This window comes from Microbulbifer sp. A4B17 (genome assembly GCF_003076275.1).
In the GTDB taxonomy this organism is placed as follows: domain Bacteria; phylum Pseudomonadota; class Gammaproteobacteria; order Pseudomonadales; family Cellvibrionaceae; genus Microbulbifer.
In genome coordinates, this window is the sequence record NZ_CP029064.1 from 4622744 (window position 1) to 4680414 (window position 57671).

At 49.3% G+C, this 57671-nt stretch carries 48 protein-coding genes, 1 other RNA gene and 1 pseudogene (1 of these 50 cut by a window edge); 31 read left to right on the top strand and 19 right to left on the bottom strand.

Going from position 1 to position 57671, the window contains the following annotated elements; translation table 11 throughout:
- Positions 1–696: 696 nt before the first annotated feature.
- The 5 genes from BTJ40_RS20195 (at position 697) to BTJ40_RS20215 (ending at position 4228) form a co-directional block, all read left to right on the top strand.
- Positions 697–957, top strand: a complete 261-nt coding sequence (locus tag BTJ40_RS20195; RefSeq protein ID WP_108734773.1) for a hypothetical protein — start codon at positions 697–699, stop codon at positions 955–957.
- Positions 958–1106: 149 nt separating this feature from the next.
- Positions 1107–2069, top strand: a complete 963-nt coding sequence (locus tag BTJ40_RS20200; protein WP_108734774.1) for an alpha/beta hydrolase — start codon at positions 1107–1109, stop codon at positions 2067–2069.
- A 56-nt stretch (positions 2070–2125) separates the two neighbouring features.
- Positions 2126–2575, top strand: coding sequence for an AAA family ATPase (locus BTJ40_RS20205; RefSeq protein WP_108734775.1), 450 nt, complete (start codon positions 2126–2128; stop codon positions 2573–2575).
- Entirely contained in the window at positions 2562–3326 is a 765-nt protein-coding gene (locus BTJ40_RS20210) for a tRNA(His) guanylyltransferase Thg1 family protein (RefSeq protein WP_108734776.1), read from the top strand. Before BTJ40_RS20205 ends, BTJ40_RS20210 begins: the two co-directional genes overlap by 14 nt.
- Before the next feature lie 242 nt (positions 3327–3568).
- Positions 3569–4228, top strand: coding sequence for a hypothetical protein (locus BTJ40_RS20215; RefSeq protein WP_202862834.1), 660 nt, complete (start codon positions 3569–3571; stop codon positions 4226–4228).
- Positions 4229–4320: 92 nt separating this feature from the next.
- Here BTJ40_RS20215 and gcvH read toward each other — a convergent pair whose 3' ends face one another.
- The 8 genes from gcvH to BTJ40_RS20255 all read right to left on the bottom strand — a co-directional run bounded on the left by gcvH (position 4321) and on the right by BTJ40_RS20255 (position 12827).
- Positions 4321–4707, bottom strand: coding sequence for a glycine cleavage system protein GcvH (gene gcvH / locus BTJ40_RS20220; RefSeq protein WP_108734778.1), 387 nt, complete (start codon positions 4705–4707; stop codon positions 4321–4323).
- Between the two features lie 66 nt (positions 4708–4773).
- Positions 4774–5862 (bottom strand): glycine cleavage system aminomethyltransferase GcvT, encoded by a 1089-nt coding sequence (gene gcvT, locus BTJ40_RS20225; RefSeq protein WP_108734779.1) that lies wholly within the window; start codon positions 5860–5862, stop codon positions 4774–4776.
- Positions 5863–6132: 270 nt separating this feature from the next.
- Complete coding sequence (locus BTJ40_RS20230; RefSeq protein WP_108734780.1) at positions 6133–7248, bottom strand: CNNM domain-containing protein; 1116 nt, start codon at positions 7246–7248, stop codon at positions 6133–6135.
- A 5-nt stretch (positions 7249–7253) separates the two neighbouring features.
- Complete coding sequence (locus BTJ40_RS20235; RefSeq protein WP_238152076.1) at positions 7254–8192, bottom strand: rhomboid family intramembrane serine protease; 939 nt, start codon at positions 8190–8192, stop codon at positions 7254–7256.
- Positions 8193–8329: 137 nt separating this feature from the next.
- Complete coding sequence (locus tag BTJ40_RS20240; protein ID WP_108735369.1) at positions 8330–9568, bottom strand: UbiH/UbiF/VisC/COQ6 family ubiquinone biosynthesis hydroxylase; 1239 nt, start codon at positions 9566–9568, stop codon at positions 8330–8332.
- A 49-nt stretch (positions 9569–9617) separates the two neighbouring features.
- Complete coding sequence (locus BTJ40_RS20245; RefSeq protein ID WP_108734781.1) at positions 9618–10856, bottom strand: FAD-dependent monooxygenase; 1239 nt, start codon at positions 10854–10856, stop codon at positions 9618–9620.
- 64 nt (positions 10857–10920) lie between these two features.
- Complete coding sequence (locus BTJ40_RS20250; RefSeq protein ID WP_108734782.1) at positions 10921–12273, bottom strand: aminopeptidase P N-terminal domain-containing protein; 1353 nt, start codon at positions 12271–12273, stop codon at positions 10921–10923.
- Entirely contained in the window at positions 12273–12827 is a 555-nt protein-coding gene (locus BTJ40_RS20255) for a UPF0149 family protein (protein WP_108734783.1), read from the bottom strand. The genes BTJ40_RS20250 and BTJ40_RS20255 overlap by 1 nt, the downstream gene beginning before the upstream one ends.
- Positions 12828–13035: 208 nt before the next feature.
- Here BTJ40_RS20255 and BTJ40_RS20260 point away from each other — a divergent pair, with 208 nt between their 5' ends.
- The 4 genes from BTJ40_RS20260 (at position 13036) to BTJ40_RS20275 (ending at position 14436) form a co-directional block, all read left to right on the top strand.
- The gene (locus BTJ40_RS20260) at positions 13036–13239 is read left to right on the top strand and encodes a TIGR02449 family protein (protein WP_108734784.1); all 204 of its coding nucleotides are present in this window, start codon (positions 13036–13038) and stop codon (positions 13237–13239) included.
- On the top strand, positions 13239–13568 hold the full coding sequence (locus BTJ40_RS20265; RefSeq protein ID WP_108734785.1) for a cell division protein ZapA: 330 nt from the start codon (positions 13239–13241) through the stop codon (positions 13566–13568). Before BTJ40_RS20260 ends, BTJ40_RS20265 begins: the two co-directional genes overlap by 1 nt.
- A gap of 85 nt (positions 13569–13653) precedes the next feature.
- A non-coding RNA gene (gene ssrS, locus BTJ40_RS20270) (6S RNA) lies at positions 13654–13834 on the top strand.
- Between the two features lie 23 nt (positions 13835–13857).
- Positions 13858–14436, top strand: coding sequence for a 5-formyltetrahydrofolate cyclo-ligase (locus BTJ40_RS20275; protein WP_108734786.1), 579 nt, complete (start codon positions 13858–13860; stop codon positions 14434–14436).
- Positions 14437–14529: 93 nt separating this feature from the next.
- Here the strand turns inward: BTJ40_RS20275 and BTJ40_RS22535 are convergent, their stop codons facing one another.
- Together BTJ40_RS22535 and ilvA are read right to left on the bottom strand one after the other, a co-directional pair.
- The gene (locus BTJ40_RS22535; protein ID WP_192879435.1) at positions 14530–14667 is read right to left on the bottom strand and encodes a hypothetical protein; all 138 of its coding nucleotides are present in this window, start codon (positions 14665–14667) and stop codon (positions 14530–14532) included.
- A gap of 244 nt (positions 14668–14911) precedes the next feature.
- A pseudogene (gene ilvA / locus BTJ40_RS20280) lies at positions 14912–16429 on the bottom strand (threonine ammonia-lyase, biosynthetic); the annotation flags it as partial.
- A 208-nt stretch (positions 16430–16637) separates the two neighbouring features.
- Here ilvA and rpiA point away from each other — a divergent pair.
- The 3 genes from rpiA to BTJ40_RS20295 all read left to right on the top strand — a co-directional run bounded on the left by rpiA (position 16638) and on the right by BTJ40_RS20295 (position 18642).
- Complete coding sequence (rpiA, locus tag BTJ40_RS20285; protein WP_108734788.1) at positions 16638–17309, top strand: ribose-5-phosphate isomerase RpiA; 672 nt, start codon at positions 16638–16640, stop codon at positions 17307–17309.
- A gap of 17 nt (positions 17310–17326) precedes the next feature.
- The gene (locus BTJ40_RS20290) at positions 17327–17953 is read left to right on the top strand and encodes a transglycosylase SLT domain-containing protein (protein ID WP_108734789.1); all 627 of its coding nucleotides are present in this window, start codon (positions 17327–17329) and stop codon (positions 17951–17953) included.
- 311 nt (positions 17954–18264) lie between these two features.
- Positions 18265–18642 carry a DUF4168 domain-containing protein gene (locus tag BTJ40_RS20295; RefSeq protein WP_108734790.1) on the top strand — a complete coding sequence of 126 codons (378 nt, stop codon included), beginning with the start codon at positions 18265–18267 and terminating at the stop codon, positions 18640–18642.
- Between the two features lie 25 nt (positions 18643–18667).
- Here the strand turns inward: BTJ40_RS20295 and BTJ40_RS20300 are convergent, their stop codons facing one another.
- A complete protein-coding gene (locus BTJ40_RS20300) occupies positions 18668–19000 on the bottom strand; it encodes a helix-turn-helix domain-containing protein (RefSeq protein WP_108734791.1) in 333 nt (110 codons plus the stop codon).
- A 535-nt stretch (positions 19001–19535) separates the two neighbouring features.
- Between BTJ40_RS20300 and BTJ40_RS20305 the strand changes: the two genes are divergently transcribed.
- Positions 19536–20570, top strand: coding sequence for an AraC family transcriptional regulator (locus tag BTJ40_RS20305; protein ID WP_238152077.1), 1035 nt, complete (start codon positions 19536–19538; stop codon positions 20568–20570).
- 187 nt (positions 20571–20757) lie between these two features.
- Here BTJ40_RS20305 and BTJ40_RS20310 read toward each other — a convergent pair whose 3' ends face one another.
- The gene (locus BTJ40_RS20310) at positions 20758–22002 is read right to left on the bottom strand and encodes an OmpA family protein (protein ID WP_108734793.1); all 1245 of its coding nucleotides are present in this window, start codon (positions 22000–22002) and stop codon (positions 20758–20760) included.
- A 386-nt stretch (positions 22003–22388) separates the two neighbouring features.
- On the opposite strand from BTJ40_RS20310, the gene BTJ40_RS20315 reads away from it, so the two are divergent.
- From BTJ40_RS20315 to BTJ40_RS20330, 4 genes are all read left to right on the top strand, one after another.
- Positions 22389–23597: an acetyl-CoA C-acetyltransferase gene (locus BTJ40_RS20315; protein WP_108734794.1), complete on the top strand. Its 1209-nt coding sequence runs from the start codon at positions 22389–22391 to the stop codon at positions 23595–23597.
- A 10-nt stretch (positions 23598–23607) separates the two neighbouring features.
- On the top strand, positions 23608–25764 hold the full coding sequence (locus tag BTJ40_RS20320; RefSeq protein WP_108734795.1) for a 3-hydroxyacyl-CoA dehydrogenase NAD-binding domain-containing protein: 2157 nt from the start codon (positions 23608–23610) through the stop codon (positions 25762–25764).
- Positions 25765–25870: 106 nt separating this feature from the next.
- Entirely contained in the window at positions 25871–27019 is a 1149-nt protein-coding gene (locus BTJ40_RS20325; protein WP_108734796.1) for an acyl-CoA dehydrogenase family protein, read from the top strand.
- A gap of 53 nt (positions 27020–27072) precedes the next feature.
- On the top strand, positions 27073–28269 hold the full coding sequence (locus tag BTJ40_RS20330; protein ID WP_108734797.1) for a CaiB/BaiF CoA-transferase family protein: 1197 nt from the start codon (positions 27073–27075) through the stop codon (positions 28267–28269).
- Between the two features lie 40 nt (positions 28270–28309).
- Here BTJ40_RS20330 and BTJ40_RS20335 read toward each other — a convergent pair whose 3' ends face one another.
- On the bottom strand, positions 28310–29029 hold the full coding sequence (locus tag BTJ40_RS20335) for a hypothetical protein (RefSeq protein WP_202862835.1): 720 nt from the start codon (positions 29027–29029) through the stop codon (positions 28310–28312).
- A 282-nt stretch (positions 29030–29311) separates the two neighbouring features.
- Here BTJ40_RS20335 and BTJ40_RS20340 point away from each other — a divergent pair, with 282 nt between their 5' ends.
- The 4 genes from BTJ40_RS20340 (at position 29312) to BTJ40_RS20355 (ending at position 34046) form a co-directional block, all read left to right on the top strand.
- Positions 29312–30871 carry an ATP-binding cassette domain-containing protein gene (locus tag BTJ40_RS20340; RefSeq protein WP_192879359.1) on the top strand — a complete coding sequence of 520 codons (1560 nt, stop codon included), beginning with the start codon at positions 29312–29314 and terminating at the stop codon, positions 30869–30871.
- A 53-nt stretch (positions 30872–30924) separates the two neighbouring features.
- Positions 30925–32451, top strand: a complete 1527-nt coding sequence (locus BTJ40_RS20345; RefSeq protein ID WP_108734800.1) for a cryptochrome/photolyase family protein — start codon at positions 30925–30927, stop codon at positions 32449–32451.
- Positions 32452–32538: 87 nt separating this feature from the next.
- Entirely contained in the window at positions 32539–33123 is a 585-nt protein-coding gene (locus BTJ40_RS20350; RefSeq protein ID WP_108734801.1) for a cysteine hydrolase family protein, read from the top strand.
- A 2-nt stretch (positions 33124–33125) separates the two neighbouring features.
- Positions 33126–34046, top strand: coding sequence for a DMT family transporter (locus BTJ40_RS20355; protein ID WP_108734802.1), 921 nt, complete (start codon positions 33126–33128; stop codon positions 34044–34046).
- A gap of 73 nt (positions 34047–34119) precedes the next feature.
- Here the strand turns inward: BTJ40_RS20355 and BTJ40_RS20360 are convergent, their stop codons facing one another.
- The gene (locus BTJ40_RS20360; RefSeq protein ID WP_108734803.1) at positions 34120–34536 is read right to left on the bottom strand and encodes a VOC family protein; all 417 of its coding nucleotides are present in this window, start codon (positions 34534–34536) and stop codon (positions 34120–34122) included.
- Between the two features lie 803 nt (positions 34537–35339).
- Between BTJ40_RS20360 and BTJ40_RS20365 the strand changes: the two genes are divergently transcribed.
- From BTJ40_RS20365 to BTJ40_RS20395, 7 genes are all read left to right on the top strand, one after another.
- Positions 35340–36125 (top strand): outer membrane protein OmpK, encoded by a 786-nt coding sequence (locus BTJ40_RS20365; RefSeq protein ID WP_108734804.1) that lies wholly within the window; start codon positions 35340–35342, stop codon positions 36123–36125.
- Between the two features lies 1 nt (position 36126).
- Positions 36127–37488: an NCS2 family permease gene (locus tag BTJ40_RS20370; RefSeq protein WP_192879360.1), complete on the top strand. Its 1362-nt coding sequence runs from the start codon at positions 36127–36129 to the stop codon at positions 37486–37488.
- An 11-nt stretch (positions 37489–37499) separates the two neighbouring features.
- Entirely contained in the window at positions 37500–38063 is a 564-nt protein-coding gene (locus tag BTJ40_RS20375; protein ID WP_108734805.1) for a phosphoribosyltransferase, read from the top strand.
- 246 nt (positions 38064–38309) lie between these two features.
- The gene (locus BTJ40_RS20380; RefSeq protein ID WP_108734806.1) at positions 38310–39650 is read left to right on the top strand and encodes an aspartate aminotransferase family protein; all 1341 of its coding nucleotides are present in this window, start codon (positions 38310–38312) and stop codon (positions 39648–39650) included.
- 138 nt (positions 39651–39788) lie between these two features.
- Positions 39789–42482 carry an aminopeptidase N gene (pepN, locus tag BTJ40_RS20385; RefSeq protein WP_108734807.1) on the top strand — a complete coding sequence of 898 codons (2694 nt, stop codon included), beginning with the start codon at positions 39789–39791 and terminating at the stop codon, positions 42480–42482.
- A gap of 277 nt (positions 42483–42759) precedes the next feature.
- Positions 42760–43221, top strand: coding sequence for a GNAT family N-acetyltransferase (locus tag BTJ40_RS20390; RefSeq protein ID WP_108734808.1), 462 nt, complete (start codon positions 42760–42762; stop codon positions 43219–43221).
- A gap of 44 nt (positions 43222–43265) precedes the next feature.
- On the top strand, positions 43266–44309 hold the full coding sequence (locus BTJ40_RS20395) for a kelch repeat-containing protein (protein ID WP_108734809.1): 1044 nt from the start codon (positions 43266–43268) through the stop codon (positions 44307–44309).
- A 77-nt stretch (positions 44310–44386) separates the two neighbouring features.
- Here the strand turns inward: BTJ40_RS20395 and BTJ40_RS20400 are convergent, their stop codons facing one another.
- Together BTJ40_RS20400 and BTJ40_RS20405 are read right to left on the bottom strand one after the other, a co-directional pair.
- Positions 44387–46594 carry a transporter substrate-binding domain-containing protein gene (locus tag BTJ40_RS20400; RefSeq protein WP_108734810.1) on the bottom strand — a complete coding sequence of 736 codons (2208 nt, stop codon included), beginning with the start codon at positions 46592–46594 and terminating at the stop codon, positions 44387–44389.
- Positions 46595–46821: 227 nt separating this feature from the next.
- Positions 46822–48324 (bottom strand): hypothetical protein, encoded by a 1503-nt coding sequence (locus BTJ40_RS20405; protein ID WP_108734811.1) that lies wholly within the window; start codon positions 48322–48324, stop codon positions 46822–46824.
- A 326-nt stretch (positions 48325–48650) separates the two neighbouring features.
- On the opposite strand from BTJ40_RS20405, the gene BTJ40_RS20410 reads away from it, so the two are divergent.
- Both BTJ40_RS20410 and BTJ40_RS20415 read left to right on the top strand, forming a co-directional pair.
- Entirely contained in the window at positions 48651–50201 is a 1551-nt protein-coding gene (locus BTJ40_RS20410; RefSeq protein WP_108735371.1) for a CocE/NonD family hydrolase, read from the top strand.
- Between the two features lie 129 nt (positions 50202–50330).
- On the top strand, positions 50331–53066 hold the full coding sequence (locus BTJ40_RS20415; RefSeq protein ID WP_108734812.1) for a M1 family metallopeptidase: 2736 nt from the start codon (positions 50331–50333) through the stop codon (positions 53064–53066).
- A 98-nt stretch (positions 53067–53164) separates the two neighbouring features.
- On the opposite strand, the gene BTJ40_RS20420 is transcribed toward BTJ40_RS20415, so the two are convergent.
- From BTJ40_RS20420 to BTJ40_RS20430, 3 genes are all read right to left on the bottom strand, one after another.
- Positions 53165–53839: an HdeD family acid-resistance protein gene (locus tag BTJ40_RS20420; protein ID WP_238152079.1), complete on the bottom strand. Its 675-nt coding sequence runs from the start codon at positions 53837–53839 to the stop codon at positions 53165–53167.
- 206 nt (positions 53840–54045) lie between these two features.
- Positions 54046–55359 carry an aspartate aminotransferase family protein gene (locus tag BTJ40_RS20425; protein ID WP_108734813.1) on the bottom strand — a complete coding sequence of 438 codons (1314 nt, stop codon included), beginning with the start codon at positions 55357–55359 and terminating at the stop codon, positions 54046–54048.
- A gap of 126 nt (positions 55360–55485) precedes the next feature.
- Entirely contained in the window at positions 55486–56931 is a 1446-nt protein-coding gene (locus tag BTJ40_RS20430) for an NAD-dependent succinate-semialdehyde dehydrogenase (RefSeq protein ID WP_108734814.1), read from the bottom strand.
- A gap of 161 nt (positions 56932–57092) precedes the next feature.
- Between BTJ40_RS20430 and BTJ40_RS20435 the strand changes: the two genes are divergently transcribed.
- Positions 57093–57671 carry the 5' portion of a LysR family transcriptional regulator gene (locus BTJ40_RS20435; protein ID WP_108735373.1) on the top strand. 348 nt of this gene lie beyond the right edge of the window, so 579 of the gene's 927 nt are visible here — the first part of the coding sequence; its start codon is at positions 57093–57095; its stop codon lies beyond the right edge, outside the window.

Consider the following 57671-nt stretch of genomic DNA (forward strand, 5'->3'; position numbering starts at 1 on the left):
ATATTCTGATATCACATATACTGCGACATGCACCCTAACCAATTGATTTATAATGATTTTTATCTTCACCTAAAGGTGAATATAGTGTACACATTATGCGGCCACTGGAATATTCTCCAATCAGTACTGATTAGTATAATAGTGGATACCTTTATCTGACTTGAGTCGTTTTCCATTCTCTGGGCATGCTGATAAATGATATGATTTCGTCCACTTTTGAATATGCGAATAGACCAGCCAAGGAGAGTAAATGGTCAGTCAGAGAATTAACTATTTGCAGGTAGCAGGGATACTCACAGTGTTGGCTGCTTTAGTTCATATCGGGTGTATAGTATTTGGCGGTGATTGGTATCGGTTTCTCGGTGCCGGTGAGCATATGGCTCAACTAGCTGAAAGTGGCCACCCCTACCCAACTATTGTAACTGGTGTAATTTCAGCCGTTCTACTGCTTTGGGCTAGCTACGCTTTTTCTGGTGCGGGTTTAATTGTTAGGTTACCGCTGGTTCGACTTGGACTGATCCTAATCTCAACGATATTTTTGGCTCGTGCGCTGGGTTTTTATTTTATAATGCCAGCCTTCCCAGATAATTCGCTAACTTTCTGGCTAACCAGCTCAGGCATATGTTTAATTCTCGGCTTAACCTATGCGCTTGGCTTAATACAGAGGTGGAACCTAATTAGCGGAAAGATCTATTAATGGATGTTTTACTAGAAAATTTTATTCGTGAAGAACTCTCTGAACGCTTGATTGGGCGTATTGAAGCCACTGTTGCAGAAGCTACGCTTAACCCATCGATAGCTTTTAGAGAGTTTAATGAAAATGTTTATGACCTTGTATTTAACTTTGAAAAATCTGAGGTAAATGTAAATAATGTTTTAGATACTAGCTCATCCGGCACTGAGAACTTGTCAATAGATGTATTTTTATTAGCAATAGGGGCCAAGCTCAATTGTTAAGTAACTTTATATGTCTCAAATTTCTAGTTATTGTGGTATGTACCGTTTAAAAAATTGGTTTTGATGAAAGCTCAACCACATAATCTATTGAGTTTTGGCTTCAAGTATTACAAGTAAAAGCACTGGCTTTCCTCAAAGAATTAGAGATCATGATAGAAAAATTGGTATTGGCATTTGTAAGCAGCATAGCTATGGGTTGCTCTACTGTAGTTACAGAATATATTGAGCGATCTAATAGCTTTGATTTTAAAGAGATTGTTTCTTTCGATACTATTGAAACTTATGGATTTAAAAACAACAGGCATTGCTCTACAGAGCATAAAGTATGCACAAATTACCTTCTAGGGGAGCCACTTGAAAACAAGAAACTTCACTATACGGTTTCCCTGGAATCATTTAGCGGTTCTGAAAGTACTGTTAGTTTGGACATTTTAAAAAGCTCACTACCTGAATTACAGTCAGGCACAGTTGTTCTTATACATGGTTTCAGGGCATCTAAAGAGTTTATGCTGAACTCGGCTCTGTACTTCAGAATGTTAGGTTTTAGAGTTATAGTCCCTGACTTATTAGGGCATGGTGAATCTGATGAGGCTAAAGAATATGGTGTTGGTGATAGTAAAATAGTCAACGAAATCATCAACAAATATAAAAATAACACCCTGTATATTGTTGGTAATTCTATGGGTGGTACAACTGCAATGCAAATTTCTACTTTAAGAAATGACATTAATGGAATAATTCTACAAGCTCCAATGCTTCGATTTGATGAGGCGGTTTTAAATTACACTAAAGCTAACTTTCCCAGCATGACAATGCTTTTTTCAGAGGAAAGGATCAAGCAAGGAGCGTTAGATACTTTAGTTAGAGCTGATATCACTCCTGAACAGACGGACATTAAACCAATTATTGTATCTTCTAGTGTACCTATAATTATTTTTGCATCATCTTCAGATACTGTTGCTCCACACAGCAGCTATAGCGATCTAGAATCGAATGGTGTTTCAATTGTAAAAGTTGACGGCCGAAACCACCCGAGTATGTCAATAATTGGTGACAATGAAAGTCGGGAGTTAGTCCACTGGTTCGGCAAGCTATCAAGTATATCTAGATAACGATTTCGGCATAACCGACTTAGTATTTAATCATCTATTAAATAGAGCGACGAACCATGAATGGTGTTATATTCATTGGCTTACAAGCCAGCGGAAAATCCTCTTTTTATCTTAGTAATTTTTATAAAAGCCATATCCGTCTGAATATGGATATGCTTAGAACACGGCATAGAGAGAATATTCTTTTCAATGCTTGCTTGAAATCTAAGCAGTCAGTTGTGATTGACAACACAAACCCAACGAAAGCAGAGCGGGAAAAGTATATTAATGGCCTTAAAGAGCACCGCTTTGAAGTCATTGGGTATTTTTTTTCATCAAACTTGACTGAGTGTATTCAAAGAAATGCCTCCAGAGAGGGCAAAGAGCGAATACCAGACGTTGGGCTAAAAGGGACATACAACAAGCTGGAACTACCTGAATATTCAGAAGGCTTTGACAAGTTATATTATGTAACAATGAAAAATGGGGATTTCACAGTAGAAGAGTGGAAAGATGAAGTTCAATGAGTTAGATAAGAAAATGCGTGTATATGAAACCGCGCATGATCACAGTGTTTTACCTGGTATATATATCATTGCTCGAATTGATGGTCGATGTTTTACAACACTAACTAAGGATAAGCACAGTTTTGAAGCACCTTATGACCCCAAATTTCGAGACATGATGGTCGAAACCGTTAAGCACTTGATGCAATGCGGATTTAAGGTTCTTTATGGATATACACAAAGCGATGAAATATCACTACTTCTTGATTTGAATGAAAATACTTTCGAGAGGAAAGAGCGAAAACTAAATTCAATTCTTGCAGGAGAGGCGAGTGCAAAATTTAGTTTACTTCTAGGCGACATTGGGGCATTTGATTGCCGTATTTGCCAGCTGCCCCATCGGCAGCTTGTCATCGATTATTTCCGTTGGAGGAATGAGGATGCTCACAGGAACGCTCTGAATGCCCACTGCTACTGGAGCCTACGCAAGGAGGGCTTATCTCCCGAAGAGTCTGCAGCTACATTTACAAAAATGTCAGTAGTTCATAAAAATGAATTCCTTTTCCAAAAGGGAATCAACTTCAATGACCTTCCGAACTGGCAAAAAAGAGGGGTGGGAATTTATTGGGAGTCTTACGAAAAAGACGCACTTAATCCCATTACAGGTGAGGCAGTTAAAGCAAGTCGCAACCGACTGAAAGTTGACCTCAAGCTTCCGATGAAGAACCAATACAGTCATTTTGTTGGTGGTCTTGTTCCTGAAATCATATAAGCAAGTGTGAATTTAGGCCGCAATGCGGCCTTTCTGGTTATAGCTAGCTTTAGAAGGTGAAAGCATCCAAGTTTCTTTTCTTAAAACCAATAACATTGGTTCTATTGTACCAAACTCTTTAAAAACAAGTTAAACGATTAATTATCCCCAGTGTTACACTATTAAGGCGCTCATTTATTTAAAACTCACTAGAAGTTTGTGCGCAATGATGAACCAACGCATATAAAACAAGGAATTAAATCGTGCTAAAAAAGATAGCGCTTCTCGTACTAGCTGCAATGGTCACGGCCTGTGTTTCACCTATTCCACTACAGGAGCAGTCCGCAAAAGCAGAGTACACAACCAAAGAACCTGTTTTGATTTCTGTTATTGATCAGCGCAAGCGTGTTCAAGAGGGAAAGGATAAAAACTTTGTTGGAAAAGCCCACGTTTCATTTGGTATTCCTGTCGACTGGCACGTTAAGCAAATTCTTGCAACAGAACCGGGGGATAAGGAGAAAAATCTCGCTCAATTTCTGCAAAGTCGGTTAACCCACGGCTTGAATGAATCGGGCTGGAATACCACTGCGGTAGATTTGGATGAAATGCCTAGTGAAGATGCCATCAAAACCTTGATGGAAGAAAATAATGCTGAAAAAATGATTAGCCTCGTGCTCAACGAGTGGTATTTCAGCGTTAACTTGAACTGGGTTTCAGCATTCAATTTCGATACGAATACTGACATCCTCGTATACAGCCTTGAGGAAGGGAAGTTACTTGCCAAGAATATTGCTGAAAGAGATGTCGTTGATGAGCAGGCTAGTGAATCTCCACAAAACAATATCTTGCGGGCCTATAAAGCTCAGCTGGATCAGATTGTGAATGATGAGGAAGTTCGTAACGCAGTATCATTTGATCAATAAGCAGAAATTGATTTAGACGCTTATAAAACAAAAAAGGCTGTGGGAATTATCCACAGCCTTTTTTTAATATGCTTTTCAGCACATTCTCTCTATCAGTCTTCAGACTCTGAGCGATATGTGTCTGCATCCAGCATATTTTCCAGCTCGCTCACGTCGGAGGGCTTGATGCGGAAAAACCAGCCATCGTCGTAAGGAGAGGAGTTTACAGTTTCCGGAGCTTCTTCCAGAGCTTCATTGACAGCCACTACTTCGCCGGAAACCGGGGAGTAGATGTCGCTGGCAGCTTTAACGGATTCAACTACACCCGCTTCGTCGCCAGCAGCCAGGTTGCTGCCCACTTCTGGAGTCTCAACGTAAACCACATCACCCAGAGCATCTTGAGCGTGATCGCTGATGCCGATGGTTACAGTGCCGTCCTCTTCCAGGCGTGCCCACTCGTGGCTGGAGAGGTATTTCAATTCATTGCGGATTTCGCTCATGCTGTTATCCCTTGATTAAGCATCTAAGTTTATTGTCTTAGTGACGCGTACACCTCTGGGCGACGCTTAAATAACTGACTTGCCGTTGCGTACGAAGCAGGGCTTAACCACCTTGACCGGCTGTAGTTTCTTGCGGATTTCCACCTGTGCGGTATCACCCACAGTCACTGGAACTCGCGCCAGGGCGATAGAGTAACCCAGTGTTGGGGAGAAGGTGCCGCTGGTAATGATACCCCGGTCGTCACTATCGTCTACCACTACCGGCTGACCAGCGCGTAATACGCCGCGCTCTTCCAGCACCAGGCCTACGAGTTTGTGCTTAATACCATCGGCCTTTTCCTGCTCAAGGATCTCACGGCCGATAAAGTTGCGGCTCTCCGGTGCCCAGGCAATCGTCCAGCCCATATTGGCAGCCAGAGGAGAGGTCTCGTCGTCCATCTCGTGCCCGTACAGGTTCATACCCGCTTCCAGGCGCAGGGTATCGCGTGCACCCAGTCCACAAGGGGCCACGCCCTCTTCGGCCAGGGCGCGCCAGAAGCCACTGGCATCCTCTCCCGGCAACATAATTTCCAGGCCGTCTTCACCGGTGTAACCAGTGCGCGCTACAAACCAGCCACCTCTAGCAACGCTTTGGAAAACTTTCAGTGCATCGATCGCAGAAGTCCAGTCAATGCCTAAAACCTCTTTGGTTTTCTCAATGGCATTGGGACCCTGGATGGCAATCATCGCTACATCCGGGCATTCGGTCAGGGTCACATCGAAGGACTCTGCCTGCTTGCGCATCCATGCCAGGTCTTTCTCGCGGGTAGCACAGTTAACAACCACTCGATAACCGGGGTCGCGCAGGTAGACGATCAGGTCGTCAATAACACCGCCTTTGTTATTGAGCATACCGGTGTACAGGGCCTTGCCCGGGTTGCCATCCAGCTTGGCCACATCATTGGCCAGCAGGTAGCGCAGGTAGTCGCGGGCCTGGGCGCCATCAATGTCAACAACGGTCATATGGGAGACATCGAACATCCCCGCATCGGTGCGCACCTTGTTGTGCTCATCCAGCTGCGAACCGTAGTGCAGCGGCATGTCCCATCCACCGAAATCCACCATTTTGCCGCCCATAGCGACATGCGTGTCATACAGAGGAGTTCTATTTCCCATCTTTAAAATCTCAGTCCGTCAGGTTCCGAAGCGGCGTATTCTAGCGGCTTGGGTACCGGCCTTGCCAGCGGGGCAGGCACGGCAATATATATGCTCTGCAAGCCTAGCAGGCATTGGTAGTAAAACCTGCCCAGATTCACAGAGACCGTCAAAGATTCCGCTGGCGCTGTATCCAGCATTCATAGAGGTTTGGGCATTGCCCTGCGCTCTTTGTCCCCAGCGTTTAGCAGGCTCGAATATGGATAATTTTTAACCAGCCGAAACTATTAGTCAGTCACTGCCCCGATCGCGCCCTTGACTCGCTTCTTCTGCGTCCTCTTCTGCCTGTGCGGACTCATCCACTTTAAGACCGTACTTCTTAGATCTCCAACGCCATAAGCGCTTTGCCAACTCCTGGCGGTCTGGGGTTTTATCCGCCTCGTCGACAATTTCTTCGCCGAGCAGGGTCTCAAGCAGGTCCTCCAGAGTCACCAAACCCTCGAGGCTGCCATATTCATCCATTACCGCACTGATCTGCACGCGGCGGGACAGCATTTTCTGGAACGCCTGATAGATAGTGGCGGTTTCCGGCAGGATTAGCATTTCACGACGAAATTCCGCCAGTGTTTTCTGATGCTCACCCTTGGCATAGGCCAGCAGCAATTCCTGTCGCAATACAAAGCCCACGACACAATCTGGGTCCCTATTTTCGTAGACCGGGATACGGGAAAAGCGCCCTTTCTCTGCATCCTCGTAGGCCTCTTCCACGGTAATATCCTGTGGCAGGGAAAAAACCACGGTGCGGGGCGTCATCACCTCGCGCACGGAGTGATCCCGCAGGGTAAAGAACAGGTTGCGCAGGATACTGGACTCCCGCTGTTCCAACTGCCCTTCCGCTTCGCCAATTTCCGCCATAATGGCAAATTCATCGCGACTGAAGCCAGTCAGGGTTGGGCCGTGGGACAGGCCTTTGGTCATCCATTCGGACATTTTTACGAATGGGTGTAGTAACCACACCAGGCCCCGCAGCATATAAGCGGTCGGGGGGGCCAACTGACGCCAGTACACGGCTCCGAGGGTTTTGGGGATAATTTCAGAAAAGACCAGGATCAACAGGGTCAGGATCGCGGAAGCTAAACCCAGGTACTCATTGCCAAAAACCGCTGCCGCCTGGGCACCCGCACCCGCGGCCCCCGCGGTGTGAGCAATGGTATTCAGGGTGAGAATTGCGGCCAGGGGGGCATTAATATCCGACTTCAATTTGCGCAGCAGAGGGCCCGCTTTATGCCCTTCCCGCTCCATCAGGCGCACGTAAGGCGTTGTTACGCTGAGAATAACCGACTCGGCTATCGAGCACAGAAAGGAAAAGCCGAGAGCAATACAAATATAGGTAATCAGTAAAATCATATAATTCAGGTTGAAGCGGGATAAGAGTTAAATTTTCGCGCACCACCAGCAATGCAGTAAACCAGTGCAATCAATAGACCGGCAAAAAAGCCCCCAAAATGCGCAGCATTGGCAATGCGTATACCAGTCAAATAAGTAATCACTCCAATTGCACACAATATCATCCACACAACCGACAAGGTAATAATACCCGGGGGAATATCTCTCCACGCCGGTTGCCAGCGCTGCACCACCAAAGCAAACCCTATCAGCGTGTATACAACGCCCGACATTCCAGCGAATATCACTTCGGGCTTCCAGGCATATTGGGACAAATTAGCGACAACTCCACCGAGCAAGACCAAAACGCTGAAAATAATTGGGCCTCCACGGGCCTCCACAGGACGCCCGAATATCCAGATAGCCAGGGCATTAAACAGGGCATGCTGAAATGACAAGTTAATGATCGCAGGGGTCCACAATCGCCAAATCTCCCCTTTTTCCAAATGCCACATTAGTGATGATTGAGAAAAAGGATGGCCGCTATTGTTGTCTGGATATATTAAAAACGGGGCAGAGAGGTTATTCGAATGTAAAAACCAGCCGAAAAAACACAGGGCAATAAGTAACAGGCTAATCGGCGTTTTATCTAGTGGGAACGACGGTAAAAATGAGGGCCTAACAGGCTTTTTCTCTCCTGGCGATTGCTCCGCTTCAACTTGTTGGCTGTGAGTTTCTGGTTCTGCCGGTGTCAGCTGGACCCTATCCAGATCAACCAGTCCCCGCTCCCAATCCTGCAAAAGAGGTTTAAGCAACTCGGCTATGCCGGAATCTGTCGTCAGCAGTGCTTGTTGATTTCCCTCCTCTGTAATTCTCAACGGCAGTTGGTAACGTTGTATGAAACGAAAAAGTGCGCTGAGATCCTTTGATATAGGAAAAGAGTAAACAGTAATCCAGTGGCTCAATTGAAATTAACCTTTTAAATCCGCGGCAAAGCTTTATATCCCTTTTGCCCCTGGGAAAATACCACTAAATAAACAGGTGTGCGTCAGCGATTACTCCAGCCTGCTTGCTCCCAGTCCAGTCGGCAGAGAAAGCAGTTTTAAACTGCCATAGCCCGCATAATAATCCGCTTCTTCAGCATAGGGCTGGCATCTACCATGCTCAATCCGGTGTTGCGCAGCCAGCGCCAGTGCACATCGCCGGCACCGAACAGGGACTTGAAGGCGCTCATTGCTTTCATAGTGGCGGCGTTGTCGCCACGGCGACGACGTTCGTAGCGGGCCAAAACCGAGGGGTGAGAGGGCTCTAAACCTCGTGCCATAGCCCGATCAATTTCATCCGCCAGCACTCGCACATCCTGCAATCCCAGATTTACGCCCTGCCCCGCCAGGGGGTGGATACTGTGGGCGGCATCTCCCACCAATACAGCGCCGGGACCGCGGTAGCGCTCCGCATGGCGAGCGCGCAGGGGGAAAGAAAAACGCTCACTCACGGATTCCACTTTTCCCAGGCGGCTCTCAAAGGCTTTCTCCAGATTCAAGGCAAAGGCCTGGTCATCCAGCATCAGCAGTTCCCGCGCCAGTTCCTCATCCGCAGACCAGACCACAGCGCAGTGATTGTCATCTCCCAGTCCGGCGAGAGGTAAAAATGCCAGCGGACCCGTTTGTAAAAAGCGCTGCCAGGCCGTGTGGCGATGAGACTTCTCACTGCGGGCGACGCACACCAGCGCGGTTTGGTGGTAATCGGTATCCTGGGAGCGGATATGTAATAAGTCCCGCACTTTGGAACGGGCGCCGTCGGCACCGATTAACAAGCGGGTGCGCACTATCTCAGGTTGCTCGCGCAAGCCATCCTCTTCACTTAAGCGATCTTCACCGCGAGGCTGCAAATGCCAGAGACCACAGTCGCGCCACCAGCTCTCCAGGCAAAAACCATTCACCAGCTCTACGTTGGGCAGTGTTTCCAGGCGTGCTCTTAAGGCGGCGACAATGACATTATTTTCAACAATATGACCTAGGTTGGGCAGCTGCACATCCCGGCTGTTAAAGCTTACAGACCCGGTTCCATCCGCATCCCAAACACGCATTTCCACATAGGGACAGGCGCGGCGGCTGGCAATATCATCCCAGACACCCACTTCCTCGAGCAGTTCGCGGGAGGCCTGGGTCAGAGCCACTACCCTCGGTTCATATTGCTGCGATATTTGCGGGGCGGTCTCGTGGGATGCCTCCAGCAGGGCCAGACGCATGCCCGGGTGTCGAACTGCCAGCAATGCAGCCTGGGCCATGCCCACCATGCCCGCACCCACAATGGCAAAATCCAAACGATGTCTGTTCATAAAAGCCAATTCCGCTGAAGTGGCATCAGCCGTTGCCGACCGTGCACCTTTAAAGCCCAAATCCCGCCGCCTGACCGACAAATTCCCGGCGCAGCGGCGGGACCATTGTAAGGCCGAGCATTCCCAACTGACGAATTCCCTGTTGCAGCCAACCGGAAGAGGAAAACAGCATGGGGATACGATCACTGAATCCAATCGTCAATTGCTGGTCCAGGCGGCGCATTTCACCGTATTCCCGTAAAAAATCGAGCCGCCCCGGCAACGCGTCTGGCGACACTGTCGACAGCGCCTGTGCCAACCCGTAACAATCCCGCAGTGTCAGGTTAAACCCCTGCCCTGCAACTGGGTGCAAAAAGTGGGCACAGTTGCCCATTAACACCACATTGCGGCGCCACTGCTCCTGGGCGATTGATAAACTCAGTGGATACCCCTGAACGGCTCCAACCTTAATAAAACGTCCAGCGCGCCAGCCAAATATCTGCTGGAGTTTTTCCAAGCGCTCCGGCTCAGACATTGCACTGACACGCTCAGCCTCTGCCTCTTCACAAGCCCAAACCAGCGCTGCGCGGTGATGCCCCTCTCTATCCGGCAGCGGCAAAAGTGCCATAGGCCCCAATCGGGTGAAGCGTTCGTAAGCAACGCCGTTGTGAGGCTTCTGCAGACCGACAGTGGTAACCAGGGCCCTCTGCTGGTATTTAACCGAGCTGATTTCTATCCCCAGCTGGCGACACAGAGGCGAATTCACCCCATCGGCAGCGACCACTAATCCACAGGACAGCGATTGGTCAAGGGAATTCTCACCGGCTCGCCACAACAGGTTTGCACCTGCAGAAGTCATGTTAATGTCAGTAACCTGCGCTGGCGCCAATAATTGGGTAGAAGTTCTAGCTAAGGCGCTGTGGAGAATTGGACCGAGGGCTGCATTTTCAATTACTGCGCCCAAAATTCCCTCAAAATTGACCCCCTGTCCCTCACGGCTAGAGAGGGAGGCGCCAAATGCGTGCCCGCGATCACTCACATGAATACGCTCGATTGAGGCACTGTAGGCCTGCAAGGCGGGCCAGAGACCCAGCTCCTGAAACAACTGCAAACTGCCTGCGGCAATTGCCGTGGCCCGCGTATCAAAGCTCGGTAATTGAATACTCGCTGCCGCATCCGGCAGCGCTCTCTGCTCCAGAAGTGCCACTCTGAGCTGAGGACAAAAATGCGACAACATCAGTGCCAGGCTGGCCCCCGCCATACCACCACCGACAATGGCCACATCCACTTTACGCGCCGACTCACCCATCCCAATTCCCCCTATGATTATTCGGCATTGCAATATTAATCACCGAATAATCCAACAATCACTTCTAACGAGTCAGTAAATCCCGACCGTGAAGCATGGTGTATTCAATATCTTCAATGGCCTTCGGAGCCGCTGCTGAAAGGACCTGTGGCCCTTTACTGGTGAGAGCGACATCATCCTCGATACGAATCCCGATCCCGCGAAACTGTGCGGGAATATTCTCGTCGTTTTCCGGAATATAAATACCGGGCTCAATTGTCATCACCATGCCGGCTTCCAACTGGCGCCAGGATCCATGGACGCGATAATCACCCACATCGTGCACATCCATGCCCAGCCAGTGGCCAACCCGGTGCATATAGAACCGTCGGTAAGCGCCGGATTCGATCAACCCTTGGGTATCGCCTCGCAGCAGGCCCAGGTCGACCAGCCCTTGGGTGATTGTCTCAACACTGGCAAGGTGAGGATGGTCCCAGTGATTTCCCACTGAAACCTGTTCGATCGCTGCTTGCTGGGCGGCCAGGACTATTTCATAAACTGCGCGCTGCGGCCCGCTAAATGAGCCATTAACCGGATAGGTGCGGGTAATATCCGCCGCATAGCCACGGTACTCACACCCCGCATCCACCAGCACCAGGTCCCCATCGTGCAACTGCGCACTGTTACTGCAATAGTGCATTACCAACGCATTGCTACCACCCCCAACAATCGTGGGATAGGCGGATTCACGGGCTCCAGAATCGACAAAGGTATGCAGGAGGGCGGCTTCCAACTGGTATTCGTAGAGGCCCGGTTGGCATCGGGTCATGGCCCGGCAGTGTGCCTCGGCGCTGATTTTAGCTGCCTGTTCCATTAGGCGTATTTCCTGGGCCGACTTAATCAGCCGCAATTCCCGCAACTGATAATCGATGTCGACCATTTCCGGCGCGCCCCCGGTATTCGGCGCCGCAGTAATCCGCTCTAAATAATTGCGGATACGCCGGTCCAAATGAGCGTAGCGCCCCATGGGGAAATAAACCCGCTCACGCCCCTCCAACAATCCCGGCAAAATATCATCGAGATCACCGATGGGAAACGCATCGCTCAATCCACACTGCTGCACTGCGCGCTCCGGCCCCAGGCGCGGACCGTCCCACTTTTCTTTTTCCGCATCGCGCTCCCGACAGAACAACAAGGTTTCTCCCTGTGTTCGTCCCGGCACCAAAACCAGCAGTGCCTCAGGCTCATCAAAGCCGCAGAGATATAAAAAATCACTGTCCTGGCGAAACGAGAAAAAAGTATCTCTGGAGCGCAGTTGCTCCCCAGCAGATGACACTATCGCCAAACTGCCAGCGGGCAATTCTGCCATCAGGCGGTTGCGACGGCGGGCGTACTCAGACCGGCTGATTCCCGCTGTGGTTTTCGGAGTCTTAGGCATCAGTGAATGGTGGGCTCGCTATCGGATTCCTTCCCTTTTACTTCAGTAAATATATTGAGTACGGCAACGCGAACGTATTCCTGTAGCTCGACTAGTTGCAGTTCAGTCTCCTCACCCTCTTCAACGTGTTCAGCGTCCAATTGGGCGATGGCACTGATATCTTTTAATGCTTCGTCACTGGTAGGCATCAATTTTTCCCGTGCCCCACCAACACCAAAACCATGCAGGAATCCATCGCACCAATGGCTCAGCGCTAAAGCGCGAGAGACGACATCTTCATCATCACACAGCACCAGTTCAAAATTGAAGTTGGAACCGTCCAGCTGCTTGTGACTCTCATCAGCCAGTTGGAAAAAATCCCGATTAAGATCTGCCGGCACCGCCTCCACATCGAGCAACCCAGCCAGCTCATTCTGCCAGCGTTGTTTGTCCGGCCGCTCACCCGCCGCAAGAATGCCACAGATAAAGCCGTGCAATTCGCTGGGATCAGCCTGTCCTCCAGCTGAGAGAATGGCATTGGCGAGGAGTTCAAATTGGCTAGCTTCAGAAGTCATAGTTACCGTACAGCTTTTTGTGAATTAGGCTTTTCAATCCGGCTTCCAAACAGGTACCAAACCGGGAAAATGAGGCATTAAGAGACAATTTTGTGATTGTCCGCGCAGGCGCAGCGATTGACCCACCAATACGCCGGCAATATAGTAGCGGAATCCCTCGCAGTCTGTCGTGTTGCGAACTCAGACGTCGACCTCAAATGCAGGAAATATGGATAAGCTGCAAGCGCTAGAAAGCACCGTGGATTCACTCATTGCCCGCTGTCAACAATTGGCAGATGACAATCGTGAATTGCGCCGGCAGGAAGCCGACTGGCTGCGTGAACGCCAGCGCCTGATAAAAAATAACGAGGCCGCCCGCTCGCGGGTAGAAGCTATGATTAACCGTCTTAAAGGGCTAACGCAAGATACCTGATGTCTGAAACCGCATCACCCTCCGAAACTGTAACTGTCTCTATTCTCGATAAAGAGTACCGTGTCGCCTGCGCGGAAAGCGAGCGCGCCGGTCTACAGGCTTCGGCACACCTGCTACACGAACGCATGTCCCGCATCCGCGCAACGGGAACTGTTATCGGTTTAGAGCGTATCGCCGTAATGGCAGCGCTTAATATTGCCCACGAGCTTATCCAGGCGAAAGCTGAACTCAGTTCCATCCCTCTGCAAGAAGAGATGTTGGAGCGACTCACCGACAAGGTGCAAAGTGCCCTCGGTGAAATAGAATCGGAAGAAAAACCTCAAGATTGAGGTGACAAGAAGCCACTTTCTGCTACCAGTCACCTCAGTTAAATTTCTGGTTAACAGGCCCCCGTTCTACAAGTTATAATTGATTCATACCCTGGGGTGTTGGCCAGCAGACTATGTCCTTGAGCCGATAATCTTACCCCGGTGGTTTCCAGCGGGTGCTGGTGCGCAAGTCCGCCTTGTAGCGGAAAGCCTTATGTACTCCGGATCCCACCACCTTGAACCTTACGGTTCAAGGCTCCGTCTACAGCCGCACACTCGGGGTACCCTATTTCTCCACGCTTTTCCCACAATGACTGAAACAAAAACGCAACTGCGCCGCCGTATGCGCGCGGGGCGACGGGATCTCAGCGCCTATCAACAGCGTTTGCATGGCCGCGCAACCATCACTCTCCTGAGCCGTATCCCACAAATGAATCGAGCAGTGCACGTCGGTATCTATTGGCCAACAGACGGTGAGCTGGATGTCCGCTACCTGCTGCAACGGTTTCCACAAAAACATTTTTATTTACCGCAGCTCCCGGCAGAACCACATCCCCACCTCCGGTTCAGACGCTGGCAGGGTGAACCCCTGGCTTTCCGCAACCGCTATCGTATCCCAGAGCCTGTACGCACCACCTACCGTGCTCCAAAGCTCCTGGACCTGGTTTTGGTGCCTCTGGTCGCCTTCGATCCCAGCGGTGCGCGCCTGGGTATGGGGGCGGGCTTCTACGATCGAACTTTTGAGCACAAACAGTTATTACCGGGCACAGGGCCGCAACTTATTGGCGCAGCGCACCAGCTGCAGTGTGTGGATAACTTGCCCACAGACAACTGGGATATTCCGCTGGATATGGTGGTCACTGAACAGCGTATTTATCGCTGTCGCTAAAAAGTGGTTGCTGGAATACAAAAAAAGCCGGACACCTGGGTGTCCGGCTTTTTTTGTGTTTGCTCGTGGGCAGAGCGCCCCCCCGGCATCAGCCTAACGGGTAACCACTCCCTGTTGCAGAGCAGCCGGCGGTTCAGCTTCGGAAGAAAATACCTCAGATAAACCACTGGTACTCAACAGAACGCCCGCGACAAAGACAACCACAGCGATTGTCAGCGCATCGGCTTTCATTGGGACCATCCTGTACGATAATTTTGTTTTTATATGCGTTTCGCCCCGCTTATGACCAAAGCCACAGCAAAAGTTCCACGCGAATAGACAATACTCAAGAAGCGGCGTAATAGTAACCGTTTATTGGATATTTTATGAGTTTTTTGTCTCAAAATTAGACAAGCAAGTTCGACAAAACAGGATTTGCAGTCTATACACCTACGGATAAATGAGACGCCTTTCTCAGGTAACGGTAAGCGAGGGGTTAACCACCCAAAAATAATCGGTAAGCCGGGTTTTGCGTTTCATCCCAAAAACGGAATTGAAGCTGGTGTAAAAGTGTCTGCAGCTCCCCCCGCGCAGCGGGTTCCACCTGCAATCCAACCAGGACACGTCCATAAGCCGCTCCGTGATTGCGATAGTGAAACAGCGTTATATTCCAGCGGCCAGCGAGATGCTCAAGGAACTTGCGCAAAGCGCCCGGGCGCTCAGGAAATTCAAAGCGGTAAATAACTTCATCAGATAAACCGGATACCCTGCCTCCCACCAAATGGCGAATATGCAATTTTGCCATTTCATTGTCGGTCAGATCTGTGACCTGATAATCTTTGGACTCGAGCTGACTGACCAATTGATGCCTGTCTTGCTCAGATACCACTTGCAGCCCCACGAAGATATGCGCTTCGCTATCACTGGCAAAACGATAGTTAAACTCAGTGATTGAACGATCACCTAAATCCCGGCAAAACTGTAAGTAACTTCCCGGCTGCTCAGCAATTTTTACCGCGAGGACCGCCTCGCGCTTTTCACCGATCTCAGTGCGCTCGCTAATGTAGCGCAGGCGATCAAAATTAATATTGGCTCCACTACACACTGTGGCGAAGGTGCCATTGCGATTGTCGTTTTGCTCCAGATATTTCTTCAGCCCCGCTAAACCAACGGCCCCGGCCGGCTCAGCGATAGAGCGTGTATCCTCGAATATATCCTTAATGGCTGCACAGATTTCGTCGGTACTGACAGTGATAACCCCATCCACGGTTTCACGCAGAACCCGGAAGGTCTCCTCACCAATTTGTGCAACGGCAACACCATCGGCAAACAACCCCACCTCCGGTAGCCGAGCGCGCTCGCCGGCTTTCAGCGCGGCCTCCAGACAGGCAGCATCCTGCGGCTCTACACCGTACACTTTGGTTTCCGGGCGTACATATTTGATATAGGCGGCCATGCCCGCAGCTAAACCACCCCCTCCGACCGGAATAAACACCGCATCCAGGTTGCCCGAGTGCTGGCGCAGCATCTCCATAGCCACGGTGCCCTGGCCGGCGATCACATCGGGGTCATCGTAGGGGTGGATAAATACCAGCCCCCGCTCCTTAACCAGCTCGCGGGCCCGCGCCGCGGCTTCATCAAAGGTATCACCGTACAGCACCACCTCAGCACCGCGCATACGCACAGCGCTCACCTTAATTTGCGGGGTGGTTTTGGGCATAACAATAGTAGCGCGTACTCCCATCTGGGCCGCACTCAGGGCAAGTCCCTGGGCATGGTTGCCCGCCGATGCCGCTATCACACCCCGGGCCCGCTCCTCGGCAGGCAACTGCAGGAGTTTGTTATATGCCCCGCGTACCTTGAAGGAAAACACGGGTTGCAGGTCTTCACGCTTCAACAGGATTCGGTTGCTAAAGCGATGGGAGAGTTGGCGCATTTGCTCCAACGGCGTCTCGGTAGCGACATCGTAAATGCGTGCGTCTAAAATGCGCTTGATATAGGACTTGGGCATGACGTGTTTGACGGCCGTAGCGGTTAATTACTGTGCGCGACTCAGCGTAGACTAGTAGCAGGAACAACAAAGGCCCTGTGTGAAGCGCAGCACCGGCATGACAGTCTAAGCCTTGAAAAGCATATTTGCCACAAAAAACAACCTATTGCGCTTTTTTTTATCGTCAGATACAAATTAATGCGAAATAATTGCAAAGGAAACTATCCAGAGTATGACCCAGGATGAATTGAAACAGGCGACAGCTCGCGCCGCTATCGACTATATCGCCCCGCGCCTGGAGGACAGCTCCATTGTCGGCGTAGGTACCGGTTCCACCGCTAACTTCTTTATTGATTACCTTGCAGAGATCAAGGGTACCTTTGATGGTACTGTGGCGAGTTCCGAGGCCTCCGCAGAGCGGCTCAAATCCCACGGGATTCCTGTTTATGAACTTAATGCCGTCGATGGCATCCAGTTCTATGTGGACGGTGCTGATGAAGCGAACCCCGCCCTCGAGCTGATTAAGGGTGGTGGTGCCGCATTGACGCGGGAAAAAATTGTTGCTGCCTGCTCTGAGGAATTTATCTGCATTGCCGATGAGAGCAAGTGGGTCAAAGTCCTGGGCGAGTTTCCCCTGCCGGTTGAAGTTATCCCTATGGCCCGCTCACTGGTTGCCCGGGAACTGGTTAAGCTGGGCGGCGATCCGGTTTATCGTCAGGGTGTGATCACGGATAATGGCAACGCCATCCTCGACGTATACAATCTGCGCATCGAAAGCCCCACTGCCCTTGAAGAGGCTATCAATAACATCACAGGGGTAGTTACTAACGGTATCTTCGCCAAGCGCTCCGCCGATATTTTACTGCTTGGCACCAGTACCGGAGTGAAAACCATTACCGTATAAATATGCCGTAAATTGTTATGCACAAAAAAAATAAAAAATATGGACTGCTCGTTTTGCTCAGTGCTGTTGCGCTGAGCAGCGGCTGTGCGACCACACCTCCAAACGATCTCGACAATATCTGCTCTATTTTCCAGGAAAAAAAGAAGTGGTATGGCGAGGCAAAAGATGCTCAGGACAAATGGGGTTCTCCAATTGCGGTAATGATGGCAATCATGCATCAGGAATCCCGCTTTGTGCACGATGCCAAACCCCCGCGAACCAAGATCCTGGGCTTTATCCCCGGACCGAGACCATCCGATGCCTACGGCTACCCCCAGGCATTGGGGAGCACCTGGCGTCACTACCAAAGATCCTCATTTAACTACGGTGCCGATAGAGATGATTTTGGCGACGCTATCGATTTTATTGGCTGGTATAACAACACCAGTGCACGTCAGTGCCAGATACGTGCTAACGACACCTACAGCCTTTACCTGGCCTATCACGAGGGGCACGGTGGATTTAACCGGCGCACTTTCAAAAATAAGGCCTGGCTCAAAAAGGTATCTCACAAAGTATCCGCCAGGGCACAAAAGTATCAGCAGCAGCTCAATAGCTGTGAACAGTCACTGAAAAAGCGCAAGAAGTTCCTCTGGTTTTTCTAACAGACTATAGAGGCCGATAACCACCGAGTTCTCATCGACCAAAACCCACGTAATTTTCTGCCCCGGGGAGGGTAAATAGCGGTCATTGTAAATATGACCCTGCAACCACTCCGGGAAATTTCTCTGTGCTGGCGGAAAATCGCGCTACAAGGCGCCAGAAACTGACTACGCTGAGACTAATAGCAACGCACTTTAGGCTTGGGACAGGTCACTGTACCAGCACCGCCACAAGCATAATTTTGCAGCCCCAACGTGACGCTGGGTGCTTCCCCAGAGAAGCAAAAGCGTCCTTACACTTTTTGGAGTGCCCGATGAAGCTCTTTTTGAAATACCTGGCTGTATTGGCAATATTACTTTACGTGCCATTAATTTTTGCACAGCCTGCCACTCCCCAGGCAAATGCCCCCAAAGCTTCTTTTAGTGAACCACAACTTAAACAGTTTGCCGATGCCTACCGCTCTATCGTGATGCTGAGCCGCGAGTACGCTCCCAAATTGAAAGCGGCTGCCGATATCAAAGAAGCGGAAGCGATCAACAAAGAAGCTCAGGGAAAAATGATTGCGGCAATTGAAAAAGCCGGCCTCTCTAAAACGAAATACCAGGAAATCGCCAACAGTATAAAATCGAACCCGGCCCTACTGGAGAAGGTCAATAAAATCCTCCAGCAAAGCCACGCTCCACAGCAGTAACCTAATCTATTAAGTGGCGCACTGATCAACTCACTGCGCCACTCAAATCCAACTTTACATCCAACACCTTGCAGATAGTCGGCAGATTAACCTTCACCCAATCCCTGTCGAATGATCCCCAATCGCGCAACAGATAGTAACCGTCATTGTGACGCACGCCCTCCTGTATGAACTCGACAATCGTACCGTGCCCCGGCAGTCCCTTCGCAATAATGTCCTGTACCGTTCTTCGGGGCCAGCCAGTAGCCTCTTCCAAAGCAGGGTTATTAGGGCGAGAAATATGCTCGATCAAGTAAGCAATCAACATTCGCCGGCAAATTGTCGGGTTTAGCTGACTTGCAACAGGCGTAGATGACATTTGACCAATCCTTCACTAACGGAATTTTTCCTATTGTTGACGAATATGACTTACAGGTCGAGAAAATACTGATTAACTATTCACATTTAGTCCCAATATAAGTCGGCACTTGTCGAAAATTCAGCACGATAAATTGTTGAGAGCAAAACTGGAATTTTCAGCCTATAACGCAAAAAATACACGTCAAAAGACAGAACTAGACAACTTTTATTCTATAGTCGTGCCACAATCAAAATTTTCAACGCCGATAGAACCACAGGTTGCTGCATATAAAACAGACATAAGCCTGACTTTCTCTCTCTCTTTGCGCATAATCCACACCGGAGCCTCTGAATAATTCCGCAATATCTCTGCGGGCCTCTGGGACTTTCATAGCGATCCACATGCTGCGTTGCGACTTCCTGAAAGGTTTAGGCATTCCTGCGAAGCCACGCTTTGATTGTGAACCGCTCAGAAAGCCAGTGGCATCACAGAATTATTCAGAGGCTCATTAAAACAACAGCAGCAGACAGAAAATAATTGTGAGGCTGAGAGAGTGGACAATGAAAACCCCAAATTCCGTGAAGCGGGGCTAGGCATCCTCGGCGCTGCGGTTAGGGCCCATCTTACTGGTGCACAGGCAGCCGGGCTGGACTGCCAACAGCTACTCATCGATAGTGGTATCGCCCCCGCTCAGCTAGATGATCCGGAAAGCCGCATTGGCCGTGAGCAGGTAGCTAACTTGCTGCGCCTTGAGTGGGATTTTTTGAATGATGAGTCAGGTGGCTTCCTGGCGCGCCCCTGGTTACCAGGCACTTTTGCCATGATGGGGCACGCTTGTATCACCTGTCCAAACCTGCGCCGAGCCCTGCTCCGCTCCAGCCGCTTTATCAGCATGGTGAGTGACGACCTTCACATTAAGCTGGTCGAGGATGGTGAAGAAGCTCGACTGATCATTCACCACACCAATGAAAAAAAACTGCCCAATCAAATTTTCGTCGAATCTATCGCAGTAATCTGGTTGCGTTTTTTCAGTTGGCTGATCGACCGTACCATTTTGTTAGAGCGCGTTCTTCTGGCATTCCCGCCGCCTGACTACAACGAAGACTACAGCGATATGTTCCCTTGCAGGCATTACTTTAACCAAAGTGAAACCTGCCTGGTGTTTAACACCCGTTACTTGCAAATGCCCCTGGTACGCGATGAGCAGCAACTGGCCGATTTTCTCTCCCGCGCTCCCGAGTGCCTGTTGACCCAATACAAATCCGATCATAGCTTCACCGGTCGTATCCGCCGAATGCTGCAACAGCAAAACAGTATCGAAAATCTGTCACTGGATGATGTTGCTGCGCGCCTGTATACATCACCGCAGACACTGCGCCGCCGTCTCAAAGAGGAGGGCAATAGCTGGCAGGATATTAAAGACTCTGTACGACGAGATATGGCGGTTTACCAATTAAAACAGCAGGAAACTGCCGTGGCGGAAATTGCCGAGCGCCTGGGCTTTTCTGAGCCCAGCGCCTTTAATCGCGCATTTAAAAAGTGGACAGGGCTTGCACCTGGAGCCTACAGGGACAAATTCCGAAGTTAGAATAACACAAGGAGCCTTTGAACAATTCCGTAATATTTCTGCGGGTCTTGATCATGAATCGCTCTGAAAGCCAGAGGCATCACGGAATTATTCAGAGGCTTCCTAAAAATCCCGGTCAAGTGACCGGGATTTTTATAAATGAAATCTACCTTACAAAATATCCTTCACAGGAAATCCAATATCTCGGCTACTCCTGAGAGTTTGTCACTATCCGCACACTAATACGCTCGGCATTGATGGCCTTTTGCTCCTTCTTCTCTGCCATGTCTTCCGGCACTGGTTTGGCTGAACCCATTCCTGTTGCAGTGATACGGTTTGCCGCTATCCCCTTCTGAAGTAGAAGTTCTTTCACTACATCCGCACGCTCTTGGGAAATTTCCTGCTCTGCAATTTCATTGCCCTCGCCTTTTACGTGGCCCTCAATAGCAATGGATAGGTTGGGATTGTCCTGCATTATTTTTGCCAGAGCATCGATATCGGCTGCAGACGGGTTGGTAATTTTTGCCGTTCCCTTTTCAAAGTTCACCCGCATGGGGAATTCCCGGTTGGGACTTTGAGAAAAACTACTGAGATAATCGCGCAAATTATTGGAAAAATCATCGGGGCCCAGTTGCGCTTCGAGCTTCTCTTTTTCAAGGGGAGAATCCCCTACCGGTTGTGAAGCGGACTCCATAAAGCTCGCTTCCTGGGAGGTCATAGAAGGATTACTTTCAGACTTCTCCTCTTTTCCCTTGAGCATACACATATTAAGTGCATAAAGAACCACAAGTACCAGTAGTAAAGGAAAGAACCAACTGCTGAAACTAACCGGTTTCCGTTTTTCCTCTGTCCCCTGAATTGCCGTTGCACGAGGTTCCTGGGGTTTGGCATGGCCATGGGTAACCAGGGCTTCCCCCAGCTTTCCTAAATCGGGAACATCCATTGCTTCCAACAGGTTATCGGGTATATACCCCTTTAAATGGTCTCGCTGACCAATAAGGAAGGATGCCAGGTCGGATACATCCATCTTTTGCGCTTTGGCCTGGCTTTGCATCAGCGAAGTGACTATCGGAGCGGATACACTCAATAAATCTCCACCCTCTTTCCCAAGATTATTAGTGGCGACTTCCAGCACTTCTTTTTTTCGGCTGCTGAAAATTTTATCCAGCATCTTCTCGCCGATACTTTTAACCGATGTCACCTTTTCTGGTGAAGAAACTGCAGAGGCGAAATCAGCTAAATCCAGTGCATCACTCTCGGAAATCAAATTAAATAAATAACCCATTCCCGTTTTGCTACTGGCTCTGTTCAACATACCAGCCAGGATGTAGGAAACTCCAGAAAAGAGTGCGGCCTCCCCTTGTCCAGCCGGCAAATTTAAAGCCTTTGCCAGAGCATCAATACCCCCGGAGCCCAATTGGCTGCTAGCCATATCCAATACATTATCCGCCATAGCCAAACCTCACTCACCACCTCGGGGACCGGCAAAATACATTTATTTGCCTGGGGCCACCTATAAATTATCTATTCAAACTTTTCTCTACTGCCCTGATTCACCAATTATCCTGCCAGAAACAGATGGAACTCCTCTGGCAAAGATAATTTAAGTGCCAGCTTTTATTGCCAAAAATTCAATAGATTTAGGCGCCTTACTTGAGTGTACGGCAGTACCCCCACACGGTTAGGTTATTTTGGAATAAGCAAAAAGATAATTGACAGGGAATGTTTCAATCGTACCTGGAAACTGCGTCATCTCCCGTGGCATCTTTTATCATTGAACCCGCGCTACACCGCACTATGGTTATAACCACAACCATAAAATAAAAAGAGGCTAAAACCGTGCTGACCGAAGCCTACATCTACGATGCTATCCGCACACCGCGGGGCAGAGGGAAATCCAGCGGTGCCCTTCACGAAGTCAAACCTATCACCCTGCTTTCAGATCTTCTGAAAGAATTACAGGCCCGCAATAGATTCGACACTGCCAAGGTGGACGATATCGTGATGGGCTGTGTCACTCCGATCGGAGATCAGGGTGCCGATATCGCAAAAGTTGCTGCATTAGCTGCCAACTGGGACTGGGATGTCGGCGGAGTAACCCTTAATCGCTTCTGCGCCTCCGGTGCCGAAGCAGTCAACCTGGCGGCCACCAAGGTGCGCTCCGGGTGGGAGCATCTGGTGGTGGCCGGAGGCATAGAGTCAATGTCGCGGGTGCCCATGGGCAGTGACGGCGGCGCCTGGGCAATGGACCCCCGAACGGCAATCGACACGGGCTTTGCTCCCCAGGGTATTGGCGCCGACTTAATCGCCACGCTCGGCGGTTTTTCCCGCGAGGATGTGGATAAGTTCGCGCTGAACTCGCAGCACAAGGCCGCGGCAGCCTGGAAACGCGGTGCTTTCGAAAAGTCAGTAATTCCCGTGCGCGACCAGAATGGACTGACCATCCTGGATCACGATCAGTTGGTGCGCCCGGATGCCTCCATGGAGGCCCTGTCACAACTCAAGCCTTCATTTGCCGGAATGGGCGACTTGTGCTTCGACAGCATTGCCATATCCCGCTACCCCCAGATCGAATCTATCGACCATGTTCACACTGCGGGAAATTCCTCAGGTATCGTCGATGGTGCCGCCGCCCTACTAATCGGCAGTGAAAAAGCCGGGCGAGATCTGGGTCTCACCCCCCGTGCCCGTATCGTCTCCGCCGCTGTGGTGGGTACAGAACCCACCATTATGCTCACAGGACCCGCACCCGCCACCTACAAAGCCCTTAAGGCCGCGGGCCTGACAGCTCAGGATATTGACCTCTTTGAGGTGAATGAAGCCTTCGCGGCAGTGGTGTTGCGCTTCCAGCATGAACTGGATGTAGACCCACAGAAACTCAATGTAAACGGCGGCTCAATTGCAATGGGGCATCCCCTCGGCGCAACTGGCGCAATGCTGATCGGCACAGCCCTGGATGAGCTGGAACAACGGCAGCTTCGCTACGGCCTGGTCACGCTATGCGTGGGCGGCGGTATGGGTGTAGCAACCATTATCGAAAGAGTTTAGGGGGCAGACCATGAAATCCATTCGCCTGGAAAAAGACGATCACAATATTGTCCACCTGATTATGGACAACCCCAACGCCTCAGCCAACGTGATGGACCGGGATTTTACCGAGTCACTGAGCGCAGCGGTTGAACAACTCAAGCAGCAAGAGTTTTGTGGAATTATCATTCGCTCCACAAAAAATACCTTCTTTGCCGGTGGCGACCTCAAATCTCTATATGCCGTCAAAATTGAAGAGGCAAAACCTTTTTTTGAGTCCTGCGAATTATTAAAAGCCAACCTGCGCTGGTTGGAGACCCAGGGTAAACCGGTAGTCGCTGCAATTAATGGCACAGCGCTGGGTGGTGGCTGGGAAATTGCACTCAGCTGCCATCAACGTATAGTGATCGATAGCACGGCAATAAAATTGGGATTGCCCGAAGTCACATTAGGCTTACTACCTGGTGGTGGCGGCTGTGTACGCATGCCCCGCCTTTTAGGCATCCAGGAGTCTCTACCCTACTTACTGGAAGGAAAACAGGTGAGGCCGCAACAGGCCCTCAAAGCCGGTCTGGTACATCAGCTCGTTACCAGTGAAAGTGAACTACTAGAGAAGGCTGTCTCTTATATTCGAGAGAATAGTGAGCAACCTGTTGCTCAGCCTTGGGATCAACCGGATTATCGGATGCCGGGAGGGGACGCAAAGAACCCTAAAAATGCGCAGTTACTGATGGTCGCCCCAGCAATGCTGGAGAAAAAAACCAAGGGATGTCTGCCGGCGCCAGAGTCGATAATGGCAACTGTCGTCGAAGGGTCCCGGGTCGACTTCGAAACTGCTACGCGAATTGAATCCCGACACTTTGTAGGCCTCGCTTGCGGGCAGGTTGCCAAAAACATGATTGGTACTTTCTGGTTTGCACTCAATGAGGTCAAAGCCGGAGCATCACTGCCCGCCGCCGCCCGCGATCATAAAACGTCGCCAGTGCAAAGAATTGGCATACTCGGCGCTGGCATGATGGGTTCAGCAATTGCCTACGCCTGCGCCAGCAAAGGGGTTGATGTCGTATTGAAAGATATCTCCATGGAAGCAGCCTCGGCAGGCAAACAATATGCGGAAAAATCTCTGCAAAAACGCTTGCAGCGAGGCCGCATTGCCGAGGACAAAGTACAGAAGATTCTCGCTCGTATTACGCCAACAGACAGCAATACCGACCTGGCTGATTGTGAGTTGGTGATAGAAGCAGTTTTCGAAGACCGGGAACTCAAGCGTAAAGTTACCCAGGAAGCAGAAGCACAGCTGCCGAAAAATGCAGTATTTGCTTCCAACACTTCGACACTGCCGATCACTGGGCTCGCTCAAGCTTCCGACCGTCCCCAGCAATTTATCGGCCTACATTTCTTCTCCCCTGCCGACAAGATGCCACTGGTGGAAATTATCTGTGGGGAGCAAACCAGTGATGAGACTCTCGCCCAAGCCTTCGCCTTTGTATTGCAAATTGGTAAGACTCCTATCGTTGTCAACGACAGCCGCGGCTTCTTCACCTCAAGGGTATTCGGCTGCTTTACCAACGAAGGTATCGGCATGCTCAGCGAAGGGGTTAACCCCGCCACAATTGAAAATGCCGCAGCCCTGGCCGGCTTCCCTGTCGGCCCTCTGGCTGTCAGTGACGAGGTCTCATTAAGCCTGATGAGCCGGATACGCCAACAGACTATCAACGACCTGCAAAAAGAAGGTAAGCCCGCCCCTACCCACCCTGCCGACGGGGTGATCGACCGAATGCTTGAAGTGGGTCGCGCAGGTAAGGCCGCAGGTGGCGGCTTCTATACTTATCCAGAGGGCGGGAAAAAGCACCTATGGAACAGCCTTGAAAAGGAATTTCCCGCCAAAGAAGCCCTGCCGATAAAGGATGTAAAGGAGCGGCTGTTGTTTATTATGGCCCTGGAGACACTGCGCTGTTATCAGGAGGATGTTCTGCGCAGTGTGCGCGATGCCAATATTGGCTCCATCTTCGGTATCGGTTTCCCACCGTGGACCGGGGGTGCTCTGCAATATATCAGCCAGTATGGCCTGAAAGCGTTTACCCAGCGCGCTCAGCAACTGGCTGAGGCCTATGGTGATCGATTTGCCCCGCCAGCGATTTTGCTGGATCTGGCGGAGTCTGGAAAGGCCCTGACAGACAACCCCTAGCTCTGGGAATTGAGCGATGTAAACAGGCATTTCAAACCGTCACTGTTTACATCGCCACCCAAAACACTGGTTCAATTTTTCAGTAGTAAAATGCGGTGGTGAAAGGATGGTACCAAGAACAGTTTACAACGAAGATCATGAGCAGTTTCGCGAAACTTTGCGCAAGTTTTTAGAGAATGAAGCTGTTCCCTACCACCATCAATGGGAAAAAGAAGGCCAGGTAGATCGGAAGTTATGGAACAAGGCTGGAGAAATGGGCTTTCTCTGTCCGCAAATTGACGAAAAGTATGGTGGCCTGGGACTGGACTACGGCTACAACTCCATTATCGACGAGGAAATAGCCCGGGCAGGCCTTTCCGGTATTGGTTGGGGTCTGCACTCCAATATCGCTGTGCCTTACATTATTAATTACGGTACAGAAGAGCAAAAGAAAAAGTACCTCCCCAAATGTATCAGCGGAGAAATAATAACCGCTATAGCCATGTCAGAACCCGGAGCCGGATCAGATCTTCAAGGGGTTAGAACCACTGCCGTGCGCAAAGGGGATCATTATCTATTAAATGGATCGAAGACTTTTATCACCAATGGCCAGCAGGCAGACCTGGTTATTGTGGTGGCTAAAACAGATCCTCACGAGGGGGCCTCAGGGGTCAGTTTACTGCTCGTAGAAGCAGACAGTCCTGGATTTAAGCGAGGTACCAATCTGGAAAAAATAGGTATGAAGGCCCAGGATACTTCAGAGCTATTTTTTGATGATGTCAGGGTTCCAGTGGACAACCTTCTCGGTGGAGAGGGGCAGGGATTTATTTATTTAATGCAGGAGCTGCCGCAAGAACGTTTAAGTGTGGCGATTTATGCAATAGCTAATGCTGAGGCTGCTCTGCAATGGACGATCGATTATGTGCGGGAACGCAAGGCATTTGGTAAACCTGTCTCTGCCTTTCAAAATACACAGTTCAAATTAGCCGAGCTGGACAGTGAGTTAACTGCTCTGCGAGTATTTATCGATCGCTGCTTGGAGCTTCACTATACGAGAGAACTCGACGTTGCAACAGCGGCCAAAGCAAAATTACTGAGTACGGATTTCCAATGCAAGCTATTGGATGAATGTGTGCAATTACATGGCGGCTACGGTTATATGTGGGAATATCCTATCGCCAGATCCTGGGCCGATGCCCGAGTGGCACGAATCTATGCGGGAACCAATGAAATAATGAAGTTGATTATTTCCCGTGAGCTTCTCCGTGATGACTAGATTAAATCTAGTAAATTAAAGCTTCTGTCTTCAATTAAAATAATGATATAAAAGTGAATTCGCACACAAATAATCACTGTGCCCCACTGGAGGGGCTCAAGATACTCGATTTTTCCACCCTCCTCCCCGGTCCCTATGCGACTATGTTGTTAGCTGACATGGGAGCTGAAGTATTGAGAATCGAGTCCCCCTCTCGACCTGATTTACTGAGGGGCTTTCCTCCTATGGTCGATAGTTCTCCCCCTCTTTCGGCCGCTCACGCAACCATCAATCGCAACAAACGCTCTCTAGCAATCGACCTGAAAAGCCCGAAGGCACAAGAGGTGATTCGGCGGTTACTTCAGAAATACGATGTCGTTATTGAGCAATTCCGTCCAGGAGTAATGGATAGGCTAGGCCTGGGCTATCAACACTTAAGCCAACAGCGCGCAGATCTAATTTACTGCTCGATAACAGGATATGGCCAGACCGGACCATTGAAACAGCGTGCTGGACACGATATCAACTACCTCGCCTTATCCGGCTTAGCGAGTTACTCCGGTAGCCGCAGTCACGGCCCTTGCCTGAGTGGCACTCAAATAGCAGATATCGCCGGTGGCTCCCATCACGCGGTAATGTCGATACTCGCAGCCGCATATCATCGGCAGCGAACCGGAGATGGCAGCTATATTGATATCAGTATGACGGATTGCAGTTTTGCTTTAAACGCAATCAGTGGGGCCAATGCCCTGGCTTTGAATACCTCTCCAGAGATTGAATCCGAGCTGTTAAATGGTGGCAGTTATTACGATTACTATCGTACATCGGACAATCGTTATCTTTCAGTAGGCAGTTTAGAACCGCAATTTGCAGAGCAATTTTTTATTAAAATAGGCCATGGGGAGTGGTTAGGTCGCATTATCCAAGATGACCAACAAGAAAAGCTGAAAGAGGATATTGCCACAGTTATTGCTACCAAGACCCAAAAGGAGTGGATAGCTGTATTCCAGGATATCGATGCGTGTATTGAGCCCGTACTCAGCTTTACAGAGGCTGCTGACAGCGAGCTTATTCAGTCCAGGGATATGATTTGCTCGGTTAATGGAGATATCAAGCAGATCAACACTCCCTTTAGATTTAACAGCCGAAAGCCCCAATCATTCAACCGAGGAGCCGCCCTAGGGGAGCATAACCATGCCGTGCTAAGTGAGCTTGGTTTTAGCTCTGGAGAGATTGATGAAATATCTGAAGCCCAAGGCGCCACTAATTAGCCACCTGGATTGGGATAGATATGGCAGCTAGCTGCTGCCTCTAATCACCACCTCCACCACAGCTGCTACCAGTATCCGAAGAGGAGTCACTACTCCAAAATCCACCAGAGCCACCATTAGAGGGGCCTCCCGCACAACTCGCGGAGCAACCAATATGGCTGGCACAGTAGTCTGCAGAGGGATTATTCCTGGAACGGCAATTCAATGAGTAATGAAAGCCATCTTTAATTCTCAACTTTTTATCAATCAAAAAAATAAGCGGCAATGACTTCGGCTTTGAAGGATCAATATCACTATGTACACAGGCAATTCGCCACGCCCGCCTGATGCCCTCACAGGCAGCATTTTTCTTTGGCCTAACTTCATTAGGCGTATGATGCAGGAAGCGGCCAAAGGATTTTTTGCAGAAATTGCGATATAACTGTGTGCTTAATATGAATTCATGCCAAGCTACATCGACAACTTGAGATGGCATAGCCACCATTTTCCTACCTGCTGTTTGACAGATAGCGAAATAGTCTCTCAAGCCATCGAACACCAAATCCAGTTGTTTTTTACTGAGATGAGGATATTTTTCCATCACTCTACACTTAAGTGATGGATGAAATTGATATTCTTTCAAAAATCTATGTCGTGCGGATTTCTGGTAAAAGAAAAAAGCTGTAGTACTTACGATCAACAGGCCAACCAATATGAATCCTTCAAATACCATAATGATTCCTTTTAACAAACGAACTTCGATAAGAAGGTAATTTTGCAATGTAATCTTAAAAAGGCCCTCACGCCAATTTATTTTTTATAAAGCCAGTACCAATTACAAATTCGGACTTGAACTCTTTAGCTACATTCACTAAGCTACTGCACATTAATTTTTCTATTTGGATACATCTACGCCGATGAATTAAATCTTGCACACACTGGGTCTATACCGGCTTCACAAGAGGCCTTCAATTCCTGTGCAAGTGGCGTACCGAATTCTCTTCTGTAAAATTTTCCTGAGAACATGGTATTGCGCCACCCAATCCGACTACCGGAGGGTGATATGCAGAATATTTGTTCTATTAAAAATCTCTATTTTAACATTCCGGATAAACCTCTATTTTCAGGTATCAATATTGAGCTACCAAGGGGATATACCGGCCTGGTGGGAAATAATGGCTGTGGAAAATCGACTTTTTTAGAAACTCTCTCTGGCAGTCTAAAACCCGACCAAGGGAGCATAACCTGGTATTCCGACTACTTAAAAGTCGATCAGGCAAGAGACATTCCTCAGCATAGAGTTGTGGATATATTCGATCCTAAAGGTCTCTATGATTGCTTCTCACGTATCGAATCTGGCAGTTATTGCGAGGAAGATCTGATAAGAGTTGCTGACTCATGGGAACTACCTACCTTATGGCAACAAAATTTATATAGTGCGGGAATAAATCTTACGCTAGACACACCTGTCGAAAACCTTAGTGGAGGTGAAAGAGTACTTCTAGATTTAATCCATGCTTTCTCTCATAAAAATCACTATCTGCTACTGGATGAACCTGGTAATCACTTGGATTCAACGGGTAAGGAATGGTTACTGCAGAAAATCCACAATCACCGCGCTGGGATCTTGATGGTCAGTCATGATCGAGAGTTGCTTCAACAGGCCAATACAATACTGGAATTAAACAGTGAAAAATTACGAACTTACGGCGGTAACTACTCAAATTACCAAGAAGTAAAAAAAATACAGGGTCAATCTATAGAAAGGAAGATTGAAAACACCAAAAAGAAAGTAAACAGCCTGAATAAATTGAAACAGAGCTCTAGCAATAAGACTGCAACTAGAAGAAATCAGGGTAAAAAACTACAGGGCTCCCAATGTAAATCCCTATTGGATGCAAAGAAAGATCGTGCGGGGCGGAGCTTAGGCAAACTCTCTCGCAATCTGGATCGCCAATACCAAAACCTTAAACAAGAGTTAGAAAGTGCTCAAAAGGGTCACACAATTGATCAACCAGTGAGTATGCACCTCAATAGAGTGGGACTGACTGGCGGCATCCGACTGCACCTCGATGGCCTGAAATTGCCTTATGGCAGTTATAGTGAATCCCTGTCATTTACTATGCATAGTGGCGATCGCTGGCATATCCGCGGTGCTAATGGGAGCGGAAAATCAACTCTACTAAAGGTCATTGCCGGACAACTAAAACCTGCCGGAGGCTTATGTAGAACATTTGGCAGCTGCTTTTATTTGGACCAACACCTTAGCCAATTAAATGGGAAGATATCTGCCCTGGAAAACCTAACCCTGCTACATCCAGATACAAAAACCAATTATTGGCGTACGGCACTGGCGACATTAAATATTCGAGGAGACTCCGCCTTTCGCCCCACTAACACTTTAAGTGGAGGAGAGCGCCTAAAGGTTGTTTTACTTGCCGCTACACGTGGCGCTGAGGCACCAGACCTGCTACTACTGGACGAACCGGACAACCACTTGGATCTGGAGTCTCGAATAGCGCTGGAAACCGCACTGATTGAATACCCAGGAACGTTCCTATTGATATCCCACGACTCCAGCTTTGTAGAAAAGGTGGGAGTGAATAATGAGATCTGCCTGTAGGAATATTAAAGCCCAATATAACTATAGGAGCCTATAAATACAGGAAGTGATATGTGAAAACGCTACGCTTGCTATTAGGAGACCAATTAAATCAAAAGCACTCCTGGTTTCGAGGGAGCCAGGAGAATACTATCTACTTTATGGCTGAGATGCGCCAGGAGACCGACTATACCGTTCATCATATACAAAAAATTATTGCCTTTTTTGAGGCCATGGAAAAATTTTCCGAATGGATTAGAAACAAGGGGATTAAAGTCATTTATTACCGGCTCAACGATAAAAAGAACAAACAGAATCTCATAAAAAATATCGAAGACATTGTCAGTCGACATAAAATTGAAAAATTTGAATATCAACTTCCCGATGAATATCGATTAGATCAACAACTGCAACAATTAAAGGGAAAATTATCTATAGAATCCCAAGCTTATGATACTGAGCACTTCCTAACCGATCGAGAAGAGCTTTGTGACTTCTTCCATGGTAAAAATTCCCTGCTTATGGAGAGTTTCTATCGACATATGCGAAAAAAACATAAAGTACTGATGAATAACGAAAAGCCTGAAGGAGGCAAGTGGAATTTTGACCAAAGTAATAGGAAGAAGTGGAATGATAAACTAGGCAAACCCAAGCAATATCAACTAAAAAGTAACGTCACCTCAACCTTAGCTCGCATAAAAAAATCGGGAGTGAAAAGTATTGGGAAAGTTGATCCCGAGAACTTTATATGGCCAACCAGTAGAGAAGATTCCATTAAACTACTTCGTCACTTCTGCCAGTATCTACTGCCGCATTTTGGCGATTTTCAGGATGCAATGGACCCGAATGAAGTCTTTCTTTACCACAGCCGAATAAGCTTCTCACTTAACAGTAAACTAATAAGCCCAAAAGAAGCTATTGATACGGCAATTAAATCTTGGAAAGAAGGTAAAGCCTCTATAGGCCTCAATCAGATTGAAGGTTTTGTGCGGCAAATTCTAGGTTGGCGGGAGTATATGCGTGGTGTCTACTGGATGTCCATGCCCGATTATGAGAACCAGAATAAACTTAAGAATAGCAATGACCTCCCAGATTTCTTTTGGAATGCTGAAACCTCCATGAACTGCCTTCATAAGGCCATCCAGAATAGTTTAGATAATGCTTATGCTCATCATATTCAGAGGTTAATGATTACCGGCAACTTTGCTCTACTAACACAAACTCACCCAGATCAAGTGGAAAGCTGGTATCTCGGTATTTACATAGATGCGATTCAATGGGTGGAAATGCCAAACACTCGGGGAATGAGTCAATTCGCTGACGGCGGGTTAGTAGCAACCAAGCCCTATATCAGTAGTGGTTCCTATATCAATAAAATGAGTAACTATTGCCGCGACTGTATTTATGACGTTAAGCAGAGAACTGGGGAAAATGCTTGCCCTTTTAATAGCTTATATTGGAACTTTCTAATAGAAAAAAGAAAACTGCTTAAAGATAATCATCGAATGTCAATGATGTTCAATCTTCTAGATAAAATAGAAAGAAAAGAACTGGTAGAAATACAGAGGCGTGCGAAGAAATTTATGACAAAGAAGCAATAAATCCTCCAGGTTTATTAAAATTATTTACTGAAGTCCTCCTTAACTATTACTAAACTCTGTAAATACTTTTATTAAAATTTTCAGGATATGAAAACTGCGATTATCACGCTCGATTTTATCAACGACATTTGTCACCAAAATGGTCAAATAGCAGCAGCGGCTTCAAGGATTAAAAAGAACAAAATCATTAAGAATACTAATAAACTGATTATATGGGGCAGGACACACAGTCACTTAATTTGTCATATCAGGGTCGCATTCTCTGACGACTACCGGGAATCCTCTCCTCACTCTCCTCTCTTTAACCACATTAAAGATATAGATGCTCTTAAACAGGGGAGCTGGGGCACTGATTTTATCGATGACTTGAATATTAGCGACAGCGATGTATCTATATATAAAAGACGTGTGAGCGGTTTCCGTGGAACCGAATTGCCGGTACTTATGGCCAGTCACCGCATCGAGAAAATAATACTCTGTGGAGTATCAACACAAAATACAGTCGAATTAACAGCAAGAGAGGCCCATGACAGGGACTTTCTAGTTTATATCGCTTCAGATGCTTGTGAGTCAGATACAGAAAAAAACAAGAGGAACAGCCTGCATTTTTTAACGCAAATAGGAATTGTAAAGACTGTCGATGAAATTATTGCTAGTAGCGGTAGTGATTAGCAATGAACTCTCGAATTTCTAATCGAGAATTTATCATCAGCGTGATTACTGCAATTTTGGCAGCTTTTTGCATGTCTCTGACGGGGCTATTTGGCAAGGAATTAACCACCTTTAGCTCCCTATCACTGATAGTCTTTATCCGTTTCTTTGCTCCATTTTTGCTTCTCACCTGGATTTGCCTGGTTGTTTTCGATCAAAATCCTGTGACACATCGTATAGATAAGATTGATGGTGCAAGAGCACTATTCACTTGTCTCGCACAGTATTGCTTGTTTTATTATTTGTCTAAGGGTTCATTACTTGTTGCCGCCCTACTTTTTTCAACTTCCGGATTGTTTCTTCCCTTCATCACCTGGATTGTCAAAAAAGATCCGATAAAAAAGAAGACTCTTGTAGCCAGTATAATCAGTTTTATTGGCGTTGCTTTTATATTGAAACCAACTGCTGGTTTTGACAGCTATATGATAGTGGGCCTGCTGTCCGGCTTCTTCGGAGCCTGTTCACAGTTTGTCATGCACCACTCTTCAAAAAAACAAAATACGATATCTTCAACTACCAAGATGTTTGGCTTGTCCAGCCTGTATATGCTTGTTATTTTATTAATTGGGAGGGACCTTGGGGAGCTGACAAAAGTCGCAGTATCGATATCCAGCTCTGTCAGTTTTGTGATTGTGATTATTGGTTTTAGCCTTTCGACAATCAGCAATCAGTCCTTACGCACAAAAGCCTACCGGCGAGTGAACAGGCCTGCCAGCCTGTCTCCCTATTTATATACAAGCTTGATCTTTTCCGGCATATTGGATTGGTTGGTCTATAACACACTCCCAGCCTGGAATACTTATGCCGGCAGCCTACTGATTGTTATCGGAGGTATTATTCAGGCAATCAGAACCCAGCCCCAGATTAAGGCATCGCATTCTTAGCAAGGATAGGTGGACAGGGAATAGCAGGAGAAACTCAGCCCCACAAATTCAATTATCTGCAGGGCCCAGGCTTTTACTTGAACATCAGTTCAGGATTAACCATCGTTTTCATTTCCAGAACGTTACCGTTTGGATCTTCGATAAAGAGGGTCTCCTGTTCATATTCATTACCGACAAAGCGACGGTAGGGTTTATCCAGATATTCCAGCCCAGCAGCTTCAATACGGCCCTTCAGTGCCTGGAACTCATCTTCTGGCAGGTGAATGCCAAAGTGGGGAACGGCCACTTCACCCATATCCACCTTATGACGAACACTGGGAAGCTTCTCTTCACTCTGGTGTAGGGTGAGCTCATTGCCCCAGAAGTCGATATCGACCCAACGCCCTTCCTCACTGTTGCCGGTTTTACAACCCAGGACATCGCAATAAAATTTCTTGGCGGTTTCCAGGTCCCCTGCCGGAATCGCAAGGTGCAAACAATTCGATTTCATACTGTCTCCCATATCTACTGATTGCCCTTTCATCGACCCATAAGTCAGGGTAAATGCAGGCCAGCTGTTACTGGCTCTAATTCTTATCGGTTTATGAACGGGGAGTCCCCCGGCGGTACAATCCAACTATCTATTGAATTTTGGGCCCTACTGGCAACAGGACTGCGGGATAACACTGCCCTATAACCATACCCACCCTCTTCAGCCACAGGCCACTCCTTACTTATATAAAGGAAGGAGTAAAAAAGAGTAGCGACGGGCCCCTAACCTGAAATGCTCCCAAATGCCGCACTTCAATCAGCTTATTATACTGATCTTTGAAATATCATCCTATTTAAAAGACTTGATATGTACTGATATAACAGGACCTATTTAAACCCTAAACCGGAATAGCGGTCATTGCAGTTAAGGTTAAACACTACCGGCAACCCACCTCGAGAGCACCAAAAGCATTCGCACCCCACCTGAAGGCACCATCAAAGGGCAAAAGCTGACTTTATGGACAGTTAATTTACTTTGCACCTGTAAATTAGCGATCTCCTGCGCTCAAACCACTCAGGCAGTACTTTTTTGCTACACCCATCCACAAGCAACCAGCTAATGAGCACCCCGTTTTTTCTCTGCGGTATTTTTTGGTGCAGAGTTACTTGAAAAGCTCTGAAAAAAGCGTAAATCCTGAGAAAAAACACTGGAAAACAAGGGACAAGTTCTGGTACATTCCGCGACTATTTTTTAACCAACTGCCGATTTTCTCATCGGCCGCCAGTGCGTTATTCGCCTGTCGCTGTAACAGAGGTAATAGAATGAAACCAACCAAGCCCCTGCTACTGCTGGCCTCTAGCCTGTTGTCCGTAGCTGCCCAAGCTGAGATGACCTGGAGTGACAACAGCCTAAGCCTACTTTCCGGCCGCGATTACAAAGTCAACTACAGCAGGACCACGGATGACTCTGAGAGATCCGTAGTAACTTTTGAGCACGCCAGTGGCCACAGCTGGGGTGACCTCTTTATTTTTGCCGACTACCTGGACTCGGAAGATGACTCCGATGAGCTGTATAGTGAGATTTCTCCCCGCCTGAGCCTGGGAAAGCTCAGCGGAAATGAACTGGCTTTTGGGCCGGTTACCGATTTACTGATTGCCACAGCAGTTGAGCTAGGCAATATGGATGACCCGGACCACCTGGCAGCAACCGGCCCCCACTTTACTAATTACCTGGCCGGTGTGGGCTTTGACCTCGCAGTCCCCGGTTTCTCCTTTGTACAGGCAAATGTTTATCGCCGCGATAACGATGACAAAGCCAGCAACGAGCAGCTGACCCTGGTTTGGGCCATGCCTTTTACCCTGGGTGATGCCAGCTTTGTCTACGACGGATTTATCGATTGGACCAGTGCTTCTGAAGATTCACATCCGAGCACTAACTTTACCTCCCAGCTGAAATGGGATGCCGGCGCCACCTGGGGTGAACCCAAGACCCTGTACGCAGGTATTGAGTACGTACACTGGAACGACAAGTTCGGAATCAAAGATGGCACTCATGGTGTCGATTCCAACGAGCGCAACGTTAACCTGCTAGTAAAATACCACTTCTGATATGAAACCCACTGACATCCAAACATCGGCGACCCCAGGGTCTGACATCCCCCAGGTGGGAGGCAATGGCTCTTTCCTGGAGAAGTTGTTCAAGCTCTCAGAGCGCCAGACGAATGTTCGCCGGGAAGTGATTGCCGGCGTTACCACATTCCTGACGATGGCCTACATCATCTTTGTAAACCCCAATATCCTGGCAGCAGCGGGTATGGATAAGGGCGCTGTGTTTATGGCGACCTGTCTTGCAGCCGCTATTGGCTGTCTGATTATGGGGCTCTACGCCAATTACCCCATCGCACTGGCGCCGGGTATGGGCCTCAATGCTTTCTTTGCCTACGTTGTCGTCGGTGAAATGGGTTACAGCTGGCAGGTGGCCTTGGGTGCAGTGTTTATATCGGGGGTAATCTTCCTGCTGCTTAGCATCTTCAAGCTGCGAGAGTGGATTATCGATAGTATCCCCCTCTCCCTGCGACAATCCCTGGCAGCGGGTATCGGCCTGTTCCTGGCGATCATTGCCTTGAAGAGTGCCGGTATCGTTGTGGCCAGCCCTGCCACCCTGGTAACCCTGGGCGACCTCAAGTCAATCGAGGCGATACTGGCAGCGCTGGGCTTCTTTATTATCGTTGCCTTGTCCTACCGCCGTATGCTGGGCTCTGTGATGATCGGTATCCTCGCTGTAACCGTCATCGCCCTGGCAATCGGCAAGGTAGAGTTCACCGGCCTGGTATCCGCGCCGCCCAGCCTGGCGCCCACTTACCTCGAATTGGATATCGCCGGCGCCTTCGAAGTGGGCATGATCAGCGTGATCTTTGCCTTCCTGTTTGTCGACCTGTTCGACACCGCAGGCACCCTGTTGAGTGTTTCTGATCGCGCCAAACTATTAGATAAAGATGGCAAATTGCCAGGTATGGGCAAGGCCCTGATGGCCGACAGCTCCGCATCTGTTGTTGGTTCTGTGCTGGGCTCCTCCACCACAACCTGTTATGTAGAGAGCACTGCGGGCATTACCGCCGGTGGTCGCACAGGCCTGACTGCAGTGGTTTGCGCCGGCCTGTTCCTGTTGGCGACCTTCTTCTCTCCCCTAATCGGTATGATTCCGGCCTATGCAACCGCAGGCGCTCTGCTGTATGTTGGCGTCCTGATGACTTCCGGTATGTCATCTATTGATTGGGATGACATTACCGAGGCCGCTCCGGCAGTGATTGCCGCAGTAATGATGCCTCTGTCGTTCTCTATCGCGCACGGAATCGCCTTGGGCTTTATTTCCTACGCAGTTATTAAAACGCTGAGCGGACGTAGTAAAGACGTCAGTATCAGTGTCTACGTGTTAGCGGCACTCTTTGTTGCCAAGTTCGCCTTTTTCTGAGGGGTACATTGATGAAAAAGCACTTTATTAGCGCACAGCAGCTCCTGATAGACTCTTATGCTCTCGCCGAGCAAATCTATAAGGACGGCTTCCGCCCCAACTATATTGTCGGTGTTTGGCGCGGTGGCGCTCCTGTGGGCATCGCTGTACAAGAGCTGCTGCACGTGATGGGAGTAGATGCAGACCATATCGCTATCCGCACTTCCTCCTATCTCGGTATTGGTGAACGTGACAAGAAAGTGCGCGTGCATGGCCTGAACTACCTGATCAAGCGCCTGGAATCCCACGATTCCCTGTTGATCGTGGACGATGTGCACGACTCTGGCCTGAGTATTGAGCAAACTATCGAAGACCTGCGCGCTGCCTGTAAGAAGAACACGCCGGAGATTCGTATCGCGACCCCTTACTACAAGCCGAAGAACAACAAGGCCAAGCGCGAGCCGGATTACTTTATCCACAAGACTGAAGAGTGGTTGGTATTCCCCCACGAGATCGACGGCCTGTCCCGAGAGGAGATTCTGGAGAACAAACCAGAACTCGCCCCCTATGTGGACAGAATCGCCACTGCTGTTTAATCAGCAATATTACCGGGGGCTAATGCCCCCGGTTCTCTTTCTTCTTCCCCCCTAAGCTCATTCAATACTCCCTCTGCTCTATCACAGAGTCGACACCAACATCACACCCGGGCCCAGTTGCAGGCAATACTTCAATCCCCTATTAGTAAATCCCACTTATGAAACTAAAGTTAGTGTGAATCAATTTATAAAGTAATAAAGTTGGTCCAAAATTAAGGCGACAAGGCCAAGTGTCGGAAAATAAAAATGAACGACAAATCAGCGGGACTTAGTGAATCGCAGCTAAATGCTTACTGGATGCCTTTTACCGGTAATCGCCAATTCAAAAGAGACCCCCGCATCATTACTGCAGCCAGTGGCTGCTATTACCAGAGTGCCGATGGCCGCCCCATATTCGACGGTCTGTCTGGTATGTGGACCTGTGGTGCAGGACACAACCGCCGGGAAATAATCGATTCCATCTCAAAACAGGCAGGTCTGCTGGACTATGCCCCCGCCTTCCAATATGGCCACCCTGGGGCATTCCAGCTAGCGGAGCGTATCGGCCAGATGATGCCCAGAGGGCTCAACCGTATTTTCTTCACAAACTCCGGTTCAGAGTCCGCTGAAACCTCCCTTAAAATTGCACGTGCCTATTGGCAGAAGATGGGAACACCGGGAAAAACAAAGTTCATTGGACGCGTCAAAGGCTATCACGGAGTTAATTTTGGCGGGCTTAGTGTGGGTGGTATCAGTGCTAATCGTGCAGTATTTGGTACATCTTTAGACTCCGATCACCTTCACCATACCCTCTTGCCCGAAAACCGCTTCAGCAAAGGACAACCTGATCAAGGGGGCCGCCTGGCAGACGAACTGCTGGAACTGATCAAATTGCACGATGCTGAGAATATTGCAGCTGTTATTGTTGAACCTGTAGCGGGTTCCGCAGGGGTATTGCCCCCGCCAAGAGGCTACCTGCATCGCTTGAGGGAGATTTGTACCCAGTACGGCATATTGCTGATATTCGATGAGGTCATTACTGCTTTTGGACGCATGGGGAAGGCCACCGGCGCAGAGTTCTTTGGGGTAACCCCGGATATCCTCAACACAGCCAAACAGCTCACCAATGGAGCCGTTCCTATGGGCGCTGTAGCGGTACGCCAAGATATCTACGATATTTTTATGGAAACCGGTGGACCGGACTACCAACTGGAGCTTCCTCACGGCTACACCTACTCAGGACATCCACTGGCCTGCGCCGCAGCATTGGCAACACTGGATATTTTGCAAGGGGAAAAACTCATTGAACGATCTGCCGAGCTTGCCCATATTCTGGAAGAGCACATCCACCAACTCAAGGGGTTACCCCTGATTGAAGATATTCGTAATTGTGGGCTCGCCGCAGGCCTGACTATCGAAGCGGCTCCAGATGAGCCATTACTCAGGCCCTACTTAATTGCCATAAAAATGTGGGAAAAAGGTTTTTATATTCGCTACGGAGGCGACACATTGCAACTTGGCGTCCCATTTATAGCCCAGGCAGAAGAAATTGACGGAATTATCAACGCGTTAGCCGAATCCATTCTAGAAGTCGCAAATGGCCAATAACCAGCATACATTCCCCCACCATTTTCCAAAAAAATCCCCCCACAAATAGGGCAAATTTTTATCACCGTCTGGCAGTTAATAATGTTACAAAGTGGGTCACAAATAGTAATTTAATAATCCACTTTTAAAAATAATCCCATGAACAAATATATTAACCTTACAGATGTACCACTAAAGTACAAAGTGGTTATATCGATTCTATTTGGTATTTTATTAAGTTCCTGTGAGCAAAGACCTACCGAGCAAGAAATAATCTCGCCGACACAGCCAAACATATCTTCTATTAGAATTACAGCACCAGGACTTTCAGAGTCTTATGCTGACCTTCGCCACCAGCAAATTGCTGAGGTAGACTATAGATTGAGTATCAATCTGGATAGTCAAACTAAAAACTTCTCCGGAATTGTGCATGCAGATATCAATTTTAGAAAAATACTTGAACAGCCGCTCACTATCGATTTTTCCGGTGGTGCGGTTGATTCAATTCAGGTAGATGGAAGATCTGTCCCATTTGAGTACAACAATTACTTTATTTCTATTGATTATCAAAATCTACCGGAAAAATCCCACACGATTACGGTGAATTATCAACACCCATACTCTAACAATGGCTCAGGATTACATCGCTTTAAAGACCCCAAAGACGAAAAGGTCTATTTATATACGGACTTTGAACCTTATGATGCCAATCGCCTATTCCCACATTTTGACCAACCCAACTTGAAAGCACGTTACACCTTGGATGTAAAGGCTCCAAAAGACTGGGTAGTAGTTAGCGCGGAAAGAGAGGAGAGAGTAGAAGAGAAAAGAAAATCAAACCACTGGTTTTTTCCTCAAACCAAGAAATTTTCATCTTACATATTCTCTTTACATGCAGGTCCTTACCACATCTGGGAAGACAAGGCAGGAGATATCCCCCTTCGCTTAATGGCAAGACAGAGCCTGGCAAATTACGTAAAAACGGAAGACTGGTTTACCTTCACCAAACAATCTTTTGAATTCTTTCAGCCCTACTTTGAAATTGATTATCCATTTAAAAAATATGATCAAATACTAGCACCTGATTTTAACGCGGGCGCTATGGAAAATGTTGGGGCTGTAACATTTAACGATTCTTACATATCCCGAGGAAAAAAGACCCAGGCCCAGCGGATGCGCCTCGCCAATGTTATTGCCCATGAGCTGGCCCATCAATGGTTTGGTAATTTGGTCACCATGAATTGGTGGGATGACCTTTGGCTCAATGAGAGCTTTGCCACTTATATGGCCAATCTGGCTCTAGCCGAAAATAGCGAATTCACTACCACTTGGGAGAACTATTACTTAGGAGCCAAGCAATGGGCTTACCACACTGATCAACGCCCCACTACCCACGCTATCCAACTACCAGTCAACAATACTGACGAAGCCTTTGCCAATTTTGATGGAATTACTTATGGCAAGGGCGGTTCAGTACTCAAGCAATTGCCCTACTATTTGGGCAAAGAAGAATTTCGCAAAGGCGTCAGTAACTACTTAAAAGCCTTGTCTTACGATAATTCAACCCTCAATGACTTTATCAACCACCTGGGCAAAGCTGCGGATAAAGATCTTGATACCTGGCAACAACAGTGGCTTTACCAGGCCGGCCTCAATACAATTGAAGCCAGCTTCCAGTGCGATGATGACCAAATCAATCATCTGGTAATTCAGCAAACAGAACCAGAGGAATACCCGGTATTAAGGGAACAGCGCACACAGCTGGGGATTTACCAAATGAAAGCTGGAAGTATGAAACGGGTTGCAACCCTTCCCGTGCTTTATAGTGGTGCCAGAACCGAAGTAAAAGAAGCCGTGGGGCTACCCTGCCCAGAGGGGCTATACCCCAATGAAGAAGATTGGGCCTATGTGAAGGTAAATCTGGATGAAGTTACCATCAAGAACATGGCTAAGCATATCAATGATATTGAAGAACCGTTTGCACGACTAATGTTCTGGCAAAGTCTATTTGATAGTACCTATGACGCAAAGCTGTCCCTGGATGAGTATATTAGTTTTATAGTGAATAATGGCGCCGACGAAAGGAACATCAACATTATTCGTTTGAATGCTAGATATATTGAATTCACTTACGATTTTCTGACTCAAATCCCCCTAAGTACAAAGCGTCGTAATGAACTTACTCAGACCGTTGAGAGCTTTGTCTGGGGTCAACTACTGGAGGCGGCTGAAGGTAGTGATCAACAAAAAGTCTGGTTTGGTGTTTTTACCAATATCGCCCACTCCACTCCAGCATTAAGTCATGCTAGAGACCTGTTAATTGGGGAGTTTGCCATTAAAGGACTGGAACTCGATCCTGATATGCGCTGGAAGCTTATCAAGTTGCAGAATCGTTATCTGTTCTCAGATTATGAGCAGGCAATCACAAGAGAATTAGCAAAAGATAACTCCGACAGATCTAAACTCAACGCACTATCTGCTGAAGTTATTCGCCCCCAATCCGAAAACAAATCAAAGTGGGTAGATAACCTTATATCTAATCGAGACAAATTCAAGTTAAGCGAAATTCGAAAAATTACAGAGTCCCTTTTTGCACCAGAGCAAATAGAGCTGTTTAATATCCACGGTCAACCCATTTTTGATTCACTGGCTCAGGTCAATGAAGATGAATCTCAGGAATTGCTTACTGCTTATGCTTACGCCCTACCGCTAATGTGTTCTAGAGAAAATGTAAATGAGATCACTAAGTCACTAAAAGAAAAACCACAACTTAAGCCCATATTGGTGAAAGCACTAAAGAATCATCGCTACTCCGGAGAACGCTGTATCAATATCGGGAAGCGATTACTCTAAACTTTCTTTAAACCAGCTATTAATGATGAACTAAGGGCAATATTCAGCCCTTAGTTTCCCTTACCAGGCTTTTGGCCGGATATTACGCGTAATAAAATAGTGCAAAAAAATTGCGTATTTCGTCTCAACGCCCCCTAGTAAGGCATACCTATTGCAACAGCCAACTTATACTTATCCTTCTCGGAAAGTCTTGTTACAGTGACACTTCAAAGCCCAAAAGATTAACGGGCGTTCCGGCTTAAACCATTTTTCTAAAAATAATGACAATCAAAAAAAGATGTATATATCAGTACAATTAGACGACCTGTCCGACGGCTCCATTAACAAGCTTCTCGAAGCTCATCTAAAGGAAATGTACCGACACTCCCCACCTGGAAGCGTTCACGCACTGAACCCTGATGAGTTGAATGACCCAAAGATTACCTTTTGGGGAGCGAGAATTGATGGGGTTTTGGCCGGCTGTGGTGCCCTAAAAGAGATCAACCCTGCTTTGGGCGAAATAAAATCCATGAAAACTAATTCTCTGTTCCTGCGCAAAGGCGTTGCCCGCGTCTTGATAGAAAGAATATTGGAGGAGGCAAAGCAACGTAAATATAAAGAGATAAAGCTGGAGACAGGTCGCGCTGAAGCTTTTGCTCCCGCAATCGCCCTCTATCGCCGTTATGGATTTGAAGATTGCGACCCATTCAGTCACTATAAAAATAACCCTTTTAGCCTGTTTTTAGGTAAAAAATTATAATCAATAGGTATTCTTTATCAGTCAGTGTGAGAGTGTTTGTTACCATGGCGCTATCCAGAAGATCCTTTATTAAATATTTCAGCTTAGCTTCCCTTACTCTCAGCGGAGTCAATCTAACCGCTAAAGAGGCTAATCCCAGCCTATCAATATCAAGCCTTCCCAGCCTGGAAATGCCTTTGCAGGAGATATACCCCGCAGTCTTTTCTGGCGAGATCTATGTGGCAGGGGGATTTACCCCATCGGATACAGCAGTTTTCTTCGGTCTCTCTCCAACTAAACAAACACATATCTTTTCTCCGCGGGAAAAAAACTGGAGGCCGGGGCCCAATTTACCTGAAGCAAGACATCACCTCGGCATGGCCAGTAACTCCAACAGCCTATATGGCATCGGTGGATTTTTTGGCGACTCTGATAGCGCTTGGCAAGCCCGAAATACCGTTTATAAACTTTCCAGCGAATATAAGCACTGGATAGAAACCAGCCCTCTCCCCCGGCCCTTGGCTGAATCTATTTACACCAACATTGGGGAAGACATCCATGTCATTAGCGGTAAGGCCCCCAACGAACAGTCTAAAAACAGGGATACCAATTCTCATTATGTGCTTACAAGAGGAGATAATTGGGAGCAAGCAGCGCCAGCCAGTATCAAACGAAACTCCGCAGGTGGGGCAACTTTAAATAACAGAGTTTATGTTGTTGGTGGCCGCCAGGTTAGTAACAATGGTAGCAAGGCCAGGAATCTAACTTATGCCGAAGTTTATGATCCCAGCTTGGATAAATGGGAAAAGATTCGCCCCCTACCCCAGGCCGTTGCCGGGCTCACAGCAACCCCGTTAAATAATAAATTAATAGTTACCGGCGGTGAGGCATTTGGCTCCAATGGCAACTGGAAGACTGGTGCTGCATTTAACAATATTTGGGTTTACGATCCAGTCACAGATGATTGGAGCAATCAGGACCATTTGCCCCAGACACGGCACGGCCACGGAGCAGTAGCTCTAGGAGAAAGCCTCTACTTGATTGGTGGAGCCTCTAAAGTTGGACCGCAAGAAACGCTCGCTTCCGCAATACAGCTGCGCTGGAGCTAAGGGGCGATCTATAAAGTGCCCATGAGCAAACCCACAATGCCTCTGGCTTTCAGAGGCCCACTGGTGAGATGTATTAATTAATCGAGAGCAATATTGCTATCAATATCCGTATAGCTTTGATGGCGCTCAACGCCTAAATATCCAATATATCTATCCCGGATCTCACGCACGTAGTTAACTGGCTCCCTGCCGCGCACGTAACCAAAACGGCTATCGCGATAGTATTCAGGCTGGGACAGCAGCAACATGGCCTCTTCAACATGCCCAAACCACTGGTTAGGGTCCCACTCCAGTCGTCGGGCTAACGCCCTGGCATCCCTGACATGGCCGTGACCCGCATTATATGCAGCCAGGGTAAAATAGATCTTCTGCTCTAGGGGTATATTTTCGGGAAAACGTTTGTCCAGCCACCCCAAATAAGACACACCTGCACGGATACCGTTTTCAGGATCATACAGATTCTTAATTCCCATCTGTCGTGCAGTCCGAGGTAATACCTGCATCAAGCCCTGAGCACCGGCAAAGGAGCGCGCTTGGGGGTTAAATTGACTCTCCTGGTACATCTGCGCAACCACCATTCGCCAATCCCGATCGGTAGCCTCAGTATATTTTTTTACTATGGGATCAAAGGGCGATAGTTCATCAGTGCTGCGCAGGCGCTGCCCCTGATGTCGGAGGATACGCTTTTGCTCCTTGAAATATTTATTGTAAGTAACGTTAAAGAACAGATCCCGATTGTGCTTGTTCAAAAAGTTATTCAGTTGTTCCAGTAATACCGGCTGACCAGTTCGAACAGCCCAGGCGATATCCCGCTCTCCGGGCAACTCCCCCACTACAGTAAAGTCGTCCCGGTAAGTGCTCTCAATGGCAGCCAGGTGTGAGTCAACTACGGTATAGGGAAAAATACCCCTGGCTACTACATCAATAAGAAACTCGCTGGTAGCGCCTTTTAGACGATGGATCTGTAGCGGCACTATATCCTGCCCGTGCTGCTTTTCCATTATTTTGACCAGACTCTCGTGATAGCTCGTGGTGGGGTTAACTACTACTGTTTGCCCGGAAAGAAGGGACTCTGGAAGGGGTAACTCTTTATCAGGCACATTTGATTTTGCGGCTACTACCTGTTCCGTAACTGTCATATAAGGCTTGGAAAATGACAAACCCTGCTGGCGGCGGGCCTCGGTAACAGTAAGGGATGCAGCAATCATATCCCCCATTCCATCATTCAATGCCTCGACCAAATCCTGGTCTTTATCGGGCACAACCATGCTCAGACGTAATTTATGGTCACGGGCAAACTTCCTTAGCAGATCGTAATCAAACCCCATCAACTCACCGCGCCAGATAAAGTAGGAAGCGGGGTGATTGCGAGTAAGTACCCTTAAAGTTCCGCTCTCCTTTATTGCCTGCCAATCTCTCAGTGGCTGCTCTCGGTTCTGACTGGCCAATACCAATTCAGCGGTAAAGTACTCATTCAACTCACGTCTTAAAGCGGTAGCATCTTTGCGTACGGCCCAGGCTATAGGCCTGCGGGAATCGAGTTCTGTGGTGGCTGTGAGTTGAGGGTAATCAGTTAGAAGCACATCGGCCAAATTACTATCAATAATTGTTGCGGGGTATTCACCAGCCGCTACGGCCGCGATTAGCTCGTTGGTGGCAACCGGCTTATCCAGGTAAGTGATCCTGTAATTTTCCGTATCGGCCCGTTGCTCCAGGGTTTCAGCAAATGCACTGCCCCGCCGTAGCACGACTTGCAAGGGCACAGCCTCTTCCCCTTCGAACTCTTTATGAGTAATTAGCAACTCATCAACATATTGTAATGGGCGGGTAAAGCCCAGTAATAACTTGCGTTCTTCGGTGCGGGAAAAATTGGTCGCAATTACATCCCCACGTCCATCAACAACCGCCGGAATTAAATCGGCAAAGTTATCTACGTAAACCCACTGAGGCTTTAATCCGAGGCTACGAGCAAAATTTTCCGCAAGTTTTCGCCACTCTGTTGCGGGTAGACCTTCCCGTGGTAAGGCGCTCTCCTGGGGGCCCCTTGGGGCCAACAGGCGCAATACACCTCGCTCTAACAGGGCTGGCAAATCTCCTTGCTCTACATAATTTTCAAATTGCGGCTTTGCGGTCTGTTTATTCTGCTGCGTTGGTATCGGTTGTTGGGGAGATTCGGTTAAAGCCTGTGGGTTTTCTACAACAGGATCTCTATTACTCTCGCATGCGACAAGCAGCAATATTAAGACAAATAGCGGAAATATAACGAAAAACCGTTTTCTGCTCACAGTGCACCCTTTCTTATTCTATGAGAAGCATTACCCTCAACGGGTGCGCTATGCTTCACAATATGGAATTGCCGCTGTTACAGAAATCGTACCAGTTTGCTGGGAAATTATCCCCTAAAAAAGAGCCCGGCAAAGTCAATTGCCGGGCAAATATACGTTGGCGAATGTCGGATGTCTCTTACACAGAGTGACAAGCCTTTTTTATTCAGTGAGCGCTCTTATGGTTGCTATGATGACTTGGGTTTGCCCTTCAGCTCTGCCAACCTCATTTTTATTTCTTTGTTCTGCTCCTCGTCTGGGAGTTCGAACATCAGCGGTTTCGCCACTCGGGCAAAATACTCCGCATCTTTCTTTTGGTAGAGCTCTTCTGCCAGCCACTGGGCAATATGCAGCTCGCGAGGGGCACGCTTATAGGCTTGCTCCAGCTTCTCCAGATACTCTTCTTGAGGGTAATCCAGCATCTCCATAGCCATCGCCAGGCCAAACCAGTGAGATGCATTTTTCGGTTCCTGTTTCACCAGGAAGTCAAATTCCTCCCGCGCCATTTTCAAGCTGCGCAGGTCCCGTTGACTGCCCGGTGACACTGCCTGCTGATTAACGGTTAACCAGGCGTGGGCGCTCAGGTACCAGAGTTGCCCGCGGTCCTTGGTGGGAACACTGGCAAGAAGGTGGCTTGCCTGGGGGAAATTACCCAGGCGCAGGTCGGCGCTGGCTTTAATCGCCGCCAGTTCAGTACTGTAAATACCCGTGCTGTATGCATACTCAATCAGCTCGTCCAAGGCCATCAGGTTGTAACCGGACTGGGCGATAAATCCAGCCAAAATACTCACAGATTCTCTTTTGCTGAGACGTTTAACCGTGGGATTGGCTTCTTTAAAATCCGCCGGGATAGCGCCACTAAAATGCTCAAAGCTATCGGCCTTATAAGTGGCGACATAGGCTTTTTCGATTTCTTTTAGTGACATTCCCAGCGCCTTCTCCAAAGCGCGTACCGGGTCGGCACCATCGTTATAGGCTTTGACGAAATTCTCGAAGTTATCCTGCTTGCCGCTTTTCATCATAAGCCAGTGAGACAGTATCCAACCTCCGGCATAGACATCGGCCTTCTCTTCCGAGTCGGTGTTGTACACGGTGGCACGCAGCAGGTCTTCCAGCGGCATAAGCCCGGTATACATCAGGGTCATCGCCCGCTCACTGGGAATAGAGCCAATTTCGTAGGTGCCTTTTTCCGGGAAGGACATGGTTGCCATAAATTCAGCAAAACCCTCACTGTACCAGTAGGGGTAGTGGGTGGTGTTGCCGTTATAGCTCAAAAAATGGGTGTATTCGTGGAACAGGAATTCGCGCGCTTTTAGCTGCCTCTCGACACTGCGACCATCCAGGTTCACCAGGGCATAATTGCCCTCCGCAGAGGTGTCGAACAAACCGTTAGTCATATCCGCCAGCTCAACACCCACCAGGTTTGCATAGGTGTCCCGGTCTGCGGCCGCATAAATAGTTAATCGTTCGCTCTTTGGATCTGCATCGAGTAGCTCCAGGGCCACTGCGCGATAGCGCTCCAGGTCTGCTACCAGGCTTTTGACTGCGTTGGGATCACCATCGGTAATCACGCGAAAATTATCACTGTCGACTTCATACCAGGCCACTTCCCCCAAACCACGTGGCGCGGCGTAGGCTGAAGCGATAAATCCGAAACAAAGTACTAATAGAACAACTGAACGAGAAACCATAGTTCGGGCCACCGAGTCATTGTTGCTGAAGCTCTCCCTAGCCGATTGGCGAAGACGACACAGTACCGGTTTTTTCTGATCAAAAAAAGATCAACTTGATCACAAAGTGGCTTTTCGCCTGTTTTTGTGTGACCAGAAAGACACAAAATAGATAGCTGATCGTAGAGAGTTTTTTGGAGTAGATTGCGACAAGAAGCGAGACAAACGTCTCAAATTTAGCCCTGTTTACATACAAAACTAGGATGAACTCCTATAGTACGGGGTCGACCAAGGAGGGAATCCTGGTCAAAAAAATAATAATGATTTCATCAGATGAGAGAAAACTAATGAATACCAAGCCACTACTGGCGCTGCTTGGCGGCGCCCTAATGTCTGCTCATGCCTGGTCGGCACCGGAATATATCGCCGACGTGGATATTACTTCTTTTGACGGTACGGTCCTGGATGCGAACTTATTTATACCGGAGACTCCCGCACCAGCTGACGGTTACCCCACCGTTATTTTTACCAACAGCTGGGGACTGGAGAAGCACCAGTACCACTTCCAAGCCAAAGAGCTGGCAGAAAACGGCTACCTGGTGCTCAGCTATTCCACCCGGGGATTTGGGCATTCAGGGGGCCTTGTTGACGTCGCTGGGGATAACAGCCTTAACGATGTGGGAGTCCTGATCGACTGGCTGGAAACCAATTACCCGGTGGGCAAGTTGGGTATGGCCGGAATTTCCTACGGCGGTGGAATTTCACTACTGAGTGCCGCCAAACACCCTCGCGTCGATGCAGTAGCTGCACTATCCGGTTGGGCAGATGTAGTAGAAGCTTTGTACCCCAATGAAACCGTCAACCTGGTTTGGGGCACGCTGCTTGTTACCACGGCCTTCCAGAAAGAAGCTGAACTCGAGCAGGTATGGAGCAACCTGCGCGATGGCGAAAATATGGAACAGGTAGTTAATTTCGGCGCGCGGCGCTCCGCAGTGAGTTACGTGGACGAAATCAATCAAAACGGCACAGCGGTGTTGCTCTCAAACAATTTCGCCGACTACCTGTTTAAACCGAATAGCATGACTGATTTCTACTCCCTTCTCGAAGGGCCCAAGAAACTCATGCTAAACCCCGGCACCCACGCAATCACCGAAACTCTTACCGGAAACAACGGCCATATCTGGTCTACCAGTTTCCGCTGGTTCGACCACCACCTTAAGGGCGAGGACAACGGGATTGACACCGAACCCAAGGTGGATATGACTGTGCGTATCAGCAATGAGCTGGAGCAATTCGAGGACTACCCGGTAACGGACGAAAGCACCACCTGGTACCTGCAGCCACGCTTTACCATGTTCAACAATGCAAAAATGGAGAGTGACAAGTACGACGGCTGGAGCTGGAGTAATGAATTCCACGGCGGCTCAGATACCTTTGCCGGCACCGGTATTCCGCTGGTTTCCGATGCGCTGGAAGGCTTCGGTATCCCCGTTTACGCGCCCATGATCGCTATCAACGGCTACTACGCGATCGAGTACAAATCACCGATTCAGTGGGAAACCCTGAAGATTCGCGGCGTACCCAAACTCGAAATGTGGGTGGAACCCAGCAAAAAAGAAGTGCAACTCAACGTGCACCTCTACGATGTGGGTCCGCTGGGATTGGGACGCCTGATAACTCACGCCCCCTTTACCCTGCATTCAGACAAGTCTGGGCAAAAACAAAAGTTCGAAGTGGACTTTTTCACCACCAGCTACGATGTCCCCGTAGGCCACCGTGTAGTATTGGCCATCGATACTCAGGGTTATATCTACCAGAAGCCGGAAGATACCAACTACACCATCACAGTGCCCTACAGCAGCAGCAAGGTCTCTAGCCTGACCGTACCGCACCTGTAAGTCTCCCCACAGAAACCCGGCGTCCACTGCCGGGTTTCCTCCCACCTTCCCTTCAGCCCATCTATTTGCATCGCGTAATTTTTCTCCAAATCGGTACAATCAGTCTTTTGGCTGAGTGCTCCCCCTACCATGAAAAAGAACATCCCGCTCGCCCTGCTAACTGCGGCCCTGCTCTCAGTAGCAGGTTGTAACCCCGCAGAAAAAGCATCGGAACCAGCAAAAACCAGTACTGCCCAGGAAGTCGAAGCTAAAGGCCTCGATTTCGATAAGGCTCCCGAAGGGCGCCTGCCCGAGGGAACCACCCCCTTGGATTACCAGTTGGAACTGGTATTGGACCCTCGCAAAGACACCTTCACTGGCAAGGTGAATATCGATATCCAGCTAACGGAGGGCGCCCGGCATATCTGGCTGCACGGCAAGAACCTGGATGTGCGAGAAGTCTACGCACAGCTCGATGACGGTCGCCAGATTCCAGCTAAATACCGGGAAGTACTGGACAGTGGTGTTGCCGCAGTAGAGTTTGCGGAGAAGATCGATGCGGGCACTTTCAAACTGCATATCGACTACAGTGCTGCATTTGATCGCAACCTGGCCGGGCTTTTTAAGGTCGAGGAGCAGGGCGATGCCTATGCCCTGGCAAAATCTGAATCGATCCAGGCCCGCAAGTATTTACCCGGCTTCGACGAGCCGGGCCTGAAGGCCCCCTTTACTGTCAGCCTGACAATACCCGAAGGCTACGCAGCGATTAGCAATGGGCCCGAGCTGAAGCGCGAAGCGGCAGGTGACGGCATGGAGAAAGTCACTTTCGCCACCACACCACCGATGTCCACCTATTTGCTGTCCCTGTCTGTCGGCCCCTTTGACCAGGTTGAGCGCCCCGCCATACCGCCGAGCAAATACCGCAAGGACCCCATACCCCTGCGCGGCTTCGCCCGTAAAGGTCGCGGTGAGGATATGAACTACATCCTCGATATCACCCCCAAAATGGTGGAGACCTTCGAAACCCAGCTACAACGCCCCTACCCGTTCAAGAAACTGGACATTATTGCCGCACCCCAGTGGCCCAGTGGCGCTACTGAATTGTCCGCGGCAATTACCTATCGCGAACAGCGTATCCTGGTGGGCGACAACCCCGCTCCCGGCACCCGCCTGGCTCTCGTAGAAGTTCATGCGCACGAAATTGCCCATATGTGGTTTGGCAATCAGGTCACCCCCCCCTGGTGGGACGACCTGTGGCTGAAAGAAGGTTTCGCTACCTGGGGGGAGGCGCTGGCCCTCACCATTATGGAACCTGAAGAGGGGCACGACCTCAACGCAGCGACTTATGCGATCGGCGCCATGCAGCTGGACTCCCTGGCCAGCACCCGCGCCATTCGTGAGCCCATCGCGGACAACAACAATATTCGCAACGCCTACGATTCGATCACCTACTCAAAGAGCCTGGGCGTTATCCACATGGTGGACACCTATTTCGGAGCGGAAAACTTCCGCCCGGCACTGGGGCGCTACCTGGAAACCTTCTCCGACAGCGTGGCCGACTCACCACCCTTCTACAAAGTGATCGGCCAGGAAACCAACACCCCGGAACTGACCGAGACTTTCCGCAGCTTTGTCGAGCAAAAAGGGGTTCCACAACTGGATATCTCCATAGACTGCAATAGCGACGGCAAGGCCTCGCTGGTGGTTCAGCAGAGCCGTTACAAGCCACTCGGCTCCCCTATCGCCGACGCCAGCGATAAATGGAGCATCCCCTTCTGCTTCAGCACCGATAGCGGCGTGCAGCAGTGCCAGATCCTGACTGAGCCAAGGGAGACCCTGGAGATTACCGGCGGTGCCTGCCCAAATTGGGTAATGCCCAATGCTCAGGGCAGCGGCTACTACCGCTGGAACCTTCCCAAGGCGCAGTGGCAGGCACTGATTAAACAATTTGCCCATTTCTCTGCCACTGAGCAGCTGTCCATTATCGACAGCGCCTTCTCAGCTTTCGAGGTCGGCAATCTCACCGCGGCACCACTGCTGGAAGTAGTACGTAAATCCGCAATGGCAGACAAGCGCCAGGTGATCACCATGCCACTGCGCTACCTGCAGAAGTACCGGGATAACTACCTGGGTGAATCCCAGCGCTCTGCATTCCTGAACTTTGCCCAGAACCTGTACCTGCCGATACTAAATCGCAGCGCCAATAGCAGTGATAGCGACCAGCAGATGCTGCACAGCGACCTGCTAACCTTTATGGCGCAAGTTGCAGAAGATCCTGACTCGCGCAAGCAGTTACAGGAAATGGCAACCGCCTTTACCGGCTTTAAACAGGAACGGGACCCGAAGGCATTAAGCTCTGACCTGTACCAGGCAGCCCTCAGTGTGGCAGTACAGGATGCGGGGGAAGATTTCCTCGCACACCTGATCAAAGTCCGCGCCGAACTGGATGATCCCCGCTTTGAAAATGCCAGTGCTAATGCCATCGGCACCAGCAACAATCCCAAGCAAGTGGAAACCATTCAAGCATTGGCGCTTAGCGACGAAATGGGACCGAGAGAATCATTTGGCCTGATCCATTACGCCCTGGCCCAACCCAGGGTTCAGGAACAGCACTGGGAGTGGTTGCAACAGAACTTTGACAAGGTGGTAGATAAGATTCCGGCCCAGATCCGCCGCCGCACTCCATCACTTGCCGCTGCCTTCTGCGATAAACAGCACCTGGGCGAACTGCAAAAACTCTTTGCCCAGAAAGGTGAATTAGCCCCCGGATACCAGCGCAGCCTCGCGCAAGCCGAGGAGCGAATCCAGCTGTGTATGGCACTGGAGAAAAAAGGCAAGGCGTTAATGGGGGCATTGCCGAAGGCAGTCAATCTTGCTGCTAAGTAATTAACAAGAGAAGCTGTTATTTAAATAGCGATTCAAAAAAGCCGGTATTACTTAGTAATACCGGCCTTTTTATTACTGAGCGTATTTGAGTTAAACGGTTATGAAGAAGTGGATTTATTGTGCTTGCGAAGTCGGAAAGATAACCAGATCAATGGCAGCCCCAAAATAATCGCATAGGCACCGATTACCCAGAGCAACGCCAGAGCACCAGCCCCGGGGCTGACTAAAATCGCAACTCCGAAAATCACCGAGAGAACACCAATAGCGATCAGCAGCCACTCGTTATCAATTTCCTTGCGCAGGCGGACAGCACCGACAATTTCAAAGATACCCCGCACCAGGGCCCAGGCACCGATAAAAATCACCAGCACTAGAGCGGTAACCTGCGGGAAAATAAAAGTCACAATACCCGCAGCCAAACTGATCAGCCCCGAGACAATCAACCACCACAGTGGGGTGGACTTATGCCGCCCCATCACCGCTGCAACCAGGGAAAAAATACCATCCAGGAAAGCGTAAACCCCAAAAAGCAGCACCAGGGTCAACAGGGACAATCCCGGCCAGACAAAAGTCAGCACGCCAAAAATCACCGCGACAATACCGCGCAGCAGGAGTAGCCACCAGTTTGCAGACAACACCTGCAAAATAGGTCCGGTCGCCAGGGGAGGAGTGTCAGCGGGCATAGAAAAGTCCCCAGGTTGAGTAACTTTCCATATTGAAGAGTCCTTACCATCAGGGAATTGAATTTTTCCCCGGCGGTTTTTAAGGAGCATCTGAATAACTCCTTAAGGCAGCCTACGAACGCGGCCAGGCAGTCGACTCTGCAAAGACTGTGACCGCGCCGCAGACCACTATTTTCAGTGTAGCTCTAAACGACAATAGGGAAGTTACGCAAACTGCCCTGCGGGTCATGAAAGGAGAATAGGGAAGAATACTTTCGAGAGAACGGCAGCCCGAGCGGGCTGCCGCAATAGCATAATCAGGCCAGAGCGCCGATCACACCACGCAGTTTATCCACAACAGCATCGATCTCGTGCTTCTCGATAATCAGCGGTGGGGACATACACAGGGCATCGCCAATACCACGGGCCATCACTCCAGCTTCCCAGGCCATGCCAGAGACTTTAGCTCCGTATTTCCCTTTCAGGTCCTGCGGCGCGCGCAGCTCAATAGCGCCAACCAAACTGTAATTGCGCACATCGATTACATTGTCGAGGTCAGCCAGGCTGTGCAAGGCATTTTCCCAGTGCTGGCCTATTTCACCGGCAGCGCGGGTCAACAGGCCTTCGCGCTCGTAAATATCCAGAGTCGCCATTCCCGCAGCACAAGCAACCGGATGTGCAGAGTAGGTATAACCGTGGAAGAATTCCACCGCACCATCGGGAGCCGCATTCATCACGGTTTTATAAATTTCGTCGCTGACAAATACCGCACTCAGGGGCACTGTGGCATTGGTAATCCCCTTCGCGGAGGTGATCATATCCGGGGTTACGCCGAACTCCGTGGAGGCAAATGCAGAACCGGTACGACCCCAGCCGGAGATGACTTCATCAAAAATCAGCAGCAGGTCGTGCTTATCACAAATTTCCCGCAGGCGTTGCAGGTAGCCTTTGGGAGGCAGTACCACACCGCCGGCACCGGCAAACGGCTCAACAATCACAGCGGCAATCTGGTCGGCACCGTGGAAAGCTACCAGTCTCTCCAGGTCTTCAGCCAACTCAATACCGTGCTCCGGCAGGCCACGACTGAATGCATTGCGCTCGATATCCAGGGTGTGACGCATATGGTTGGCTTTCACCGGCTGGCCGAAACCCTGGTAGTTGGGAGGAATACCGCCCACAGAAATACCGCCGAAGTTTACTCCGTGATAACCCTTCTCACGGCCGATAAACATAGTGCGAGTGCCCTTGCCCCGTACACGCTGGTATTGCAGGGCAATTTTCAGGGCGCTCTCAACTGCTTCGGAACCGGAGTTACCGAAGAACACATGGTCCAGGCCATCGGGAGTGTGCTTGATCAGACGCTCGGAATACTCAAAACCCAACTCGTGACCAAAATTAAAAATAGAGCTGTAGTCGAGTGTTTTTGCCTGTTGATAAATTGCCTCGGCAATTTCAGAGCGGCAGTGGCCCGCGTTGCTGCACCACAGACCCGCAGTCGCATCAATAACCTGGCGACCGCCTTTCTCCGTGAGATAAATCCCCTCGGCGTGCTCTACAATTCTCGGTGCAGACTTAAAGGTGCGGTTGGGGGTAAACGGCATCCAGAAAGCATCGGTTTGCATCTCAGACATAGTATTAATCTCCGCAAGTTCCCTGAAGTTTCAAACTTTTAATTAGGGGAGCCACAGGCTCCCGAAAATCTGTTTGGTCGCTTGTCACCTAGGACAAGCGCAGGCCAGTTGTGTTCAGACCGGGGCTCAGGCCCCGAAACAGCAATATTTGGTCTCGTAAAATTCGGCCATACCCTCGACACCGCCCTCGCGGCCAATACCGGACTCCTTAACACCACCGAAGGGTGCCACAGTGGTGGAGAAAACCCCGGTGTTACAGGCAATCATGCCGTAGTCGAGCGCCTCTACCACACGATTGGCTCGGCGAATGTTTTCACTCATCACGTAAGCCGCCAAGCCGTAGGGCGTTTCATTGGCACGGCGAACCACATCTTCCTCATCGGAAAACTTCTGTATCGCCGCCAGAGGGCCAAAAATTTCCTCCTGAGCGATACGCATGGTATCGGTAACTCCAGTGAGGATGGTTGGCGCAAAAAAGTTATCGCCATTGGCCAGCTGCTCACCGCCAATTTCAATTTTTGCTCCGGCCTCAACTGCGTCCTGTACCAGTCCCTGAACCCGGTCCACAGCCCTGCGGAAGATCATCGGGCCCATATTGACCCCTTCCTCGGTAGCGTGACCGATCTTCAGGGCGGCAACCTGCTCGCGCAGCTTTTCCACAAACTGATCGTGCACGGATTCGTGCACGTAAATACGGTTGGTGGCCACGCACACCTGGCCCGCATTGCGGAATTTGGTCGCCATACAGGCGCTGACTGCGGTATCCATATCCGCATCGTCAAATACGATAAACGGCGCGTTGCCGCCGAGTTCCATGGACATTTTCTTCACGGTGCTGGCGCACTGGGACATCAACAGTTTGCCCACGGCAGTGGAGCCGGTGAAGGTGAACTTGGCCACACGGGGATCTTGGGTCAGCACTTTGCCGATACCCGGGGCATCACTGCCGGTAACTACGTTGATAGTCCCCTTGGGCAGGCCAGCTTCTTCTGCTAACTGGCACAATGCCAGCGCAGATAGTGGAGTCTCCAGGGCCGGTTTAATCACCACAGTACACCCCGCCGCCAGTGCCGGGCCCGCCTTGCGGGTGATCATGGCATTGGGGAAGTTCCAGGGGGTAATACAGGACACAACACCCACCGGCTGGCGGATGGTATTCAGGCGCATGGCCGGGTTGTGAGTCGGGATCGTCTGGCCGTAGGCCCGGCGGCACTCTTCCGCGAACCATTCAATAAAGGAGGCGCCATAGAGGATCTCACCTTTCGCTTCCGCTACCGGCTTGCCCTGCTCCAGGCTAAGAATCATTGCCAGGTCATCGCTGTTATCCACGATCAGCTGGTACCAGCGCTTGAGCACCGCAGCTCTCTCACCAGCTGTACGGCGGCTCCAAGCGGGGAAGGCTTCACTGGCAGCCGCAACTGCAGCTTCGGCATCCTCTGCGGTACCGTCGGCGACCCGACCCAGCAACTCGCCATTTGCCGGGTCACATACATCTACAGTGGCGGCAGCGTCACGCCATTCGCCCGCTATATAGTTCTGAAATTTCAACAGGTCCGAATTTGCAAGTTTCACAGGGAAATTCCTAGTAAATAGATGTTATTAGTAGTATGCGGCGATTCTGGCCGCAGCTGACTGAGGAGAATAGTAGTATTTTTCTAACTAAAGTTTATATTTATCAAACTTTAATTATATCTACAGCCAGAAACCATCTCAGCGCCCCAGGAAGTGCAACTATGAGCAAAACCAAAAATGCCCTGGGAGGCCGCCTTAGCGATATGGATTTGCGCCTGCTGCGCGTCTTCCGCGAGGTAGTACACGCCGGGGGCATCACCCCTGCCGAAGTCACCCTGAATATCAGCCGCTCCACGATCAGTGTGCATATCTCCGACCTGGAAACACGGCTGGGTATGCAGTTGTGTTTACGCTCCCGAGGCAGGGCCGACTTCAAACTGACCCCGGAAGGGGAGGCCTTGTATCGAGCTATTTTGGAGCTCGATGGGCACCTGGATACCTTCAAAAGCCAGGTCAATGCGATCCAATCACAACTCACTGGTACCCTGCGCCTGGTAATGCCCGACGATGTACTGGAAATACCGCAATTGAACTTGCCCGGAACCATTGCCCAACTGCGTGAGAAGGCCCCACAACTACTCCTGGAAGTAAAACTGGCCGCCCCTCAGGAGCTCGAGTTGGAAATCCTCGCTGGCCGCGCCGATATCGGTATCAACCCCCTGCACTCGCGTCGGCCCGGACTCGAATACCAACCCCTGTTTTATCACCAGTCGATTCTCTATTGCAGTAACAGCCACCCC

Bases quoted from the DNA above. Each gene is read 5' to 3' on its own strand.
- BTJ40_RS20195 (WP_108734773.1), top strand. From the start codon at position 697: ATGGATGTTTTACTAGAAAATTTTATTCGTGAAGAACTCTCTGAACGC.
- BTJ40_RS20200 (WP_108734774.1), top strand. From the start codon at position 1,107: ATGATAGAAAAATTGGTATTGGCATTTGTAAGCAGCATAGCTATGGGT.
- BTJ40_RS20205 (WP_108734775.1), top strand. From the start codon at position 2,126: ATGAATGGTGTTATATTCATTGGCTTACAAGCCAGCGGAAAATCCTCT.
- BTJ40_RS20210 (WP_108734776.1), top strand. From the start codon at position 2,562: ATGAAGTTCAATGAGTTAGATAAGAAAATGCGTGTATATGAAACCGCG.
- gcvH (WP_108734778.1), bottom strand. From the start codon at position 4,707: ATGAGCGAAATCCGCAATGAATTGAAATACCTCTCCAGCCACGAGTGG.
- gcvT (WP_108734779.1), bottom strand. From the start codon at position 5,862: ATGGGAAATAGAACTCCTCTGTATGACACGCATGTCGCTATGGGCGGC.
- BTJ40_RS20230 (WP_108734780.1), bottom strand. From the start codon at position 7,248: ATGATTTTACTGATTACCTATATTTGTATTGCTCTCGGCTTTTCCTTT.
- BTJ40_RS20240 (WP_108735369.1), bottom strand. From the start codon at position 9,568: ATGAACAGACATCGTTTGGATTTTGCCATTGTGGGTGCGGGCATGGTG.
- BTJ40_RS20245 (WP_108734781.1), bottom strand. From the start codon at position 10,856: ATGGGTGAGTCGGCGCGTAAAGTGGATGTGGCCATTGTCGGTGGTGGT.
- BTJ40_RS20250 (WP_108734782.1), bottom strand. From the start codon at position 12,273: ATGCCTAAGACTCCGAAAACCACAGCGGGAATCAGCCGGTCTGAGTAC.
- BTJ40_RS20255 (WP_108734783.1), bottom strand. From the start codon at position 12,827: ATGACTTCTGAAGCTAGCCAATTTGAACTCCTCGCCAATGCCATTCTC.
- BTJ40_RS20260 (WP_108734784.1), top strand. From the start codon at position 13,036: ATGGATAAGCTGCAAGCGCTAGAAAGCACCGTGGATTCACTCATTGCC.
- BTJ40_RS20265 (WP_108734785.1), top strand. From the start codon at position 13,239: ATGTCTGAAACCGCATCACCCTCCGAAACTGTAACTGTCTCTATTCTC.
- BTJ40_RS20275 (WP_108734786.1), top strand. From the start codon at position 13,858: ATGACTGAAACAAAAACGCAACTGCGCCGCCGTATGCGCGCGGGGCGA.
- BTJ40_RS22535 (WP_192879435.1), bottom strand. From the start codon at position 14,667: ATGAAAGCCGATGCGCTGACAATCGCTGTGGTTGTCTTTGTCGCGGGC.
- rpiA (WP_108734788.1), top strand. From the start codon at position 16,638: ATGACCCAGGATGAATTGAAACAGGCGACAGCTCGCGCCGCTATCGAC.
- BTJ40_RS20290 (WP_108734789.1), top strand. From the start codon at position 17,327: ATGCACAAAAAAAATAAAAAATATGGACTGCTCGTTTTGCTCAGTGCT.
- BTJ40_RS20295 (WP_108734790.1), top strand. From the start codon at position 18,265: ATGAAGCTCTTTTTGAAATACCTGGCTGTATTGGCAATATTACTTTAC.
- BTJ40_RS20300 (WP_108734791.1), bottom strand. From the start codon at position 19,000: ATGTCATCTACGCCTGTTGCAAGTCAGCTAAACCCGACAATTTGCCGG.
- BTJ40_RS20310 (WP_108734793.1), bottom strand. From the start codon at position 22,002: ATGGCGGATAATGTATTGGATATGGCTAGCAGCCAATTGGGCTCCGGG.
- BTJ40_RS20320 (WP_108734795.1), top strand. From the start codon at position 23,608: ATGAAATCCATTCGCCTGGAAAAAGACGATCACAATATTGTCCACCTG.
- BTJ40_RS20325 (WP_108734796.1), top strand. From the start codon at position 25,871: ATGGTACCAAGAACAGTTTACAACGAAGATCATGAGCAGTTTCGCGAA.
- BTJ40_RS20340 (WP_192879359.1), top strand. From the start codon at position 29,312: ATGCAGAATATTTGTTCTATTAAAAATCTCTATTTTAACATTCCGGAT.
- BTJ40_RS20350 (WP_108734801.1), top strand. From the start codon at position 32,539: ATGAAAACTGCGATTATCACGCTCGATTTTATCAACGACATTTGTCAC.
- BTJ40_RS20355 (WP_108734802.1), top strand. From the start codon at position 33,126: ATGAACTCTCGAATTTCTAATCGAGAATTTATCATCAGCGTGATTACT.
- BTJ40_RS20360 (WP_108734803.1), bottom strand. From the start codon at position 34,536: ATGAAATCGAATTGTTTGCACCTTGCGATTCCGGCAGGGGACCTGGAA.
- BTJ40_RS20365 (WP_108734804.1), top strand. From the start codon at position 35,340: ATGAAACCAACCAAGCCCCTGCTACTGCTGGCCTCTAGCCTGTTGTCC.
- BTJ40_RS20370 (WP_192879360.1), top strand. From the start codon at position 36,127: ATGAAACCCACTGACATCCAAACATCGGCGACCCCAGGGTCTGACATC.
- BTJ40_RS20375 (WP_108734805.1), top strand. From the start codon at position 37,500: ATGAAAAAGCACTTTATTAGCGCACAGCAGCTCCTGATAGACTCTTAT.
- BTJ40_RS20380 (WP_108734806.1), top strand. From the start codon at position 38,310: ATGAACGACAAATCAGCGGGACTTAGTGAATCGCAGCTAAATGCTTAC.
- pepN (WP_108734807.1), top strand. From the start codon at position 39,789: ATGAACAAATATATTAACCTTACAGATGTACCACTAAAGTACAAAGTG.
- BTJ40_RS20390 (WP_108734808.1), top strand. From the start codon at position 42,760: ATGTATATATCAGTACAATTAGACGACCTGTCCGACGGCTCCATTAAC.
- BTJ40_RS20395 (WP_108734809.1), top strand. From the start codon at position 43,266: ATGGCGCTATCCAGAAGATCCTTTATTAAATATTTCAGCTTAGCTTCC.
- BTJ40_RS20405 (WP_108734811.1), bottom strand. From the start codon at position 48,324: ATGGTTTCTCGTTCAGTTGTTCTATTAGTACTTTGTTTCGGATTTATC.
- BTJ40_RS20410 (WP_108735371.1), top strand. From the start codon at position 48,651: ATGAATACCAAGCCACTACTGGCGCTGCTTGGCGGCGCCCTAATGTCT.
- BTJ40_RS20415 (WP_108734812.1), top strand. From the start codon at position 50,331: ATGAAAAAGAACATCCCGCTCGCCCTGCTAACTGCGGCCCTGCTCTCA.
- BTJ40_RS20420 (WP_238152079.1), bottom strand. From the start codon at position 53,839: ATGCTCCTTAAAAACCGCCGGGGAAAAATTCAATTCCCTGATGGTAAG.
- BTJ40_RS20425 (WP_108734813.1), bottom strand. From the start codon at position 55,359: ATGTCTGAGATGCAAACCGATGCTTTCTGGATGCCGTTTACCCCCAAC.